The organism is Rheinheimera hassiensis, assembly GCF_022436675.1.
GTDB lineage: Bacteria > Pseudomonadota > Gammaproteobacteria > Enterobacterales > Alteromonadaceae > Alishewanella > Alishewanella hassiensis.
Genome location: NZ_JAKUJZ010000002.1, coordinates 115344 through 171532 on the forward strand (window position 1 = coordinate 115344; position 56189 = coordinate 171532).

Annotated in this window: 59 protein-coding genes and 1 riboswitch (2 of these 60 cut by a window edge); of the genes, 27 read left to right on the forward strand and 32 right to left on the reverse strand. The window is 49.2% G+C overall.

The window, feature by feature from the left end; all coding sequences use genetic code 11:
- The 3 genes in view from dxs to xseB are tightly spaced (at most 14 nt apart) and all read right to left on the reverse strand, a layout consistent with a single transcriptional unit that may run on beyond the window.
- On the reverse strand, window positions 1–583 hold the 5' portion of the coding sequence (gene dxs / locus MJX74_RS03395; protein WP_240220895.1) for a 1-deoxy-D-xylulose-5-phosphate synthase. It extends 1277 nt beyond the left edge of the window; 583 of the gene's 1860 nt are visible here — the first part of the coding sequence; the start codon lies at window positions 581–583; its stop codon lies off the left edge, out of view.
- Window positions 584–597: 14 nt separating this feature from the next.
- The gene (ispA, locus tag MJX74_RS03400) at window positions 598–1485 is read right to left on the reverse strand and encodes a (2E,6E)-farnesyl diphosphate synthase (RefSeq protein ID WP_240220896.1); all 888 of its coding nucleotides are present in this window, start codon (window positions 1483–1485) and stop codon (window positions 598–600) included.
- 1 nt (window position 1486) lies between these two features.
- Complete coding sequence (gene xseB / locus MJX74_RS03405) at window positions 1487–1732, reverse strand: exodeoxyribonuclease VII small subunit (protein WP_068230093.1); 246 nt, start codon at window positions 1730–1732, stop codon at window positions 1487–1489.
- Window positions 1733–1931: 199 nt separating this feature from the next.
- On the opposite strand from xseB, the gene pomA reads away from it, so the two are divergent.
- The 3 genes from pomA (at window position 1932) to thiI (ending at window position 5229) form a co-directional block, all read left to right on the forward strand.
- Window positions 1932–2699, forward strand: coding sequence for a flagellar motor protein PomA (gene pomA, locus MJX74_RS03410; RefSeq protein WP_240220897.1), 768 nt, complete (start codon window positions 1932–1934; stop codon window positions 2697–2699).
- Window positions 2700–2702: 3 nt separating this feature from the next.
- Entirely contained in the window at window positions 2703–3665 is a 963-nt protein-coding gene (locus tag MJX74_RS03415) for a flagellar motor protein MotB (RefSeq protein ID WP_240220898.1), read from the forward strand.
- A 91-nt stretch (window positions 3666–3756) separates the two neighbouring features.
- On the forward strand, window positions 3757–5229 hold the full coding sequence (gene thiI, locus MJX74_RS03420) for a tRNA uracil 4-sulfurtransferase ThiI (RefSeq protein ID WP_240220900.1): 1473 nt from the start codon (window positions 3757–3759) through the stop codon (window positions 5227–5229).
- On the opposite strand, the gene MJX74_RS03425 is transcribed toward thiI, so the two are convergent.
- Window positions 5226–6128: a ketopantoate reductase family protein gene (locus MJX74_RS03425; RefSeq protein ID WP_240220902.1), complete on the reverse strand. Its 903-nt coding sequence runs from the start codon at window positions 6126–6128 to the stop codon at window positions 5226–5228. The two genes, thiI and MJX74_RS03425, sit on opposite strands and share 4 nt — an antisense overlap.
- On the reverse strand, window positions 6095–6451 hold the full coding sequence (locus MJX74_RS03430) for a VanZ family protein (protein ID WP_240220904.1): 357 nt from the start codon (window positions 6449–6451) through the stop codon (window positions 6095–6097). Before MJX74_RS03430 ends, MJX74_RS03425 begins: the two co-directional genes overlap by 34 nt.
- A gap of 93 nt (window positions 6452–6544) precedes the next feature.
- On the opposite strand from MJX74_RS03430, the gene MJX74_RS03435 reads away from it, so the two are divergent.
- Complete coding sequence (locus MJX74_RS03435; RefSeq protein WP_240220905.1) at window positions 6545–7027, forward strand: YajQ family cyclic di-GMP-binding protein; 483 nt, start codon at window positions 6545–6547, stop codon at window positions 7025–7027.
- Between the two features lie 87 nt (window positions 7028–7114).
- A riboswitch (cobalamin riboswitch) is annotated at window positions 7115–7299 on the forward strand.
- Window positions 7300–7336: 37 nt separating this feature from the next.
- Window positions 7337–9124, forward strand: a complete 1788-nt coding sequence (locus MJX74_RS03440; RefSeq protein WP_240220906.1) for a TonB-dependent receptor domain-containing protein — start codon at window positions 7337–7339, stop codon at window positions 9122–9124.
- Between the two features lie 37 nt (window positions 9125–9161).
- Here MJX74_RS03440 and msrA read toward each other — a convergent pair whose 3' ends face one another.
- From msrA to ccoG, 3 genes are all read right to left on the reverse strand, one after another.
- Window positions 9162–9701, reverse strand: coding sequence for a peptide-methionine (S)-S-oxide reductase MsrA (gene msrA / locus MJX74_RS03445; RefSeq protein ID WP_240220907.1), 540 nt, complete (start codon window positions 9699–9701; stop codon window positions 9162–9164).
- A gap of 134 nt (window positions 9702–9835) precedes the next feature.
- Entirely contained in the window at window positions 9836–12097 is a 2262-nt protein-coding gene (locus MJX74_RS03450) for a GGDEF domain-containing phosphodiesterase (RefSeq protein ID WP_240220908.1), read from the reverse strand.
- Window positions 12098–12298: 201 nt separating this feature from the next.
- On the reverse strand, window positions 12299–13675 hold the full coding sequence (ccoG, locus tag MJX74_RS03455) for a cytochrome c oxidase accessory protein CcoG (RefSeq protein WP_240220909.1): 1377 nt from the start codon (window positions 13673–13675) through the stop codon (window positions 12299–12301).
- A 134-nt stretch (window positions 13676–13809) separates the two neighbouring features.
- Here ccoG and MJX74_RS03460 point away from each other — a divergent pair, with 134 nt between their 5' ends.
- The 5 genes from MJX74_RS03460 to MJX74_RS03480 all read left to right on the forward strand — a co-directional run bounded on the left by MJX74_RS03460 (window position 13810) and on the right by MJX74_RS03480 (window position 17611).
- Window positions 13810–15228 carry an aminotransferase-like domain-containing protein gene (locus MJX74_RS03460; protein WP_240220910.1) on the forward strand — a complete coding sequence of 473 codons (1419 nt, stop codon included), beginning with the start codon at window positions 13810–13812 and terminating at the stop codon, window positions 15226–15228.
- Between the two features lie 121 nt (window positions 15229–15349).
- Window positions 15350–15496 carry a hypothetical protein gene (locus tag MJX74_RS03465; RefSeq protein WP_240220911.1) on the forward strand — a complete coding sequence of 49 codons (147 nt, stop codon included), beginning with the start codon at window positions 15350–15352 and terminating at the stop codon, window positions 15494–15496.
- A 118-nt stretch (window positions 15497–15614) separates the two neighbouring features.
- A complete protein-coding gene (locus MJX74_RS03470) occupies window positions 15615–16346 on the forward strand; it encodes an SDR family oxidoreductase (protein ID WP_240220912.1) in 732 nt (243 codons plus the stop codon).
- An 82-nt stretch (window positions 16347–16428) separates the two neighbouring features.
- Window positions 16429–16962: a GNAT family N-acetyltransferase gene (locus MJX74_RS03475; RefSeq protein ID WP_240220913.1), complete on the forward strand. Its 534-nt coding sequence runs from the start codon at window positions 16429–16431 to the stop codon at window positions 16960–16962.
- Between the two features lie 112 nt (window positions 16963–17074).
- Window positions 17075–17611 (forward strand): DUF924 family protein, encoded by a 537-nt coding sequence (locus tag MJX74_RS03480; protein ID WP_240220914.1) that lies wholly within the window; start codon window positions 17075–17077, stop codon window positions 17609–17611.
- Window positions 17612–17670: 59 nt separating this feature from the next.
- On the opposite strand, the gene MJX74_RS03485 is transcribed toward MJX74_RS03480, so the two are convergent.
- Both MJX74_RS03485 and MJX74_RS03490 read right to left on the reverse strand, forming a co-directional pair.
- A complete protein-coding gene (locus MJX74_RS03485; protein WP_240220915.1) occupies window positions 17671–18159 on the reverse strand; it encodes a pyridoxamine 5'-phosphate oxidase family protein in 489 nt (162 codons plus the stop codon).
- Window positions 18160–18206: 47 nt separating this feature from the next.
- Complete coding sequence (locus MJX74_RS03490; protein ID WP_082694679.1) at window positions 18207–18380, reverse strand: YqaE/Pmp3 family membrane protein; 174 nt, start codon at window positions 18378–18380, stop codon at window positions 18207–18209.
- Window positions 18381–18456: 76 nt separating this feature from the next.
- On the opposite strand from MJX74_RS03490, the gene MJX74_RS03495 reads away from it, so the two are divergent.
- On the forward strand, window positions 18457–18639 hold the full coding sequence (locus MJX74_RS03495) for a hypothetical protein (protein ID WP_240220916.1): 183 nt from the start codon (window positions 18457–18459) through the stop codon (window positions 18637–18639).
- 100 nt (window positions 18640–18739) lie between these two features.
- Here MJX74_RS03495 and MJX74_RS03500 read toward each other — a convergent pair whose 3' ends face one another.
- The 8 genes from MJX74_RS03500 to MJX74_RS03535 form a co-directional block, all read right to left on the reverse strand.
- Complete coding sequence (locus MJX74_RS03500) at window positions 18740–20587, reverse strand: DUF885 domain-containing protein (protein WP_240220917.1); 1848 nt, start codon at window positions 20585–20587, stop codon at window positions 18740–18742.
- Window positions 20588–20682: 95 nt separating this feature from the next.
- Entirely contained in the window at window positions 20683–21825 is a 1143-nt protein-coding gene (hemW, locus tag MJX74_RS03505; protein ID WP_240220919.1) for a radical SAM family heme chaperone HemW, read from the reverse strand.
- 2 nt (window positions 21826–21827) lie between these two features.
- Window positions 21828–22424, reverse strand: coding sequence for an RdgB/HAM1 family non-canonical purine NTP pyrophosphatase (gene rdgB / locus MJX74_RS03510; RefSeq protein WP_240220921.1), 597 nt, complete (start codon window positions 22422–22424; stop codon window positions 21828–21830).
- A 12-nt stretch (window positions 22425–22436) separates the two neighbouring features.
- Window positions 22437–22859, reverse strand: a complete 423-nt coding sequence (locus tag MJX74_RS03515) for a DUF4426 domain-containing protein (protein ID WP_240220923.1) — start codon at window positions 22857–22859, stop codon at window positions 22437–22439.
- 41 nt (window positions 22860–22900) lie between these two features.
- Entirely contained in the window at window positions 22901–23197 is a 297-nt protein-coding gene (yggU, locus tag MJX74_RS03520; protein WP_240220924.1) for a DUF167 family protein YggU, read from the reverse strand.
- A complete protein-coding gene (locus MJX74_RS03525; RefSeq protein WP_240220925.1) occupies window positions 23194–23733 on the reverse strand; it encodes a YggT family protein in 540 nt (179 codons plus the stop codon). The genes yggU and MJX74_RS03525 overlap by 4 nt, the downstream gene beginning before the upstream one ends.
- Before the next feature lie 38 nt (window positions 23734–23771).
- Complete coding sequence (proC, locus tag MJX74_RS03530) at window positions 23772–24587, reverse strand: pyrroline-5-carboxylate reductase (protein WP_240220926.1); 816 nt, start codon at window positions 24585–24587, stop codon at window positions 23772–23774.
- 8 nt (window positions 24588–24595) lie between these two features.
- Window positions 24596–25282 (reverse strand): YggS family pyridoxal phosphate-dependent enzyme, encoded by a 687-nt coding sequence (locus tag MJX74_RS03535; protein WP_240220927.1) that lies wholly within the window; start codon window positions 25280–25282, stop codon window positions 24596–24598.
- Between the two features lie 30 nt (window positions 25283–25312).
- Between MJX74_RS03535 and MJX74_RS03540 the strand changes: the two genes are divergently transcribed.
- Genes MJX74_RS03540 through MJX74_RS03550 form a run of 3 tightly spaced genes read left to right on the forward strand, consistent with a single transcriptional unit; the run spans window position 25313 to window position 27945 of the window.
- Entirely contained in the window at window positions 25313–26365 is a 1053-nt protein-coding gene (locus MJX74_RS03540) for a type IV pilus twitching motility protein PilT (RefSeq protein ID WP_240220928.1), read from the forward strand.
- A gap of 6 nt (window positions 26366–26371) precedes the next feature.
- Window positions 26372–27496, forward strand: coding sequence for a PilT/PilU family type 4a pilus ATPase (locus tag MJX74_RS03545; RefSeq protein WP_240220929.1), 1125 nt, complete (start codon window positions 26372–26374; stop codon window positions 27494–27496).
- A 26-nt stretch (window positions 27497–27522) separates the two neighbouring features.
- Window positions 27523–27945 carry a CBS domain-containing protein gene (locus MJX74_RS03550; RefSeq protein ID WP_240220930.1) on the forward strand — a complete coding sequence of 141 codons (423 nt, stop codon included), beginning with the start codon at window positions 27523–27525 and terminating at the stop codon, window positions 27943–27945.
- Window positions 27946–27948: 3 nt separating this feature from the next.
- Here MJX74_RS03550 and MJX74_RS03555 read toward each other — a convergent pair whose 3' ends face one another.
- Window positions 27949–28644 carry a lytic transglycosylase domain-containing protein gene (locus MJX74_RS03555; protein ID WP_240220932.1) on the reverse strand — a complete coding sequence of 232 codons (696 nt, stop codon included), beginning with the start codon at window positions 28642–28644 and terminating at the stop codon, window positions 27949–27951.
- Between the two features lie 84 nt (window positions 28645–28728).
- Window positions 28729–30012 carry a DUF3422 family protein gene (locus MJX74_RS03560; RefSeq protein ID WP_240220934.1) on the reverse strand — a complete coding sequence of 428 codons (1284 nt, stop codon included), beginning with the start codon at window positions 30010–30012 and terminating at the stop codon, window positions 28729–28731.
- Between the two features lie 313 nt (window positions 30013–30325).
- Between MJX74_RS03560 and MJX74_RS03565 the strand changes: the two genes are divergently transcribed.
- Entirely contained in the window at window positions 30326–31207 is an 882-nt protein-coding gene (locus MJX74_RS03565) for an EamA family transporter (protein ID WP_240220936.1), read from the forward strand.
- A gap of 6 nt (window positions 31208–31213) precedes the next feature.
- On the opposite strand, the gene MJX74_RS03570 is transcribed toward MJX74_RS03565, so the two are convergent.
- Window positions 31214–31702 carry a fasciclin domain-containing protein gene (locus MJX74_RS03570; RefSeq protein ID WP_240220938.1) on the reverse strand — a complete coding sequence of 163 codons (489 nt, stop codon included), beginning with the start codon at window positions 31700–31702 and terminating at the stop codon, window positions 31214–31216.
- Between the two features lie 214 nt (window positions 31703–31916).
- On the opposite strand from MJX74_RS03570, the gene MJX74_RS03575 reads away from it, so the two are divergent.
- Window positions 31917–32345 (forward strand): CBS domain-containing protein, encoded by a 429-nt coding sequence (locus MJX74_RS03575; protein WP_240220940.1) that lies wholly within the window; start codon window positions 31917–31919, stop codon window positions 32343–32345.
- Between the two features lie 153 nt (window positions 32346–32498).
- Here MJX74_RS03575 and MJX74_RS03580 read toward each other — a convergent pair whose 3' ends face one another.
- The 10 genes from MJX74_RS03580 to hisG all read right to left on the reverse strand — a co-directional run bounded on the left by MJX74_RS03580 (window position 32499) and on the right by hisG (window position 43956).
- Complete coding sequence (locus tag MJX74_RS03580) at window positions 32499–34661, reverse strand: S46 family peptidase (RefSeq protein ID WP_240220942.1); 2163 nt, start codon at window positions 34659–34661, stop codon at window positions 32499–32501.
- 154 nt (window positions 34662–34815) lie between these two features.
- Window positions 34816–36306, reverse strand: a complete 1491-nt coding sequence (locus tag MJX74_RS03585) for a sensor domain-containing diguanylate cyclase (protein ID WP_240220944.1) — start codon at window positions 36304–36306, stop codon at window positions 34816–34818.
- A 193-nt stretch (window positions 36307–36499) separates the two neighbouring features.
- A complete protein-coding gene (gene hisIE, locus MJX74_RS03590; protein ID WP_240220946.1) occupies window positions 36500–37129 on the reverse strand; it encodes a bifunctional phosphoribosyl-AMP cyclohydrolase/phosphoribosyl-ATP diphosphatase HisIE in 630 nt (209 codons plus the stop codon).
- A gap of 310 nt (window positions 37130–37439) precedes the next feature.
- A complete protein-coding gene (hisF, locus tag MJX74_RS03595) occupies window positions 37440–38213 on the reverse strand; it encodes an imidazole glycerol phosphate synthase subunit HisF (protein WP_240220948.1) in 774 nt (257 codons plus the stop codon).
- Window positions 38195–38932 (reverse strand): 1-(5-phosphoribosyl)-5-[(5-phosphoribosylamino)methylideneamino]imidazole-4-carboxamide isomerase, encoded by a 738-nt coding sequence (gene hisA / locus MJX74_RS03600; protein ID WP_068230218.1) that lies wholly within the window; start codon window positions 38930–38932, stop codon window positions 38195–38197. Before hisA ends, hisF begins: the two co-directional genes overlap by 19 nt.
- Window positions 38929–39522: an imidazole glycerol phosphate synthase subunit HisH gene (hisH, locus tag MJX74_RS03605; RefSeq protein ID WP_240220949.1), complete on the reverse strand. Its 594-nt coding sequence runs from the start codon at window positions 39520–39522 to the stop codon at window positions 38929–38931. The genes hisA and hisH overlap by 4 nt, the downstream gene beginning before the upstream one ends.
- Window positions 39522–40592, reverse strand: a complete 1071-nt coding sequence (hisB, locus tag MJX74_RS03610) for a bifunctional histidinol-phosphatase/imidazoleglycerol-phosphate dehydratase HisB (RefSeq protein WP_240220950.1) — start codon at window positions 40590–40592, stop codon at window positions 39522–39524. Before hisB ends, hisH begins: the two co-directional genes overlap by 1 nt.
- Window positions 40589–41704 (reverse strand): histidinol-phosphate transaminase, encoded by a 1116-nt coding sequence (gene hisC / locus MJX74_RS03615; protein ID WP_240220951.1) that lies wholly within the window; start codon window positions 41702–41704, stop codon window positions 40589–40591. Before hisC ends, hisB begins: the two co-directional genes overlap by 4 nt.
- 3 nt (window positions 41705–41707) lie before the next feature.
- Complete coding sequence (gene hisD, locus MJX74_RS03620; RefSeq protein WP_240220952.1) at window positions 41708–43045, reverse strand: histidinol dehydrogenase; 1338 nt, start codon at window positions 43043–43045, stop codon at window positions 41708–41710.
- 2 nt (window positions 43046–43047) lie between these two features.
- Window positions 43048–43956 (reverse strand): ATP phosphoribosyltransferase, encoded by a 909-nt coding sequence (gene hisG, locus MJX74_RS03625; RefSeq protein WP_240220953.1) that lies wholly within the window; start codon window positions 43954–43956, stop codon window positions 43048–43050.
- 450 nt (window positions 43957–44406) lie between these two features.
- On the opposite strand from hisG, the gene MJX74_RS03630 reads away from it, so the two are divergent.
- The 7 genes from MJX74_RS03630 (at window position 44407) to MJX74_RS03660 (ending at window position 49669) form a co-directional block, all read left to right on the forward strand.
- A complete protein-coding gene (locus tag MJX74_RS03630; protein WP_240220954.1) occupies window positions 44407–44658 on the forward strand; it encodes a hypothetical protein in 252 nt (83 codons plus the stop codon).
- 91 nt (window positions 44659–44749) lie between these two features.
- Window positions 44750–46684, forward strand: coding sequence for a DNA repair helicase YoaA (locus MJX74_RS03635; protein WP_240220955.1), 1935 nt, complete (start codon window positions 44750–44752; stop codon window positions 46682–46684).
- Window positions 46677–47399 (forward strand): tRNA (adenosine(37)-N6)-threonylcarbamoyltransferase complex dimerization subunit type 1 TsaB, encoded by a 723-nt coding sequence (gene tsaB, locus MJX74_RS03640; RefSeq protein ID WP_240220956.1) that lies wholly within the window; start codon window positions 46677–46679, stop codon window positions 47397–47399. The genes MJX74_RS03635 and tsaB overlap by 8 nt, the downstream gene beginning before the upstream one ends.
- Window positions 47400–47571: 172 nt before the next feature.
- A complete protein-coding gene (locus tag MJX74_RS03645) occupies window positions 47572–47874 on the forward strand; it encodes a hypothetical protein (RefSeq protein ID WP_240220957.1) in 303 nt (100 codons plus the stop codon).
- A 61-nt stretch (window positions 47875–47935) separates the two neighbouring features.
- A complete protein-coding gene (locus tag MJX74_RS03650; RefSeq protein WP_240220958.1) occupies window positions 47936–48673 on the forward strand; it encodes an SDR family NAD(P)-dependent oxidoreductase in 738 nt (245 codons plus the stop codon).
- Window positions 48673–49173 (forward strand): DUF2878 domain-containing protein, encoded by a 501-nt coding sequence (locus MJX74_RS03655; protein ID WP_240220959.1) that lies wholly within the window; start codon window positions 48673–48675, stop codon window positions 49171–49173. Before MJX74_RS03650 ends, MJX74_RS03655 begins: the two co-directional genes overlap by 1 nt.
- Complete coding sequence (locus MJX74_RS03660; protein WP_240220961.1) at window positions 49157–49669, forward strand: chalcone isomerase family protein; 513 nt, start codon at window positions 49157–49159, stop codon at window positions 49667–49669. Before MJX74_RS03655 ends, MJX74_RS03660 begins: the two co-directional genes overlap by 17 nt.
- A 205-nt stretch (window positions 49670–49874) precedes the next feature.
- On the opposite strand, the gene MJX74_RS03665 is transcribed toward MJX74_RS03660, so the two are convergent.
- Window positions 49875–51173 (reverse strand): alkaline phosphatase, encoded by a 1299-nt coding sequence (locus tag MJX74_RS03665; RefSeq protein ID WP_240220963.1) that lies wholly within the window; start codon window positions 51171–51173, stop codon window positions 49875–49877.
- A 289-nt stretch (window positions 51174–51462) separates the two neighbouring features.
- Here MJX74_RS03665 and MJX74_RS03670 point away from each other — a divergent pair, with 289 nt between their 5' ends.
- The 4 genes from MJX74_RS03670 to MJX74_RS03685 all read left to right on the forward strand — a co-directional run.
- Window positions 51463–52314 (forward strand): class I SAM-dependent methyltransferase, encoded by an 852-nt coding sequence (locus MJX74_RS03670; protein WP_240220965.1) that lies wholly within the window; start codon window positions 51463–51465, stop codon window positions 52312–52314.
- Between the two features lie 156 nt (window positions 52315–52470).
- On the forward strand, window positions 52471–54126 hold the full coding sequence (gene fadD / locus MJX74_RS03675) for a long-chain-fatty-acid--CoA ligase FadD (RefSeq protein WP_240220966.1): 1656 nt from the start codon (window positions 52471–52473) through the stop codon (window positions 54124–54126).
- A 63-nt stretch (window positions 54127–54189) separates the two neighbouring features.
- Entirely contained in the window at window positions 54190–55323 is a 1134-nt protein-coding gene (gene rnd / locus MJX74_RS03680; RefSeq protein WP_240220967.1) for a ribonuclease D, read from the forward strand.
- Window positions 55324–55468: 145 nt separating this feature from the next.
- Window positions 55469–56189: the 5' portion of a DUF4397 domain-containing protein gene (locus MJX74_RS03685; RefSeq protein WP_240220968.1), read on the forward strand. The gene runs 662 nt beyond the window's last position; 721 of the gene's 1383 nt are visible here — the first part of the coding sequence; it begins with the start codon at window positions 55469–55471; its stop codon lies off the right edge, out of view.

A 56189-nucleotide genomic window follows, 5' to 3' on the forward strand; every position in this document is an offset into this window, starting at 1 on the left:
AGCGGTTTAACGCGCCAACGTTTTCTGATATCGACATTTCATTGTCATTCAGAATAACCAGCATGTCAGGCCGTACTTCGCCAGCATGGTTTAGTGCTTCAAAGGCCATACCGGCGGTAATAGCGCCATCACCAATGACGGCAACAACTTTACGGTTATTGCGTGCCTGCTGAGCGGCAATCGCCATACCTAAAGCAGCACTGATTGACGTGCTGGAGTGGCCGACAGACAACACATCGTATTCGCTTTCTTCACGGTAGGGGAAAGGGTGCAAGCCATCTTTCTGGCGAATGGTATGCATACGCTCAGCCCGGCCGGTCAGAATTTTATGCGGATAAGCCTGATGGCCAACATCCCAAATCAAGCGATCAAACGGGGTGTTATACACATAATGCAAAGCGACGGTAAGCTCTACCGTGCCTAAACCTGAGGCAAAGTGGCCGCTGCTCTGGCTGACACTTTGCAATAAGTAACTGCGCAACTCGTCACTGAGTGCGGGCAGTTTGTCCTGTGGCAGCTGACGCAGCTGCTCGGGTAAATTAGCCTTGGCTAATAACGGGTAATCGTTAATATCTAACGCCATAATCCATGCCTGTGTTAAAACCTGCGTTCGATAATATACTGCGCAAAGGCGCGTAGCTCATCAGTGTTATACGGTAAGCTAGCCAGAGCGTTCAGTGCATCCTGATATAATTGCTGTGCTTTGGCTTTGGCATTATCCAGCCCCAGTAATGCCGGGTAGGTTGATTTGTTTGCCTTGGTATCGGACCCCTGTGGCTTGCCAAGTGTGCTGGTGTCGCTTTCAATGTCGAGAATATCATCCTGCACCTGAAATGCCAGCCCTAAAGCTTGGGCGAACTGCACTAAAGCATCGCGCTCTGCTAAATTTTGCCGCTTGCTGCACAACCAGGCCAGATGTACTGCAGATTCAATCAGGGCGCCGGTTTTTAGCCTGTGCATTTGTTCAAGCTGCGCCAGGCTGGTGTGCTGGTTAGTTTGGGCTAAATCTATCGCCTGGCCACCGCACATACCGCTGTAACCTGCGGCCTGTGACAGCTGTTGCAACATTTTTACGATATTGCAGCTATCTACCTGCTGATAAGGGTGTGCGCTTAATATCTCAAAAGCCAGTGTTTGCAACGCATCGCCTGCCAGTATGGCAGTGGCTTCATCAAAAGCTCTGTGACAGGTTGGTTTGCCACGGCGTAAATCGTCGTTATCCATCGCCGGTAAGTCGTCGTGAATAAGCGAGTAACTGTGCAAGGCTTCCAGCGCTGCTGCCGGGCCGTCTAAATCATGCAGGCTGGCACCAAGCATAGTGCCGCAGCTGTACACCAAAAAAGGCCGTACTCTTTTACCGCCCAGCAATAAGCTGTAAGACATAGCAGACAACAGCCGCGGATCAGTAACAGTGCGGTTGCTTAACTGTTGCTGTAAATGTTGTTCGACCCGCTGCTGGTATAACGCTAAACGTTCAGGTTGCACCTTATTCTCCTGCTGGCGGGTCAAAAGGTAATAATGATTCCTGTTGTTGTTGCTGCATCAGGATCTGTACTTTTTGCTCTGCTGCTTGCAACAGTTGCTGGCTTTGCCGGGCGAGGGTAATGCCGCGTTCAAATTGTTGCAACGACTGATCCAGCGATAGCTCGCCTTGCTCCAGTTGCTGCACAATAAGCTCAAGTTCAGACAAGGTTTGTTCGAACTGGCTTAAATCTGCTTTTTTCTTGCTCATACTACCCCCGGAAAAAGTGTGCGCAAAGGTACCTTAGCAGGCTATTATGGTCAATCAGAAAGCGGATGTGAAAGGCTAAATTGATAATTTTACGTAATTTATGCTTAATCATTCTGCATGGTTGTCGATAAACAACTATCGTCTAAGATAAACTTGTACAGATAGCTGGTGCAGTATTGTTGCAATTAAGGAGAGTAAAGTGGATTTAGCTACCCTAGTTGGTATGTTAGGTGCAATTGGTTTTATTGTCATGGCGATGGTGTTAGGTAGTAGCGGCAACGTCGGCATGTTTGCTGATACCGTGTCTGTATTGATCGTTTTTGGTGGCTCCATCTTTGTAGTTATTTCCAAGTTCACTCTTAGCCAGTTTTTTGGCTCCGGCAAAGCTGCCGTTAAAGCCTTTATGTTTAAAATTGAATCGCCGGAAGAGTTAATTGAAAAGGCGGTACAGTTAGCCGACTCGGCCCGTAAGGGCGGCTTTTTAGCGCTGGAAGAAGCTGAGATCCCGAATGCTTTTATGCAAAAAGGGGTAAATATGTTGGTAGATGGGCATGACGCTGATGTGGTTCGGGCCACTTTATTAAAAGATATTAGCCTGACGGAAAAACGTCATGAAACCGCCATTGCCATTTTTAAAAGCCTTGGTGACGTGGCACCGGCCATGGGCATGATAGGTACTCTGGTTGGCTTGGTAGCCATGCTTTCTAATATGGACGATCCTAAAGCGATAGGGCCGGCAATGGCCGTGGCGTTGTTAACCACTTTGTATGGCGCTTTTATTGCCAACGTGATAGCCATACCACTGGCTGATAAACTGGCTATTCGTAATCAGCAGGAAAAGATGAATAACCAATTAATTCTCGATGCGATACTGGGTATTCAGGATGGCCAGAACCCGAAAGTGATTGAAGGTATATTGCGTAATTATTTAGCGCAGGGTAAACGCGAAGTAGTCCCGGCGGAGTAATGTATGAGTGATCAAGCAGAAGAAGAATGCAAATGCCCACCACCGGGTTTACCGGCGTATATGGGTACTTTTGCCGATTTAATGGCGCTGTTAATGTGCTTTTTCGTCCTGCTGCTGGCATTTTCAGAAATGGATGTGCTGAAGTTTAAACAGATTGCCGGCTCAATGAAATTTGCCTTTGGTGTGCAAAATAAAATTGAAGTAGAAGATATTCCCAAAGGCACCAGCGTAATTGCGATGGAGTTTCGCCCTGGTCGCCCCGATCCAACGCCTATTGAAACTTTGCAACAGCAAACGATTGAAATTACCCAGCAGGTAATTGAATTTCAGGCTGGCGAGGAAGATTCTGCTGGCGGGCGACAAGAGCAGCGCGAAGACTTAAGCGGTGGCCAGTCGGTTAGTAATGCTGAAGAAATTATGGATGGTGAATCTGCGGCGGCAGCAGCCGAAGCACAGGCTGCGCAGGAGCAAACCAATGAAATGGTGAAAAAGCTGGCCGAGCAATTGCAACAGCAAATTGTTGATGGCGCTATAGAGCTGGAATCTCTGGGCCAGCAAATTATTATCCGTATTCGTGAAAACGGCTCATTCCCATCGGGTTCATCCTTTTTACAACCCAGGTTTAAACCGATAGTACAGCGTATTGGGACTTTGCTAAACGAAGTCCCCGGCGAAATTACCGTAACCGGGCATACTGATGATATTCAGGTATCTGACGAGTTACACAGCAACAACTGGGATTTGTCGGCCAAGCGCGCCGTATCAGTCGCAACCGAAATAGTAAAAGCAACTGGCTTTGACCGTACCCGCTTAGTCGTAGTAGGGCATGCAGACACCAAGCCGTTAGTACCTAATGACACCGATCAGGGGCGGCGGCGCAACCGTAGGGTGGAAATTTCTATTATGCAGGGTAAAGCTAAAGAGTCAGACCCTATAAGCCTGGAGCCACCCAGCCAGCAACCATAACCAGCTTCAGTAGTGCGCAGATTAGGTCTTTTTGTACAGATCCGCTATAATCTGCGCCACTTTTTTTCCTGCTAAACAATGCTGCTGCCTGATGATTGAATTCCTTATCAAATTACACCCCGAAATCGCTATTAAAAGTAAATCGGTGCGCAAACGCCAAACGCTGTTATTGGAGCGAAACCTTAAAACTATCCTGCTGCAGGTTGATGCCAGTGTTGAAGTGAGCAATAACTTCGATCACCTGACAGTGCGCTGCGACACTACAGATGATGCTGTGCAACACGAAGCGCTGCGCCAGCGCTTAATTGATCGTCTGGGGTGTATTCCGGGTATTGTTTATTTTGCTGAGATGCAGTCGGGCGGTTTCAGCTCATTGCACGATATTTTTGAGCAGGTGCTGGCGGTATATGCGCCGCAGCTGGAGCATAAAACCTTTAGCGTGCGCGTGCGCCGTAGTGGTAATCATGAATTTTCCTCAATCGAAGCCGAGCGCTATATTGGTGGTGGCTTAAATCAGCATGTTGCCAGTGCCAAAGTGCAGCTGAAAAAACCGGATTTGGTGGTCACGCTGGAAATCAGAAAAGATCGGCTGATTATGGTGCGCAAGATGCACCAGGGCATGGGCGGTTTTCCGCTGCCATCACAATCAGATGTGTTATCACTGATCTCCGGTGGCTATGATTCTGCCGTGGCCAGTTACCTGATGATTCGCAAAGGTCTGCGCACCCATTACCTGTTTTTTAACCTCGGTGGTGCGGCACACGAGGCCGGTGTGCGCGAAATGGCCTTTCATATCTGGCAAAAATACAGTTTGTCGCATAAGGTGAAATTTGTCAGCGTCAACTTTGCCCCGGTGGTAGATCAGATTCTGGAAACCATCGACAATGGCTTAATGGGCGTGGTACTCAAGCGTATGATGATGCGTGCGGCCAGCGAAGTTGCTGATAGCCTGGGCATTAAAGCTATCGTTACCGGTGAAAGTATCGGCCAGGTATCCAGCCAAACCATTACTAATTTAAACGTGATAGACCGGGTTACGGAAATGTTGATCCTACGGCCACTGATTTATCAGGACAAGCAAGAAATTATCGATATGTGCCGCAAAATTGGTGCTGAAGATATTGCCAAAAGTATGCCGGAATATTGCGGTGTTATATCGAAAAAACCCACAGTGAATGCAGTGCTGTCAGAAGTGCTTGCTAACGAGCAGAAGTTTGATTTTACTGTGCTGGAGCAGGCGGTAAAAGCGGCAAAAGTGCTGGATATCCGTACGGTAGATTATCAGGCCGAACAACAGGCGCATGTGGTTACTGAACTGGCACAACTGCCTTCAGATGCAGTAGTGCTGGATATTCGCAGCCCGGAAGAAACCGATATTAAACCGCTGACAGTGACCGGACATGATGTGATTGAATTGCCGTTTTTCCGTCTGGCATCGCAGTTTGCTAACCTTGATCAGAGTAAACACTACTATTTTTACTGTGAGCGTGGCGTTATGAGCCGTTTGCAGGCCGTGGTATTGCAGGATCAGGGCTTTAGCAACGTAGCGGTATACCGGCCCTAGTCACGTGTACGGTGCTGCAGTTGCAGCACCTGCTGCATCAGTTGCGTATTAAACGGCATAGCAATGTTATACCGTGCCGCCTGGGTAACGATATAGCCATTGATGGCGTCTATTTCGGTACGGCGTTTATGGATAATATCCTGTTGCATTGACGAGAAATTCGCCGCCGTGCTTTGGATAACCTGCTGCACCTTTTCCAGCATTTTTTCGTATTGCAGCGGATAACCTGCCGCTTCTGCCACTTGGCATACTTCGGTCAGGATCTGATTTATCTGCTGTTGATACTGTACTTTTGCCAGCTCGCCATTGTTGCAGTTATACAGTGCTGTCAGCGGGTTTATTACCGCATTAATTGCCAGCTTGTGCCATAAAAACGGCAGAATATTGTCTGTTAGCTTAACCGGCCCAAGGGCTATATCCATCGCCTGTTGCACCGCTAAATGCTGATTTTTCGCTGCCGCGTTTAACGGCGCCAAGACGCTTTGGCCTTGCCCGGTGTGGTGCACCGTAGCGTCTTGTTTTAGTGCACCATGGGTTGTCGTGATAAACCACAGCCCTTGCGCTGGGCCAAGTAAAGGTAAAATGTGTTCTGTGGCGGCCATGCCATTGTGGCTCAGTACCAGTTGAGCATCAGGTGTCAATACGGGCAACAATGCCTGTACCGCAGAGAGCACAGCATAGCTTTTTACCGGTATTAATACGGCTGTAAGGGGCACAGTAGCGTAGGCAAAATGAAGGGGTTGCTGATTAAAGCAGATATCAACCGGTGCAGGTTGTCTTAACCAGAGTTGTACCGGCCAGCCGGCCAGTTTAAAACGGCTGGCAGCCAGTAAGCCTATGGCACCCTGGCCGACAACCGTCCAGCTTAACGCTGGCTGCGCGGGCGAATTTTGTGCCACAGGACCCGCACCAGATAAAAACTGACTACGCCGACAACATCTGCCAGTAAATCCCACCAGTCGCCGTTACGGCGGGTAAAGTAGTGTTGCGCCAGTTCAATAGCACCGCCGTATGCACCCAGCAATATAAAGGCCAGCCAGGGGTTTAATTTAAAGCCTTTCCATAGCAAGGCGCTTAATATAGCAAAAATGCCAAAGTGCGCCACTTTATCTAAATGGGCTATGCCACCACCAATTCGGTGGCCGCTTAATTCAGCCAAAAAGCTTGCAGTAGCCACGGCAAAGCAAAAAACACACAACCAGCGATAAAATGTTTGCGACACAAAGACCCCCGAAGATATATGGCGCTCGGATTGTAGCAGTTTTCTGGTTATAATCACCAGCAGACAGAATGGCTTATGATTAGGAGATGCTGCATGCCCTCATTTGATATCGTTTCAGAAGTAGATCAGCAAGAAGTGCTGAACGCCGTGGAAAACGCTAACCGCGAACTGGATACCCGGTTTGACTTCCGTGGTGTACAGGCCGAGTTTTCACTGAAAGATAAAGTGATTACCATGAAGGCTGAAGCCGAGTTTCAGTTGCAGCAAATGCTGGAAATTTTTCTCGCCAAGGCGGTAAAGCGCAGCCTCGACGTACGCTCGTTTAAAGAGGGAGATGTGGTGCACTCTGGCAAAACCTACAGCCAAAGCCTGAGCTTGCTGCAGGGCATTGAACAGGACATGGCAAAAAAACTGGTCAAGCTGATTAAAGACAATAAGCTCAAAGTGCAGGCTGCTATTCAGGGTGATCAGGTGCGGGTGATGGGTAAAAAACGTGATGATTTACAAGAGGCTATGGCTTTAGTGCGCGCCAGCGAGCTGGAGCAGGCGTTTCAGTTTACTAATTTCAGAGACTAGTCTGCAAACCGCTAAGCTGATTATCTTTAGCCGTCTGGATTGCTGTTGACTTTTAAATTTCTCACGCTACACTGCACGCGGCTCCGACAGGGAGCCGCTTTTTCTGGTGCTGCAGTCAACTGCAGGTAAACGGGAATCTGGTGTAATCCAGAGCTGCCCCCGCAACGGTAAACAACTGAGCTGTGTTCAATGCCACTGTCCAAAGATGGGAAGGCGAGCGCAGGCGCAAGCAGGTTGTCAGCCCGGAGACCGGCCGGAAAAAACCTTCAACATTATTAAATGTGCGGTGGGCACATTTTCGGAGCCTATATGTTTAAACCTGCTTTTGCTGCCGTACTGGTTGCATCCTGCTGCTCTGCTGCAGCTGACACTACTGAACACACTAATCTTGAACATATCAGTATTTATGCCAACCGCACTGCAACGCCACAGCAAGACGTGCTGGCCAGCGTAACGGTGCTGGAGCGTGACGATATTGTTGCGCGCCAGGCCAATGATCTACCAGCCTTACTGGCGCAGCTACCGGGTATTAATTTATCCCGCGATGGCGGCCGTGGCCAAAACAGTAGTGTGTATATCCGCGGCGGTAATACCGGCCACACTTTGGTGATTATCGACGGCGTGCGCAGTGGCTCGGCTACGTTAGGTTATAAAACATTGTCAATGTTGCCGCTGGAGCTGATCGAGCGAATTGAAGTTGTACGCGGCCCGCGCGCAGCCTGGTATGGTGCTGATGCTCTGTCAGGTGTTATTGCTATTACTACGCGCAAGGCTCAGGGTACAGAGCTTAATGCCAATATAGGTAGCTATGGCCAGCTGGGTGCCGATGTGAGTGTTAGCCAGCAAGTTGGTGATCTTGCTATAAGAGCCACAGTGGGCTATAGCCAGGCGGATGGCTTTAATGTACGCGAAAATCTTGATCCGGATCTTGACGGTTACGATCAACGTTTTGCCAAACTGGCAGCCGATTATCAGACCAGCTTTGGTTTGCTGCGGGCTCAGTTTGATATTAATTCTGGCTTTTATCAGTTCGACACCGGTTATGGAACCGAAGATCAGGCCGATACCCTCAGCCGTACTTATCTGCTTGGCTGGGAGCATCAAGTAGGGCAGTGGCAACATCAGGCACAATTAAGCCGGATACTGGATGATGACACCGTCTACGGCCCTGACTCCAGCAGCCCATTTGTGACTGAGCGTGATGAGTTTAACTATCAAACCAGCACCGCTATCACTGACAACCTGAATTGGTTGGGTGGGGTGAACTGGTATTCGGAAAGCGTTGGCCGTTCTGGCGTCAACTACGTGGAAGACAGCCGCATAAACCGTGCGCTATTTACGGGGTTGAATTTTAAACAGGACAGTGTGCAGTTAGATGGCTCGGTACGGCGTGATTTAACCACGCAGTATGGTGGTAACAACACCTGGCAGCTGGCGGCGGGTTACTGGTTTACGGATGCCTGGCAACTAAGGATTAGCCGAGGAGCAGCTTTTAAAGCGCCAACCTTTAATGATTTATATTATCCGGGCGAGGGGAGCTCCAACCCGGATTTAGCACCAGAGCGTACCTTATCCGATGAAGTTGCCATCAGTTACCGTGCGGAAAATGGCAGTGTGCAGCTGGCCTGGTTTGAGAATGATGTTGATAACCTGATCCAGCTTGATGCGAACTATATGCCGCAGAATATTGAACAGGCAAAAATTTCCGGTATCGAGCTGGCCATTCAGGCAGATGTTGCCGGTATTCAGCAAAACTTTGCTTACAGCTGGACTGATACTAAAAATACCCTGACTGGATTGCGCTTGGCCAGACGGCCGGAACATACCATCAACTGGCGGGCTGAACATAGCTGGAATAAACTTTCTGCTTTTGTAACCGCTGATTATCAGAGTAATACTTATCAGGGCCAGTATGCCGTTAACCAATACCTGGGTGGCTTTACCTTATGGGGCGTAGGCACCAGTTATAGCGTATCACCGGCTTTAACCTTACGTGCCAAAGTCGATAACCTGTTTGATAAAGATTATTACACCAATGATGGCTATACCACAGCAGGCACTAACTTTGGCCTTAGTGTTAGCTATACACCGCAGTAAATGCAGCGGTGACAAAAGCGTGCTTTAGCACGCTTTTTTAATTTGATTTAAGTAATTTAATGTAGTTTTGTCTGAACTTGGCCATTTTCGGTGCGACGATAAACTGGCAATAGCCTTGCCCGGGGTGTTGCAAAAAATAGCCCTGATGGTACTCCTCAGCCACGTAAAATGGGCCTGCCGGGCTAACCTCTGTCACAATGCGCTGGGTAAATACCTGGGTACGCTCAAGCTCAGCCATTACGCCGCGCACCAATTGCAACTGCTCATCATTATGATAAAACACCACAGAGCGGTACTGGGTGCCAACATCATTACCCTGGCGGTTTAACTGGGTAGGATCATGCAAACTGAAAAAAATCAGACATAACTGCTCAAAGCTGATGATGCTGCTTTCAAACTGTACCTGTACCACTTCAGCATGACCGGTATCGCCCCGGCATATTTGCTCGTAGGTAGGGAAGCTGCTTTCCCCGCCCATATAACCACTTAAGGCCTGAATAACGCCGCCAAGCTGGTTCATTGCGGCCTCTAAGCACCAAAAACAGCCTGCACCAAAAGTCGCCGTTTGTATCGCCATATCATCTCTCCTGTGGCCCGGTACTTGTAGCCCAATACTGAATGTATCCTAACATTGGCGTCTACACCAGTTTATACCGGCAATACGCTATAGCCTTGTGTAGCGATCAGAACGGTTAGCTACAGTGTTTCATTTCAGAGAGTTACCGCGCGGTTGACCCTGGCTGTCTTGAGCTGTTTTAACCAGTATGCTACGGGTGCCGGTTTGGCAAAAAAGTAGCCTTGCATCTGTTTGCAGCCCAGTTTAATTAAAAACCGGCGCTGGATATCGGTTTCAACGCCCTCTATAACCAGTTTTAGCTGCAGTGCAGCCGCCAGTTGGATCACCGATTGCACCAGTCTGACCTGTACCGGGTTATGCGGTATTTCTTTAAGGAAACTTCGGTCGAGTTTTATTTTATCTACCGGCAGTTTACTGAGCATACTAAGCGACGCCTGGCCAGTGCCAAAATCGTCCAGGGCGATACTGAAGCCGAGTTTTTTCAGTGCGTGTATTTTGTCAAACAATGGCTGTTTATGGCTGATAATACTGTTTTCTGTCAGCTCCAGCGTGAGCTGGCTAAGAAGAGTGGGTTGGTGGGTAGCAATGTCAATTAAAGCATTATAAAACTTGTTTACCAGTAAATCAGAGCCTGCCAGATTAATCGCTACCGGGTAGTTAAGTGCAATTGCTCTGAACTGCCCTAGTATAGTAATAGCCTGGTTCAGCACCTTTGACGATACCTCGCCAATCAGGCCGTACTGCTCGGCCAGCCTTATAATGGTTTCTGGCGAGACAAAACTGCCATCAGCACGGGGCCAACGTAATAGGGCTTCAAAGCTTTGAATAGTGCCATCCGGCGTTACTTTTGGCTGCAGCCAAAGCGTAAGTTCATCTTTGTGCAAGGCTTGTTTTAAATCTGCCAGCAGCTGCAAATCGAGGTTGCGCTGTTGTAAAGAATCGGCCTGATAATAGGCGACAGGGCAGTTATAGGCGTCGGCCAGTTCCAGCGCCGATTCGCATTGCTCCAGCATTTCTTCAGCGCTAAGGTTGTTTGAGGTGGCGATGCTTACGCCAATTTCATACATGGGTTTTATGCTGCCGGCCGACAGTTTTAGTTCAGCAGGTAACAAATTACGCAGCTGGGTTACCTGCTCACTAACCGAGCTGCTGCTGTGAAGTAAATCTGTCCACAGCACAAATTTTACCCCTCTTAAGCGACCAAACATCACCTGCTCTGGCAGGGCATTTTGTAGTTGTTGGGCAAAAGTAGTTAACAGCTCGTCGCCAGCCTGATAGCTATTCTGGTGATTAAAGGCTTTAACATGGCATAACCTGATAATCAGCATCAGGCCCGCTACAGTGCTTTCACGCTGTCTATGTATCAGGCGTAGCAAAAAACCGGCGTTAGGTAATGACGTCAGAGCGTCGTAGTTGTACCACAGTTCGTGCTGCTGCTCGCTGGCCGCCAGTTTTTTATGCATCAGCTTTAATGGCGTAATATCATCGAGTTGCAGTAAATGATGCTGCTGTTGCGTGCTGCAAAGATGGTTCAGTAACAAATGCTTGCTGTTGTCCGCCAGCAACTGGCACTCAGTGTCATGCCCCAGCCAGAATTCTGTTTTGTCCTGCAGTGTGGTGCTTATGACCTCTGTTAAATGTCTGTGTTCGGCGTTTGTCAGGGCCAGTGTTTGCTGTGCTTTGGCGTTGGCTTTAAGAATATGCCCGCCAGCAGTAACCAGTAGCGTGGCTTTACTGTGGTGATTAAAAATGTCCTGATACAGCTGATGGCTTTGCAGAATGTTGGCGTTTTGTGCTTTTAGCACTGCGGCATTACGGTTTAAGGTGCTAAGCATGCGCATAATGGTAAGCGGAATACACAGATTAAAAAATAAAAACAGCAAGCTGTGCAGATAAGTGTGGGTAGCCGGTAGGGTAATAGAAAAGTTAAATAAATTTACCGGTGTATCACTGTACAGAATGAATAAAAATGGCAGCACATTTATTGCCATTACCAACAGCGTTACTGTGCGGTTAAAAAATAGCAGCGCAATAAGCGGGGCAGTATAAACAAAAATAACCCCCAGCTTTGACAACTCAAAGTTATCAATAAAAAACAACATACAGAGCCCGGCACCAAACACGGTAAACAGTAAAATAACCCGGCTAATAGCTAAATGATGGGAGGAAAAATACAGCGCCAGCAATAAGATAGCGTAAAAACCGCTTATTATGGCAATGGTGTACCAGGCGCCAGCCTGATAAGCCTGCCAGGAGCTGTGCAGCACTATAGTTAATACCAGCAATAAGCCTGAAGTCAAAATAATGCGCAGAGCACTTTGTTGTAATACGGTTGCGGACGGCGAATTAAGGTGTGTTTCAGTTAATAACAGCAGCTGCTTTATACGGCTTAACATGAATTATCCACTAAATTAGGCTTGGGATCCGTCTGTTTTCACAGCGGAAAATACGCGATGGCGATTAACTTCCTGTTAAATGACAGCCTAGCGTAAACAAATACCTGTATCGGGACAATAGCAAAGTGAAAACTGTTTTAAACAGTGTATAAAAATGTATGTTAATTAGGCAAATGTAAGCAGCAATTATGACTGCCAGCGCTACCTGGCAGCGGTATTGCCACTGTAAAATTGCGACACCCCGGCGATGCGCTCTGCGTTTTGTTTATCCAACAGAATAAACTTAAACGGTGTAAACAATGCTGCGGGTTTTTCCGCCGTATTTACCGACACCACAAACTGGCGCTGCTCGCCCGGTTGCAGGCTAAGCGTGGCGTTGCTGTTTAGCTGGCTATGGGCCATGCCTTCAATCTGCAGCTGGTATTGGCGTGCAGTTTTGGTTTTATTGATCACGTTTAACGTAAAGGTATTTTCAATAACGCCATCAGCGGTTACCCGGTATAGCGCGTTGCGCTCACGGTACACAGTTAGCTCGGTACTGGTTCTGGCCAGGCCCCAGCCGAAAATGGCAATTACGGTCACTAAAATGGTCGCAGCGTAAATCAGATGCCCGCTCAGGTTTGACCGGCTGTTTTGTTCTGCTGCATAGCTTATCAGGCCTTTGGCATAACCAAACTGGCTCATGGTCTGATCGCAGGCATCAATACACAAGCCGCAATTAATACACTCGTATTGCATGCCGTCACGAATATCAATACCTACCGGGCATACCTGTACACAAAGGTTACAGTCTACACAGTCGCCTAAGTTTGCTGGTTTATCACCGTGGCGTTTCCGTGGCCCCCGCGCTTCACCGCGCGTGGCATCGTAAGTGACCAGTTTGGTGCTGGTACTAAACATTGCTGATTGAAAGCGCGAGTAAGGGCACATGTGTAAGCACATTTTTTCCCGGATCAGCCCGGCATTAAAGTAAGTGCACATGGCGAAGAAGCCTACCCAGGTATATACCTGCCAAGAGGCCTGTAACGAAAAGAACGCTAAATATAATTCAGACACGGGTACAAAATATGACATAAATACTAAGGCGGTTAGTGTGGCTATCAATAGCCAGCTCAGGTGTTTCGCCAGCTTTTTAGCCAGTTTATTAAGGCTAAATTGAGCATTATCTAACACCCGGCTTTGGTTATGGTTACCCTCAATACGCCGCTCTACCCAGACAAACATCAGTGTCCAGACCGTTTGTGGGCAGATATAGCCGCACCACACCCGGCCATACAGGCGCGTTACGTAAAACAAAGCAAAGGCCGCCAGCGTAAATAACAACGCCGCGATCAGTAAATCTTGCGGAAATAAAATAATAGAAAATAACTCAATGGTTTGCTGAGTGGCGTTAATTCGAAATGCCTGCTCACCGTTATATTGAATAAAAGGAATACCAATAAACAGTGCCATCAGCAGCCAGCTTAATGCGCGGCGCATGCGCTGATAAAAGCCAGTTTGCTCACGGATATAAATTTTTCCACTGCTATCTTTGGTGGAAAAAATAATCTGATCTTCGGGAGGTAAAGAATACGCCATAACAAGTACCTGCGGGAATTAACAGCAGCGGCCGGTGCAGCCAGTTGCGGGCGCATTTTAAGCAGCAGAAGAAAAAAGGTGCAGATACAAAAAAATAAAATAAAATAGATACAGCATTGTAAGGGAGCAGAGTAATGAGCCGTTTTAAGTATCAGCAACTGGCTAATGAGCTGTTACAGCAAATTAATGCCCGCCAGTGGCAGGCAGGGGAAAAGCTGCCGTCGGTTCGCTGGCTATGCCGGCACTATCAGCGTTCATTGGCTACGGTGCAGCACGCGTTGCATTTGCTTGAAGCTCAGGGCGTGATAGAAGCCAAAAGCCGGGCCGGTTATTTTGTTAAGTTTACGCTTGCACCAGTGCAAACTCCGCAATTCAGCCAGCATATTCCCGTACCAAATGTTGTTACGGTGCCAGATATGTTTTTTGACGTTATGAACCGCAGTGGCGCCTTTGACATATTGCCCAGCGGCCCTCAGGTTGAGTTTACTCACCTGAACAGCTTAATGCGCCACATTGGCCGGGCGCTGCGTCAGCAACCTTTTAGTAAAGCAATGTATTACGACGAACCACTCGGTTTATATGAGCTGCGGCTGCAGATAACAGAGCATTACCGCAGCACAGGCCTGGTGTTAGATGCCCAAAGCCTTTGCATCACTGCCGGTTGCCAGCATGCGTTATTTTTGGCGCTAAAAGCCAGTTGCAAGCCTGGAGATACCGTGGCGGTAGAATGCCCGGCTTTTTACGGCGTGCTGCAATTGCTGCAAGAGCTTGAGCTTAAAGCCCTGGAAATCCCTACCTCGCCGGGATCTGGCCTTGACGTTGACAGCCTGGAGCAGGCATTGGAAAACTGGCAGATCAGCGCCTGTGTGGTAACCCCGGCTTTTGCCACACCCACCGGTGCTTGTATGTCGGCCACGCAGCAGACCAAATTGGTGAGCCTGGCCAATAAACATAATTTTGCCGTAATTGAAGATGATATCTATGGCGACCTGGGGTTTCACCAGAGACCTAAACCACTTAAATCGCTTGATACGCAAGACAGAGTAATGCTGTGCAGCTCGTTTTCTAAATCCTTGTCGCGTGATTTGCGTATCGGCTGGATTGCGGCCGGCCGTTGGTCAAAGGCTGTGGCACGTTTAAAGTTGGTAAGCCAGTTAGCCAGCAGCCAGACTATGCAGCAGGGTATTGCCAGCTTTATGGCTGAAGGCCACTATAAAAGGCACCTTAACCAATACCGCCAGCAGCTGAAACACCAGCGTGATCAGTTAATTAACTGTTTACAGCACGACTGGGCCAGTGATATTCAATACACCACACCACAAGGCGGGTTGGCGCTGTGGCTACAACTTGATAAGGGCATCAATTGCCAGCAGCTGTATTTACAATGCCTTAAGCGCGGCATAATACTGACGCCCGGCGTGATGTTTTCTAATAGCAATAATTTTAGCCATTACCTGCGGTTAAGCTTTGCCCATCCTATTGTCGGCAGCAGAAAGAATGCTCTTGCCGAACTTGGCCGTATGCTGCTTCAAATGCCAGCGGAACAAATTTAGCAGCCGGGCAGCCTGATTATGCGCTATTGAATTAACAGATACTGCTGTATTGCGGTATCTGGCGACCTCAAGCGAGGTAATACTGGCGTTGTCGTGCGACAGTCGCGAAGCAGTTGATGCTATGAATAATGCTGCAAAGCAAGGTGGTACAGCAGATATTAATCCCTTTCAGGATTTAGGCTTTATGTACAGCCGCGCTTTAACCGATCCGGATGGTCATATTTGGGAACCGTTCTGGATGGACCCTGCCGCTATTCCGACCGAATAAGTATTTTTGCTGCTAAACAGTTATATTTTGTTTGCGGCTTGTCTGAGAGTATTCTGAGCTATCGCCTGCAAGCCGCCAGAGACTAAATTTGGCTGTTTTAAGCTGTAAGGAATTTTTCATGAGTAAAGTTGTAATTGTAACGGGTGGCGGACGGGGGATTGGGGCTGCAACAGCTAAATTACTAGCCTCAAGCGGGTACCAGGTTTGTGTCAATTATCGTGCAAATGCTGAAAGTGCGAAGGCAACGGTCAGCGCAATTACAGCATCGGGTGGTAAAGCATTTTCATTTCAGGCTGATGTATCCAATGAAAGTGACGTCATCGCTTTGTTTGATGCCACTGTAGCAAGGTTCGGTGCTGTTACTCATTTAGTTAACAATGCGGGAATTCTACTACCACAATCTGGTTTTGCTGGCATTGATGTAGAGCGATTCAACAAAGTTCTGATATCTAATGTGACGAGCTGTTTTCTTTGCTCGCGTGAGTTTATAAAACGCACCAAATCACAGGGTGCTATCGTCAATGTGTCCTCAGCTGCTGCCCGAACCGGTGCACCATTTGAATACATCGATTATGCAGCATCTAAAGGTGCGATGGACTCTTTGACAAAAGGCCTGTCGCTGGAAGTTGCAGCACAAGGTATTCGGGTGAATGCCGTAAGACCGGGTTTTATTTATACAGAGATGCACGCAGATGGTGGTGAACCAAACAGAGTTGATCGTTTATCGCCGCAGATCCCACTGCAGCGTGGCGGCACAGCTGATGAAGTAGCCAATGCGATAGCCTGGTTATTATCAGACGAAGCATCTTATGTTACCGGCTCTTTTATCGATTTAGCCGGTGGGAAGTAACTTAATATTTTTTAGCTTACAGTTTGAGGTTGCCACTGGTTCGAGATCAGGCATGCGAGATTAATACACCTTGAGAAAACACATGATACCTACTGTATATTCAGAGAAGCTTATTCTTCGGCCGTTTCAACCTGAAGATGCTTCTAAGGTTCAGGCGCTGGCGGGTGAAAAAGTAATCGCAGAAATGACAGATAATGTGCCCCATCCTTATTTGGACGGTATGGCAGAAGAATGGATCGGGAAACATCAATCTTGGTACCGAAACAGGGTTGCGATAGTGTTCGCGATCTTGACTCGAGAAACATGCGAACTGATAGGAGCAATTAGCATTACTGAAATTTGTGAGCTATCTGGTAATTTAGGTTACTGGATAGGCTTGCCATATTGGGGGAAAGGTTATTGCTCTGAGGCTTCCCAGCGGATAATCGAGTTCGGCTTCAGTGAGTTTGGTTTGTCTCTCATCTGTGCAAAACATCTTACAGAGAACCTTGCATCAGGTAAGGTTATAAAGAAGAGTGGTTTTAAATATTTAAAGAACGTTGTTGTTGGTGGGCGAGAGTTACAATATTACGAGCTTGAGAAAGCACAGTGGCAATCTGATAACAAAGTGCTATAGCTACGGTTCTACCCGTGCGAGCTGAGTATTGGATTTGCAGGTTGCCATCAGCAAAGCTTTGCTCTGCATGGTTTGGCATTTTATCTGTCAGATAAATAACACAGAGGCCATGATGTTTAAAGACGTACTAAATTTTTGGTTTAAAGAATTAGAGCCTAAGCAATGGTGGGTGTCTGAATCTGACTTTGATGCGCAGATTAAACAGCGCTTTTTGGCGCTATTGCAGCAAGCTGCGGCGGGTGAGTTATTTGGCTGGCGCGAGAGTGCTGCAGGGCGGTTGGCAGAAATTATCGTGCTGGATCAGTTTTCACGCAATATTTACCGCAATACTGCAAAAGCCTTTGCACAGGATGCCATGGCGCTGGTGTTGGCGCAGGAAGCTGTGGCGGTCGGTGCGCTGGCGCAGCTTAATGCCGATGAGCGTAATTTTTTACTAATGCCCTATATGCACAGCGAATCGCGGGTTATTCACCAGCAAGCAGAAGCGCTGTTTAAGCAATTTGCCCCGGCGGAGAATTATCAATTTGAGCTTAAACACAAAGTAATAATTGACCGTTTTGGCCGTTATCCGCATCGTAACGCCATTTTAGGCCGTACATCGACAGCTGATGAAATTAAGTTTCTTAAACAGCCTGGCTCGGGGTTTTAGCCCGGCCAGCGGCGGCTTAAAATATGCTTTCGGCTATTTAGCTGCTGCTAAACAGGCTACTACTTTGTGCCGAATTTCTCGTGCTCGCCAAGGTTTGGCTGCTTACCTTTAACCTTCGCCTGCACTGTTTTAAACATTTTTACCATTGCGCTGCTGTCGCTATCCCAATGTTCGCCTTTTTGCACTTTAATTTCCAGCATACCGACATTGGGCGAGTCTTTACCGTCAGGAAACCAGGCTGCAACAAACGGATTCCAGTACTTATTGATCAGCGTTTTATCTCGAGTAGCGCGACCAACGCCGGTCAACGATACATACACCTGGTTGTCAGCATCGGCGAAAGTTAAACAAACATCGTGATCATGTTCTATTTCCAGCACTTTTTCCGTGGACAAATCAGTATAAAACCACAGTGTGCCGTCGTATTCATCCTGCACTAACACCATAGGGCGGGATCTTAGCTCATCATCGTGGCGGGTTGTCAGCATGGCTGTTTTTATCTGTTTGATAAGTTGCCAGATTTTTTGCTTATGCTCCGGGCTGGACATAATTCCTCCTGTTTGTTTATCGGAATAAAGTTGTTTTTCAACCGGCTCTAGTGTTTCAAAATTACATACAGCGCATGGATAATGCCGGGTATAAAGCCAAACAGCGTCAGCAAAATGCTAAGCCAGAAATGACCTTTAAGGCCTACTTCAAGAAAAACCCCCAGCGGTGGCAGGATTATTGCGAAAAGGATTTTAATAGGATCGGTTGCGGTAACTGCCATAACAGGCTCCTTAGGTTGTGAGTCAGATGGGCTGCTTGCCCGACTCTCATTGCTCTATTTAAACCAAGCACTATCTATGCCGTTTATCGTAGAAAGCCTTGGTGAAGGTATTCAGGTAGCGACAGTATTGCTCTGTAGGGCCTTTCGCGGCTGGGCTTTTGCCATTGTTACTGCCGGGAAGCGCTCATTACGTCTAACGGGTATTACCCGGCGTGGTTACTCTATGGCGGGGTGGGAAAGAGTATATTTTATAGCTTAGTGTGCAAACTTTACCGGTATTTAAAAGGGGTAGTTCAGTGCTATAAAAATAACAAGCCGGTCAACTGACCGGCTTGTTATTGTGAGGCAGCCAGATGCTATCAGGCTTTGCTGGCAGCAATATATTCATCTACCAGTTGCTCTAATACATCCAGCGGTACTGCGCCGTTTTTCAGCACCACATCGTGGAACTGGCGGATATCAAACTTATCGCCCAGCTCAGTTTTAGCTTTTTCGCGTAGTTCGACAATTTTGATCATACCAATTTTGTAGGCGGTGGCCTGGGCGGGCATGACGATGTAACGCTCTATGGCTTTTTCTACCGCGGTTTGCGTATTAGGTGTGTTATCCAGCAGGTATTGTATCGCCTGATCGCGGCTCCACTTTTTGGCGTGAATACCGGTATCTACCACCAAACGGCAGGCGCGCCAAAGCTCCATGGCTAAGCGGCCAAAATCTGAGTATGGGTCCTGATACAGGCCGATTTCTTTTGGTAATAACTCGGTATATAAACCCCAGCCTTCAATGTAAGCGGTGTAGCTGCCAAAACGGCGGAACTTAGGCATTTCTTCCAGTTCTTGCGCTATAGCCAGTTGCATATGGTGGCCCGGGATACCTTCATGGTAAGCCAGTGCTTCCAGCTCGTACTTGGGCATATCGCTCATGCGGTACAGGTTGGCGTAGTAAATGCCGGGGCGGCTGCCGTCCATCGACGGGCGTTGGTAAAACGCTTTACCGGCACTTTGCTCACGAAACGCTTCTACTGCTTTTACAATCATGTCGGCTTTGGGTTTTACTAAAAACAGCTCGTCCAGCCGGGTGCGCATATTATCAATAACCGCAGTGGCTTCAGCCAGGTAGGCGGCTTTGCCTGCTTCGGTATTCGGGTAGTAAAACTGCGGATTGGTTTGCATAAACTGGAAAAAAGCTTTTAAGTCACCGTCAAAGCTGGTTTTTTGCATAATAGCCTGCATTTCTGCATGGATACGGGCTACTTCATCCAGGCCAATCTGGTGTATTTCATCGGCTGTTAAATTGGTAGTGGTAATGCGCTTTAGCTCATCATTGTAAAATGCTGCGCCATCTTTAAAACGCCATACACCGTCAACGGTATCAGCTTGTTGCTCCAGCGTATTTAAATAGCGGATTAAGCTGGTATAGGCCGGCTTAACACTGGTTAACAACGCTACTTTGGCTTCATCCAGCAACAATTTTTTACTGTGCTCATCAGCATCAAGCTGGCTGACTTTTTTACTGAAATCGGCCAGTAAGGTGCTGTCGGCACCGGTATCAAACGGGGCGCCTTTAATCACATTTTCACTGGCCGAGAGCACTAACGGGAACACAAATTTAGGCGGAATAATACCAAGCTCTGCGCGTTTTTGCAGTTGCTCCTGCAGCTGATTAAACAGCGCAGGTACGGCATTTAACCGGGCGATATAGGCTTTGGCGTCGCTTTCGCTGCTAATGCTGTGCTGGTTGATTAACACTGACGGCACCTGCGAGTGGATACCAAACATCTGGTTAACCGGGTAGCTGTAAAGCCGCCATTTGGCTTCATCCAGGGTTTGTTGCAGGTTTTGTTGCATCAGCAGGTAGCTGATACGGGTATTGTCGTCCAGTTTGCTGACATCAACGGCCTTTAACATGGTTAAATGCTGCTGGGTAAGGGCTATATCTGCGTCGAAGTGGGCGTCGGATAAATCCTGCCATTTATCGTAGTCATCTTTAATGCCCAGCCGGGTTTGCCGGATCGGGTCACGGCGCACTTCGTCCATAAATATTTGTTCAAACAAGGCATTAGCCTTATCTGACTCAGACTGGGTTACCACTGTTGCCGGTGTGCTGCTTTGCTGCAGGCTCTGGTTTTGCTGTGGGCCACAGCCTGCCAGTAAAGCGGCAGTTATGGCAAGTGGCAGCAAAGCTTTGCGGGTAAAGGCGGTTTTCATATAGGTTCCTGTCTTATTGTTAGAGTAATAGTTTTATTCTACGCAACTGGTTACAGATGAAAAGACAGCGTATCGCAACGATAGGTTAATCAGCCCTAGATAAACAACGTGAGTAAATCGTTCAGGTACCGCGCGCCTTTATCGGTAACCTGCCAGTGCGTGGCGCTAACGCTAAGCAGGCCTTTTTGCTCCGCATCGCTAATAGCGCTGGTAACCGTGCTAAGCGGCAAGCCGGTGTAAGCGGTAAAATCGGCTATCGGGCAGGGTTCCAGCAAGCGAAAGCGATTCATAAAAAACTCAAATGGCCGGTCTTCGGCCTCAACCTGCTCACGGCTATCCATATAGCCACGGCTGATATCCATATAGCCTTTGGGGTGCTTAATTTTTACGGTACGCAAAATAGCATTACGTGACGGCAGGGTAATTTTGCCGTGCGCGCCGCAGCCTATGCCTAAGTAATCTCCGTAGCGCCAGTAGTTCAGGTTATGTTTGCACTGATGGCCGGGTTTGCTATAGGCAGAAATTTCGTACTGCTGGTAACCATGCTGCTGTAACAGTGCCAGCCCCTGTAGCTGAATATCCCACAGTGTATCATCTGGTGGCAGTACTGGCGGGCGTGAGGCAAAGACTGTATTAGGTTCAATCGTCAGCTGATACCAGGACAAATGCGGCGGGGCTAAATCTATGGCTTGTTGTAAGTCGGCCAGCGCGTCGTTAACATCCTGCTGCGGCAGGCCGTGCATTAAATCGAGGTTAAAACTGCCAAGGGGCAGGTTTTGCGCCAATTTGGCAGCCCGTATGGCTTCGCCGCTATCATGAATACGGCCCAGCGCTTGTAATTGTGCCGTTTGAAAGCTTTGCACACCAATAGAAAATCGCGTTACGCCTGCCTGCACATAGCCGGCAAAGCGTTCGGCTTCTACCGTGCCGGGGTTGGCTTCCATGGTTACTTCCATATCGGCGTCGCAGTTTAACCGCTGCTTTACGCCGGTTAAAATCTGGCCAATGCCGGCGGCAGAAAATACGCTGGGCGTACCACCGCCGATAAAAATACTGCTTAAATTACGCCCGGTTACTAAGGGTAAATCTTGCTCGAGATCGGCCAGCAGGTGGGCGATATATTCCTGCTCGGGAATACCTTGCTTTACCGCGTGCGAGTTAAAGTCGCAGTAGGGGCATTTTTGAATACACCAGGGGATATGAATATACAGCGCCAGCGGCGGTAACTGCAGCGCCACGGTTAACGTGCCTGCAACTGGCTAAGCAGTTGTGCTAACGCTTTACCCCGATGGCTAAGCTGTTGTTTGCGGCCCGGTGGCAGCTCTGCACTGGTGCAATTTTCTGCCGCAATGTAAAACACCGGGTCATAGCCAAAGCCGGCATTACCGGCCGGGGCCAGCGTAATTTCGCCGTGCCATATGCCATGGCATATCAGCGGGCTTGGGTCTTCAGCGTGGCGTAAATACACCAGCACACAATGAAACTGCGCTGTACGCTGTGCGGCTGGGATATCTTCTAATGCATTAAGCAGCTTAGTGATATTAGCGGTATCGGTTGCGGCTTCACCGGCGTAGCGCGCCGAATATATACCCGGTGCGCCGCCCAGGGCGTCAACCGCCAGGCCAGAGTCATCAGCTATGGCCGGTAAACCGGTAGCCAGCGCGGCATGGCGGGCTTTTAAAATGGCGTTTTCAATAAAGGTCAGACCGGTTTCGTCTGCATCTGTTACGCCCAGTTCCGTTTGCGGCACGATCTGGTAGTGGTAAGGGGCCAGCATCTGTGACAGCTCTGCCACTTTGCCTTTATTGCCGGTAGCCAGCACAATTTTTTCTGTCATCGAAAGCTCTTTTTAATCTACGTAAAAGGTCTGGTCGAACGTTAATAACTGCGACTCATTGCCACTGGCCATGGTTATCGTAAAGCTAAAACGCTGCTCGTGATAAAACGGCAACTGCGCCAGATAATATACTGCATCACCTTCTACTACTTCGGTAAACTCCAGCTTACGCTGGCGGCCCTGTAAATCTTTGGCATTGCCGCTCAGGGCAACTTTTTGCGCCTGTTGGTTGTTTTTATCAAGCACCGAAATGTTAACAACCGCATTGTATTTACTGCGTTGCAGCTGGTATTGCAGGGCTATTTCCGGTGTCAGCAGCGGGGCAGGAAAGGCAATATAATGTACGTCCCAGTTACCCAGTTGTTTTTTTTGCTCGGCCATAGCGCTAAAGCTAACGGCCAAGCCCAACAACAGGGCGATAATAATGCGGTTCATGGTTCACCTCGGTATTGGTTCAGGCAGTTAAGTATAGTGGTTTAAGCGGTTTCCAGCAGGTTTTTCACCAGCGGTGGTAACTGTTTCGGGGCAATAATCAGTACCGTTTTATGCCGTCCGGTTTCACCTTTTTCAATGACCACCTGTGATTTGGCAACAGCGAAACTTTTGGCCAGAAACTTTTGCAAATGGGCGTTGGCTTTGCCATCTACCGGTGGTGCAGTAATGGCAACTTTAATTTCGTCGCCATAAAGCTCCACCCAGGCATCACGGCTGGCTTTGGGCTGAATATACAGTTTTAACCGTATATCCGCCGCGCACTGAGTTGCTGCAATCAAAAACCCGGAAACCAGTTACTAAACAGGATGTTTAAAAATTGCAGGCCAACCAGCACTACCAGTACCGATAAATCCAGCCCGCCCAGTGGTGGCAGAATGTTACGGATAGGGCGCAGTAATGGCTCGGTAAGCTGATGCATTACATATTCAACCGGACTGCGGCCCTGGCTGAACCAGCTAAGCAGAGCGCGGATCACTAAAATCCAGAACAGTAAGGTAAGAATTTCTTTTACCAGAAACACCACTGACAACACTAAACTGGGCACCAGCAAAACCTGGCCCGATTGAATAAGCTGCAGCACCAGTAATTTTACCAGCATAATGCTGTATGCCAGCACCAGTGAGGCGGTATCCAGCCGGCCAATGCTGGGAATAATCCGGCGCAGCGGCAATACCAGCGGGTTGGTGGCTTTTACCACAAACTGACTGAACGGGTTATAAAAGTCTGCACGTACCAGTTGTAACCACAGGCGCAATATCATCACCATCAGGTACAGACTAAAGGCAGTATCAATTAGAAATAGCACAGCTTGCATCAGGTTCTCCGCATCTTAAATTATAACAACGATGAAAATTACAAACTCTGCGCCATTTCCTGCGCCCGTTTAATGGCGGCATACATGGCATCTGAAACCATTTTTTCAAGGCCCTGGTTGGCAAAAGTGGTTACCGCTTCATGGGTTGTGCCACCTTTTGATGTAACCTGCGCGCGCAAATCAGCAAAACTGTGATCGCTATCCAGTGCCATGGTGGCTGCGCCGAGCGCGGTTTGCGCTACCATCTGTTTAGCTTGCGCCGCGTCAAAACCCAGTTGCTCTGCTACTTGCTGCATCGCTTGCATAAAAAAGAAAAAGTACGCCGGTGAACTGCCGGTAACAGCAATAACATGGTCTATCTGTGCTTCGTTGTCTAACCAGACAGTCATGCCAGTGCCACTGAACATATGATCAACAAAGGCTTTTTCATAATTAGAGCAGCCCTGTGGCAGTAAACCGCTAACGCCTAACCCTACCAATGATGGCGTATTAGGCATAGCACGCACCAGGCGGACATTACCCAGCCATTGCTGATAGCGCGCTACGGTAATACCGGCTGCCAGGGTAACAAACAGCTTTTCGGCTATTTCCGGTGCGGCGCTGATTAACGCTTCGCATAGCTCCTGCATCATTTGCGGTTTTACCGCCAGCACGATAACGTCGGCTTTAGTTACAGCTTCAACGTTATCCAGTGTGGTTTGGATGCCAAAATCGGCGGCCAGCGCGGTCAGTTTAGGCTGGCTGCGGTTAGCGGCAATAATGTTTTGTGCCGGATAACCCGCGCGCACCATGGCGGCGATAACGCAGCGTGCCATATTGCCAGCGCCGATAAAGGCAACAGTATTGTCATTCATCTGTGTATTCATTCCTTGTGATAATCTCTTGCGCCAAAAATTGCGGTGCCCAATCGTATCATAGTTGCGCCATATCGCAGAGCCAAAGGCCAGTCATCCGACATGCCCATAGATAATTCATCTGCCTGCGGGTAGTGTTGCTGTAATGTTTTCGACAGTTGTGCCATAGCAGCAAAGGCCGGTTCGCTCATGCCCGGTGCCGGTATGGCCATTAATCCTTTTAATTGCAGCTGTGGCAAGTTGCTTACGTCGGCAGCTAATTGCAACATATCTGCCGCAGCAATACCGGCTTTGCTGGGTTCATTGCTTATATTCACCTGCAGCAGCACTTTAAGCGGCCCCAGCGGCGCAGGGCGCTGTGCTGCTAAACGCTCAGCAATTTTAAGCCGGTCGATACTGTGTACCCAGTGCGCGGTTTCGGCGACCAGCCGGGTTTTGTTCGACTGCAACGGGCCGATAAAATGCCAGATAATATCCGCATAACTGCTTAATTGTGCTGCTTTTTCAGCTAGTTCTTGCGGGTAGTTTTCAGCAAACTGGCGCTGCCCGGCCTGATAGGCTGCTACAACAGCAGATACCGGTTTGGTTTTACTTACGGCCAGTAGTTGTGGCGTTAATTTTGCCGCTGGCAAAGCCTGCAATTTTTCCGTCAGGTTCTGATAGGCGAGGTTAAGTTGTTCTGCTATGTTATTCATAAAGATTGGCAACGTGGAGTAGAAATTGTCATGGATATTACCGAATTATTAGCCTTTAGTGTGCAACATAAAGCGTCTGATTTACACCTTTCCGCCGGTGTGCCGCCATTGATACGGGTTGACGGTGACGTACGCAAGCTGAATATCCCGCCGCTTACTCATAAAGACGTGCATGCATTAGTGTACGAGATTATGACCGACAAGCAGCGTAAAGAATACGAAGAACACCTAGAATCAGACTTTTCCTTTGAAGTACCCAACCTGGCACGGTTTCGGGTTAACGCCTTTGTGCAAAACCGTGGCGCGGCGGCAGTGTTTCGTACTATACCCAGTGAGGTATTAACACTGGAAGATTTAGGTGCGCCGGATATCTTCAAAACCATTGCTGAAAACCCGCGTGGCCTGGTGCTGGTTACCGGGCCGACAGGTTCAGGTAAAAGTACTACGCTGGCGGCGATGATTGACTACATTAACACTATGCGCCACGACCATATTCTGACGATAGAAGATCCGATTGAATTTGTGCACAACAATAAATCCAGCCTGATTAACCAGCGTGAAGTACACCGCGATACCCACAGCTTCAGTAATGCACTTCGCTCAGCCCTGCGCGAAGACCCGGACGTAATACTGGTGGGGGAATTACGCGATCTGGAGACGATTCGTCTGGCGATGACCGCCGCTGAAACCGGCCATTTAGTGTTTGGTACTTTGCATACCACTTCAGCGCCTAAAACGATTGACCGTATTATTGATGTGTTTCCCGGTGAAGAAAAAGACATGGTGCGCTCGATGTTGTCAGAGTCACTGCGAGCGGTTATTTCACAAACGCTGCTGAAAAAGGTGGGCGGTGGCCGCATGGCGGCGCACGAGATCATGATTGGGATACCGGCGATCCGTAATCTTATCCGCGAAGATAAAATTGCCCAGATGTATTCGGTAATACAAACCGGCGCATCGCATGGTATGCAAACCATGGATCAATGTCTGGTGAATCTGGTAAACCGGGGTTTGGTATCGCAAAAAGATGCCGCGGCCAAAGCACAGGACAAAAACACCTTTGGTGCCATGGGCAGGATATAAACGCTTATGCAGCTAGTTGATTTTCTGGAAAAAATGGTTGCTGTTAAAGCATCGGATATGTTTGTTACCGCAGGCATGCCGGTAGCGGCGAAGATAAACGGTGAAATGACACCTATTGATGAAACACCGCTGACGGATGCGGCATCATTAAAGCTGGTGCTATCGGCGATGAATGATAAGCAGCAGCAAGAATTTATGAGCAGCAAAGAGTGCAACTTTGCGATAGCCAACGAGGCAGGACGGTTTCGGGTGTCGGCGTTCTGGCAGCGTGACTGTGCTGGCATGGTAGTGCGCCGTATTGTTACCAAAATTCCTAACGTGGACGATTTAGGCCTGCCGCCAATCATGAAAGAAGTGATTATGTCCAAACGCGGCCTGGTGCTGTTTGTCGGCGGCACCGGTACCGGTAAATCAACCTCGCTGGCGGCTTTGCTGGGGTACCGTAACCGCAATGCCAAGGGGCATATCCTGACGATAGAAGATCCAATCGAGTTTGTGCACGAACACCATAAAAGTTTAATTACCCAGCGTGAAGTGGGTATTGATACTGAATCATTTGCAGCAGCACTGAAAAGCTCATTGCGACAGGCTCCGGATGTAATCTTAATTGGTGAAATCCGCAGCCAGGACACGATGGAATATGCACTGTCGTTTGCTGAAACCGGTCACTTATGTATTGCCACACTGCACGCCAACAATGCCAACCAGGCAATTGACCGCATTATGCATCTGGTGCCCAAAGAGATGCACCAGAAGTTACTGTTTGATTTGTCATTAAACCTGCGCGGTATTGTTGCGCAGCAGCTTATTCCCACGGCAGATGGCCATGGCAGGCTGGCCGCCATTGAAGTGCTGCTTAATTCGCCATTAATTGCCGATTTAATTGCCCGCGGTGAAATCGGCGAGATTAAAGCGGTAATGACAAAATCACGCGAGCTGGGTATGCAAACCTTTGATCAGGCGCTGTACGATTTATATCAGCGTGGCCAAATTACCTACGCTGATGCTATTCACCATGCCGATTCGCCGAATGATTTACGCCTGATGATTAAACTGCGTAGTGGCGATACTAAAGGGGCGGGGTTCCTGTCTGGTGTTACTATTGAAGGTTTTGAAAATAAAGACAATTAACCAGCCGTTGTTACAGTGAGGTCGCTATGAGCATTACACAGATCATGACGCATCGCAGCAAACTGATCACCACCATGGCCGATGCCAGCCTGGCCTCACTGCGCGATGTGTTTGCCAAGGCACGCTTTCAGCATGTGCCGGTGGTGGATCACACCAACCGCCTCGTTGGTATAGTGTCGGTAAAAGATTACTTTCGTGAGCTTAGCCCGGTAATGGACGCCGCCAGTGATCCTGCGATCGGGCTGTTTATCCGTTCGCGCAAAGTGCATCAGGTGATGGTAAGTCCGGTGATCACCGTCAGTGAAACTACCGGTATAAAGCAGGCTGCCGCGCTACTGCTGCAACACAATATCAGTTGTTTACCGGTAACCGACGAATATAAGCATTTGCTTGGCCTGGTATCATGGAAAGACATAATGCGCGCCGCGCTGCACAAGCCAGCCAGTTAGCTGTTAACCGGCGCGCTGATAGCGCTTATGCAAAATAGCCACCCGTTCAACATAAGCCTGGGTTTCGGCAAAAGGCGGAATACCGTTATAACGGCGCACATTACTGCTACCGGCATTGTAAGCCGCTAAAGCCAGTGGTAACTCACCATTATGTTGTTTTAACAGCTGGGCCAGATAACGGCTGCCGGCGGCAATATTGTGTTCTGGCACACTGGCATCGCTGATGCCAAGCTGCCTGGCCGTGCCGGGCATCAGTTGCATTAAGCCTACTGCGCCTTTTCGTGATACAGCTGACGGGCGAAAAGACGATTCGGCATGAATAACTGCGCGAATAAGCGCCGGATCCAGTTGGTGTTCATCTGCTGCTTTGGCAATAAACTGATTAAAAGGCCGGGTATATAGTGGCACCGTATGCCAGTTAACTGTTGATCCCGGATCGCAGGCAAAGCAGTCAAACCGCATCACCTGAAAAGGCCGGTTTAGTGGCTGGCGATCGGAAAACATCGCAGTGCCATCGTTTTTAACTGACTTATATGCTGCAATAGTCGGGGGAGTTTTTGTCTGCGCTTGCGACAATGCTGTATTGTTGCTGTCTGGCGAAAGTTTAAGTTGCTTTTTTTCAGCTGTTTGCGGCTCAGCCGCCAGCATCAGGATACAGCTTAAGGCAAACACAGCAATGGCAACACCGGCAGATGACAAAGCAACATCCATGCATAAATTAAGCGGACTGAAAGTAAAGCACTAAGCCACGCAAAGCTCAAGCCATACCGGTGGATAAAAGCTTCAGCGGCTTTTATCCCGGTGTAATTGGCGGTTAACCCATAACAGTACCGCTGCCACAATGACAACCACTACCGGCACACTGATACTTTGCCACTGCCGGGTATCCAGTTGTGGCAGCCAGTAACCCAGTGCATCAATGGCTTTGTCGCTAAGCTGCAAGGCGTAATAACTAATAGCCACCAGTGATAATCCCTCGACCATTTGCTGCATATTCAGCTGCAGTTTGGCACGCTTATCCATAGATGCCAGCAACTGCTGGTTTTGTTGCTCGAGTTTTAAATTAATCCGGGTGCGCAGCAGCTCGGTAGACCGGCCTAAACGACCAGATAAAGCATGCTGGCGGTATACCACCGATTCACTGGTACGAAATGCCGGTGTTAAGCGCCGCTCGGTAAAATCCTGCAATGACAACAGGCCTTCAATCGGCGTTTCGTTCAGGCTTCTGATCCGGTCCAGTGTTAGCTGGTAGTAAGCGGCAGTAGCCTGCAGCCGCGAGCTGGTTTCGGCGATCAGGTGCTCAGTCTGTGCCGCCATGGTAGTTATTTCGTTAAGTAAATGCTCATCATCATTCAGGCGCAGTTCGATACGCTGGGTAATATCTGACAGACTCTGTTCCAGCATATTCAGCTTACTCAGCGCCTGGCGCGATTGTGGCCAGCCCAGCAGTGATAATTTGCGGTAATTGCCAAGATCAAACAGCTGTTGCACTAAACGGCCCAGCGCTGCCGGACTTAAGCCTTGATCCAGCAATAACATACGGCCGGCACCTTCGGCATGCTTTTGAAAGTCGGTCCAGATGCGGGCTTTTTGCCCGGCCAGCATACTGCTGATGCAATTGTCCGGGTTAAACAGCTGGTTGGTATCGGCATAGCTTTTTAGCTGTGCCGGCGTGATAACACTTAGCTGAACTACGCGGAAAATCTGGCCCGGAATATTATCCAGCCAGTTCTTCGCTGGCAGAAAATCCAGCGGATCATCAAATAGCTGCTTTTCACTGCCACTTTGAATAAAGATATAGCTGGAAAACTCGCCATGTTTTTCAAACCGTAGGCTGCCGCCAAACAGTGGCAGGTTAATGTCGTGATCGGTTTCACTAAAATGGCTGCCTTGTTGGCTGGCCAGTTGTTGCATAAAGCTAAGTTCGCTGCTGCGCGAGGCCGGTGATACCGTTAGCATAAACTGGCACAGCCGGCTTGGCGCCGTTAACGCCGGGAAGGTGCGCTGTTGTAGTTCTTTATCCAGTACATCGCGCAGTGGATGGCTGCGGTTATGTAGTCCGGTCATGATAATGCTCCTGAATCTGAAGGCACAAAGCGGGAATGAGCACAAACACCGTTAGGTTAAGCAAAGCAGCTAATGTGCCAGTGCGTTGGCCTGTGCCAGCTACAGAGCAATATGGGCCTAAATCATTGCTGTAAAATGATATTTTCTTTACGTCTTGGTGTAATGCAGGTTTTGGCAATACCTGGTGGCCTGGTGTTTGCCCTGAAATAACGCAGCCGCGGCATAATTCAGTGCGCACTCTGTTACCTTTAACGCTGGCGGCGGGTTACAATATTGCTCTTACCTTTTGTCTGTTCTGTCGGGTTTTAACTTTATGTCAATTGTGCTCAATCGTAATCTGGTTGTGGCGGTGGTCAGTGTTTTGCTGGCAATGCTGACTATTCAGTCTGGCGCTTCTATCGCCAAGCAATTGTTTCCGCTGATAGGCCCTGAAGGCACAACTGCGCTGCGGCTGGGGTTTTCTGCGCTGGTGCTGTGGCTGGTGTTCCGGCCGTGGCGCAGCTTGCCAACAAACCGGCGTGACTGGAATGCAATAGTGACCTATGGCCTGTGTCTGGGCGGTATGAATATTTTGTTTTATCTGGCAATTGCCCGTATTCCACTGGGTATTGGCGTAGCGCTTGAATTTACCGGTCCTTTAGCCGTTGCGCTGCTTTTATCACGGCGTAAACGCGATTTAATCTGGGTAGCCTGTGCTGTTGCCGGCATTTTATTGCTGCTGCCGGATATGCGCGGTACTGATGCGCTGGACCCCATCGGCGTGATATTGGCACTTGGCGCAGGTGCGTGCTGGGCCGGGTATATTTTGTTTGGTAAACGCACCAATGCCCAGGCCTCGGGTGGTATTACGGTAGCGCTTGGTATGACAGTGGCGGCTGCCTTTTTGGTGCCGATAGGTGCCGTTAGCCAGGGCATGGCGCTGCTAAGCTGGCAAGTACTGCCGCTGGGGCTGCTGGTGGGTATTTTATCCAGTGCTTTGCCTTACACGCTGGAAATGGTGGCACTGCGCAATATGACCTCACAAAACTTTAGTGTTTTTATGAGTATGGAACCGGCAATAGCCGCGCTGGCTGGCTTTGTTATTCTGGCTGAGTTACTTACGCTATGGCAGTGGCTGGCGATTGGTCTGGTTATCGTGGCATCGCTTGGCAGTTCGCTGACATCCTCCGGGGCGAAACCCGCCCTGGAGGATTAACGCCGATTACATTTTTGGCATTACAACGGTGTCCAGCACGTGGATCACGCCATTGCTGGTTTCGATGTCAGTTGCAATTACCTGAGCACCGTTTACGTATACTTTGCCGTCTTTTACTTCAATAGCCAGGTCTTGACCCTGTACCGTTTTAGCTGAAGTCATCTTAACCACATCTGCAGCCATGACCTTGCCGGCAACAACATGATAAGTAAGCACTTTAGTTAGAGCGGCTTTATCTGCTACCAGTGCGTTTAAATCGGCGGCAGGGATTTTGGCAAAGGCAGCGTCATTTGGCGCAAATACTGTGAACGGGCCTTTACTTTTTAATGTGTCTACCAGCTCAGCAGCCTGTACGGCCGTTACCAGCGTTGAAAAATTGCCAGCTGCTACTGCGGTATCAACAATATCTGCTTTCATTTTATGGTTGTGCGCCTGTGCTGTGAGAAGCATCGAGCCCAGTAATAATGAACCGGTAATAAGGTGTGACAGTTTCATAGTGTTTCCTTTTTTGCACAAAGTTAGACATAACAGTCGCCATTACAAACGCAGGCTTGCGGCATAAAGATCAGATTTATCTTTTTCTGTTTTAGCTAAACCGCAAGTAGTTATTTACCGTACGGCGAAAAACTTGATCCAGCCCGGTGCAACTGGTGCAGTTTTTCGCTATATCTGTTGTCTGACACTAAAATACTGTTAGAGGAGCGTGTTTATGACCATTACCACTGTTGCCCAATTAATGACGGCTGATCCTTTGTGTGTAACCCGGGAGGCCAGTTTAAAAGATGCGCATGATTTAATGCGTGGTAAAAATATCCGCCATATTCCTGTAATAGATGCCGATGGCATTTTGGTTGGTATGCTGACGCAAAAAATTATGATCGCCAAAGTAATGGGGTTAATGGCGCAGTTTGGCGCTACTGCACTGGAGCGTAAAGAAAAACAACAACTGGTAGCCGATATGATGGCCACCGATTTTGCTGCAGTAACGCCGGGTCAATCGTTAAAAGAAGTGGCGGGCTTTTTCGTTAAAAACCGTCATGGCTGTATGCCGGTGGTGGATGAAAACAATAAACTGAAGGGCATACTGACATCTTCAGACTTTGTTCGGTTAGCGGCGCAATTATTGGAAAAACAATAAGAAAAGCCAGCGTAAAAGCTGGCTTATTTGAGAATAATCGCGCCGGTTTACTCACTCCAACGCGCCGTAAACCCATCCGTGGGGGCTCGATTCAGGCATCCATGCCTTCAACGGTTGGCTTAGAGTAAACCTCTGCTCGCTTGCAGGTCTTGCTTAGTCGGTTAAGCCAACCCCCATTTCTTTTAACAGGTTATCTGCGCCATCCAGCTGCATTTGCCACAGCATAAAACGGTGATCTACCTGAATAGAGCGGGTGTTGTCCGGGTTGTAGTCCCAGTCTGAAATGATTGAATCCAGCGTGCCGTCAAAGGCTAAACCTACCAGTTCGGCTTTGCTGTTTAATACTGCCGAGCCTGAATTGCCGCCGGTAATATCCAGTGTAGCCAGGTAATTTACCGGTACTGAATTTAAGCTTTCTACCTTGTACGGACCATATTGCTTGGCTTTTATCGCATCCAGCTGTTTTTGCGGTGCGTTAAATTCACCTTCGCCGGTTGCTTTGGCCGTAATACCGCGTAGCGTGGTAAATGGCGCCCAGGCGTTGCCATCTTCATTGCCGTGCGCGCGGCCTTTTACGTTACCGTAAGTTACCCGCAGCGTGCTGTTGGCGTCCGGGTAAACTGCCTGGCCTTTAGACTGCATAAAGGCAATTTTGGCACGCATATAGCTGGCGTACGCCTGCTGAATTTTACCGGCCAGCTCTTCTTCCTGCGCTTCACGTTTTAAATCGGTTTTATACAATGCTACGGCGGCTTTAACAAAAGCATCGTTGCTTTGGGCAAATTGCTGTGGCGTGCTGTCCAGCAGAGCAGTGCGCTTAGCCGGATCAGTTAAATCGCTATTGGCGTACCAGCTGTCAATCAGGCTTTTCAGTTGCTCGTTGCTGATGCCATCTTTAATGCCCATCGCTTTGTCAAAATCTGCGTTACGCTGTTTTTTTGGCAAAGCGGCGTATTTGCTCAAGTTGTGCAGGTCCAGTGCTTTTTCTACGCCAACATCCAGGTTGCGCTCCATGCCGGCTACAAAGGCTTGGTAGCGCGGAATGTCGCGTTGCTGAAAGCCAGCTTTACGCTGAGCATCCGGTTTGGTACTTTCCTGGGCTAATCTGTACAGGGCGCGTGAAGCTGCCAGTAACCGAGGTGTGGCATTGTTTAGCAGGTAATTGGCCCGCTCTTTGGTTTGGTTTTCTTTTAACAGTTTTTCTATTGCTGTTAAGTCTTTGGCATACGCTTTTTTATTTTCGCTGCTGCTGTTAACCCAGGCGGTAAGGGCTTGATGCTCTTGCGTTTTACGTTGTAAAAAGTCGCTTTGGGCAAAGCTGTCCAGCATGCCCTGGCGGTTTTTCATATAATTATTTAACCCGGCAACACGGCCGGCGTACTTCAACTCTGCATCTTTATTGCTAGCGGTTTCGCGGGCAATAATATCCAGTGTGTCTTTAAACTGGGCAACGGTATTGGGGTAAGCCCATTCAAAGGTATCGCTGACTTCGCTTGGTAAACGGTGACGGTTAGTGCGGCCGGGGTAACCCAGCGCCATGACAAAATCACCTTCTTTTAAGCCATCTTTGGCCAGTGTTAAATGATAATCCGGCTTATAAGGCACGTTATCTACGCTGTAATCTGCCGATTTACCCTCTGGGCTGACATAAGCACGGTAGAAACTGTAATCACCGGTGTGACGCGGCCACATCCAGTTGTCGGTGTCGCCACCAAATTTGCCCACACCCTCAGCCGGAGCATGTACTAAACGCACATCTTTAATTTCCAACTGTTTAATCAGGTAAAACTCTAAGCTGCCGTAGTAGGCGGCTACCGTACAGCGGTGGCCTTCGTCTTTTTCGCATTCGGCGATAATAGCTTTCTGGTTGGCTTCAATAGCGTCGATACGCTTTTTGCCGCTTAGTTTAGCGGTTTTGCCATCAATCACTTTATCGGTAACGTTATCTACGGCTTTGGTAACAAAAATGCGGCTGCCCGGGGCTGCGGCAACTTCGTCGCCTGGCTTCTGGGCTAAAAAGCCGTTGGCCAGTAAGTCGTTTTCTGGTGTTGAGTTATGCGCGATGCTGCCATAAGCGCAGTGGTGGTTAGTGGCAACCAAACCATTGGGTGACACAAAAGAGGCGGAGCAGCCGCCTAAACTAACAATAGCTGCGGCAGGGAATTCGGTGAGTTTGCTTAAGTTGGCCGGGTCCAGTTCAAGACCAGCAGCTTTTAATTCGGTGGCAATTTGCGGCAGTTGTTGTGGCATCCACATGCCTTCATCAGCCATGGCAAAACTGCTGGCCAGCGCCAGCATCAGAATGGATTTTTTCATAAGTACTCTTTTATTTTTAATTTTGACAGGAATGTTAAACGTAAGACCACAGCTATAGTCGATGCCAGCGCTAGCCTTGTCAATACTCGGCTAAAGCCACAGATGCCGCTATGCGATGGTTATCGCAGTTCAAGCGTTGGGTGATAGAAGCAGTTTATTTGTCGGAAAACCAACAAGGTTGATTGCGGCCCAGCCGTTTGGCCTGATACATAGCCGTGTCGGCCTGTCGCAATAGTTCATCACAATTGGTGTCACCCTGAAACAGCACCAGACCGATACTGCAGGCGCATTGATGCATATTATGCTCAGACAGCGGGAAAGGCCGGGCCAGCTCTTTAACAATTTTAGTGGCAATGTGCTGAATATGCAGTTTGCTGCGCCCAATTTCGGTATCAATATCGCGTAGCAGCACAATAAATTCGTCGCCGCCAAAGCGCGCCACGGTATCGGCCTGACGCACGGCATTTAATAACCGGTGTGCTACTTCTACCAGCAGGCTGTCACCTGTTCTGTGGCCGTAGATATCGTTGACCGGTTTAAAGTTATCCAGGTCGATAAACATTAAGCCACTGTATTTCTGGCCGCGCTGACTGGATGCTATAGCTTGCAGCAAGTGCTCTTCCAGCAAACGACGATTGGCCAGACCGGTTAAGCTGTCATAAAAAGCTAACCGGCGGATTTGCGCGGCGCTAAGGCAGCGGCTAATTGCCAGCTCAGCAAGGTTGCTGTAGGTTTTGATTTTTTGCAGCAGTATCGCACAGGGCTCAGCTGGCTGATAATGGTAGATGGCAAAGGTACCTAACACTTTGTTGTGAGCGTTTTTTATTGGTTGTGACCAGCAGGCTTTCACCCCGGCAATGGCCGCCAGTGCCTGATAAGGCTGCCAATACGGATGCGTGCTGATATCCTGCACTATTACGGTTTCACCGGTAAAAGCAGCAGTGCCGCATGAGCCGACGCCCACGCCAATAGCAACACCGTCCAGTGCGTTGTTATATTCATCTGGTAACGACGGTGCCGCGCCGTGGTGCAGGGTTTGGTTATCTTCGTCCAACAGTAAGATAGAACACAGCATGCCCTGATGTAGCAGCTCTACCTGAGTAACCAGATTATGCAGAATACTTTTTAGCTCAGCGCCTTCACTGATCTGGCTTAAAATCTGGTTTTGCAGCAGTAACTCTTGTGTGCGCTGGGCTACTTTTTGCTCAGTTTGCTGCAGGCTGTATTGGTAGCGGGCGTTTAGCAGACTGAGTTTTGTGATCTGTAACGCCAGTGGTGCCAGCACTTGCGTTATGCTGTCGGGCTGGGTTTGATCCACACTTGCTTTATTTGACCGGCGTTTGCCAACCAACAAACCGGCAATGTGTTCGCCGTCCAGCATTATCGGTGTCGCGTAATTTTGCTGGCTGTTTTCAACAGTTATTTCGGCTGTCTGTTGTAAACCAAAGCGGGCATCTGGCCAGTCGGACGATGCCAGCACTTTGCCATATATATCAAGCAATGCAACGGGCAAGCCCATTACCTGCTGGATGTTGTTAAATACGGTGTTAAGTTCTGAAAAATCAATAGTAGCGACCAGTTTGCTGGCTGGTTCATTATCAGATAGGTGCTGCGATTGAGCGCTGCCAGCGGATACGTCCTGCATCTGGATTTGCTTAGCCTCGGCTTACATATGCGGTGATTTCACCCTAATAATGTTAACAGTGTAGTCAAGGGAAGGTATTGTCGCCATGTAAACCTTAACCTTATCACCAGTTAAACCAGCGCCGGGTATAGGTTCAGTACCTTACGCTGGGTGTACAGGTTAACGCTAAACCTGCCGTTAAAATGTCGCGTTGTTATTTATGCCGTTGTTGTAGTACGGTAATTACGTCGTTCAGTTCCAGTTTTTGGCTGCGCAGCAGTACCAGAAGGTGGAAAATTAAATCAGCCGCCTCGTTAGCCAGCTCTTCTTTATCACCAGCCATGGCAGCCAGAGCAGATTCGACACCTTCTTCACCGACTTTTTGCGCGATGCGCTTTACGCCTTTGGCAAATAAGCTGGCAGTATAGCTGCTGCTTGGGTCTGCACCTTCGCGCGCTTTAATCACTTGTTCAAGGTCATATAAAAAAGCCAGTTGTGGGCTGTTGGCGCTGTTATTGTGCCAGCAGGTTTCGGTGCCAACATGGCAGGTGGGGCCTTGCGGCAGTGCCAGCACTAAAATGCTGTCGGCATCGCAGTCGCTGTCGATGCTAACCAGCTTTAAGGTATTGCCAGAGCTTTCACCTTTGGTCCACAGCCGTTGTTTGCTGCGGCTGTAAAAGGTCACATTGCCGCTTTGCAGTGTGTGCTCAAGCGCCCCCGGGTTCATATAGCCCTGCATCAGCACTTTGCCGGAGATGGCATGCTGCACTATTGCGGGTAATAACTTTGCCGGTAATAACTGGTTATCGGGCCAGCTTAACGCTTTGATTTGTTCTTCGTTCATAAGTAACCTTTATTCATTTTATTGTACCGGCTAGTAGGCTCTGAGGTTTAGCTGCACACAGAGACGCCGTAAATACCTCCCTGTAGGCTCCTCTGTAGCATCCTTGCCACAGACGCTCTGTTTAGCAGCTAATCCTCGTCGCTTGATACACTTGCTCAACGGCTGGCACAAGCAAAGCAAGCGCGGATGTACTTTTTTCAGCGACCGTTGGAGGCCATGGATGGCCGGAATCGAGCTCCATGGACGGTTTATGGCGTGTCGCAGAAAAAATGTACGCAGCGATTGCGCCTTCGAAGCTCCGTTTCCGTTCTTACGGCCGGATACTAATACCATCAGCAATCAGTTTGGCTTTTAACGCCGCAATTTCAATTATACCTTTATGAAACACACTGGCCGCCAGGGCGCCGTCAACGTCGGCCTTTTCAAATACGTCTGTAAAATGCTGCATAGTACCGGCGCCACCACTGGCAATTAATGGCACAGTACAAATATCGCGGATGCTTCTTAACTGGGCGATATCATACCCCTGGCGAACACCGTCCTGATTCATGCAGTTAAGCACTATCTCGCCAGCACCACGGCTTAATACCTCGGCTACCCAATCACGGCTAAGCCATTGGGTTTTCTGCGTGCGGCTTTCGTCACCGGTAAACTGATACACCTGATACTGGCCCGAGACGACATCAAAAAAGCTGTCGATACCTACCACCACACATTGCTGGCCAAAGTTGTGATTCAGCTCGTTAATCAGCTCTGGCCTTGCCAGAGCAGGGCTATTAACTGAAATTTTATCGGCGCCCATTTCTAAAATCTTACCTGCATCAGCTATCGTTTTAATACCACCGGCGACACAAAACGGAATGTCGATCACTTCTGCTATACGCCGTACCCAGCTTTTATCTACCACGCGGCCATCGCTCGACGCAGTGATATCGTAAAATACCAACTCGTCAGCGCCGGCCTCGGCATAGCGCTGTGCCAAAGGTACTATATCGCCAATAATTTCGTGGTTGCGAAACTGTACACCTTTAACCACTTTGCCATCGCGTACATCCAGGCAGGGAATTAACCGTTTTGCCAGCATGCTATGGCCTCCTGCAAAGTAAACTTACCTTCTAGCAACGAGCGGCCCAAAATAACCCCTGCTACGCCGCTGCCAATTAAGGCGCGGATATCATCGAGCGAGCCAATGCCGCCGGAGGCCTGCCACTGAATTTGCGGGTAGTGAGCAACCAGCTCTTTATAAAGCTGCACGTTAGAGCCACTTAAGGTACCGTCTTTGCTGATATCAGTGCATAGCACATGCTGAGCGCCAGCGGTGATATAGCCGTCCAGCACCTGTTCCAGCGTAATATCAGACTGTTCTATCCAACCATGTGACGGCAGGGTTTTCTCACCTTTTTCATTGATGGCAACATCCAGCGCCAGCACAATTTGCTCGCCGCCGTATTTGCGCACCCAGCTTTGCACCAGCTCGCTTTGGCGAATGGCCAGGCTGCCAATAACCACACGGCCTGCGCCGGCGTCGAGTAAGTCAATTAAGTCCTGCTCGCTGCGCACTCCGCCGCCTACCTGAATATGCAGCGGAGCAGCGGTCATCAGTTCAGTTAATAATTTCAGCTGTCGTTTAGTTGCATCTTTAGCGCCGGATAAATCAACAATATGCAGCCAATCGGCACCGGCCTGAGCGTATTGGTTACGCAGATTAATAGCTCTGAAAGCATATTCAGTTGTATTGTCATAGCGGCCCTGATAAAGCCTAACCACATTACCGTCAATAAGATCGATTGCCGGAATAATCATAAACGCCACTCCAGAAAGTTCTGTAATAAACGCGCGCCGGTTTTGCCCGAGCGTTCTGGGTGAAACTGGGCACCGGCAACATTATCTTTGCCAATCACTGCGGCAAAATCGCTGCCATAATGGCATAGCGCAAGTGAATACTGGCTGGACGCAACAGCAAAGCTGTGAACAAAATACATATAGTCTGTTTCGTTAAAACCACGCATCAGAGCATGATTGCTGATATTTTTCAGCGTATTCCAGCCCATATGTGGCAAGCGCAAACCCGCGCTTTGCATCGGCAATACTTCACCGGGGATCAGGTTTAAACAAGGCACATCGCCTTCCATGCTGTGGCCGGTTAGCAGTTGCATACCCAAACAAATACCCAGTAGCGGTTGTTGCAGGCTTTGTAAGGTGTCAATCAGTTCAGCCTGTTGCAGCTTGGCCATGGCGTTGTGCGCGGTGCCGACACCCGGCAGCAGCACTTTGTCTGCTGCTTTAATCCGCTTTGCCTCACGGCTTATCGTGGCATCTACGCCCAGGCGTTTAAAAGCAAAATACACCGAGCTGATATTGGCGCAGCCGGTATCAACAATCACCAGTTGCATTACAACACTCCTTTTGAGCTTGGTAACGCTTCGCCCGATACGGTAATGGCCTGACGAAGTGCACGGCCAAAGGCTTTAAACAGGCCCTCTACCTTGTGGTGTTTATTGCCTTCGGTAATGCTCAGGTGCAGCGACATCAACATGGCATCGCTTATTGATCTGAAAAAGTGCGGCACCATTTCCAGTGTTAAACCGCCAACGGCGCCATCGCCCAGCTCGCCGTTAAATACAAACAATGGCCGGCCGGATAAATCCAGTACACATTCGGCACGGCATTCATCCATTGGCAGCACAAAGCCAAAGCGGTTAATACCACGCTTATTGCCCAGCGCCTGCTTTAATGCCTGGCCCAGCGCCAGTGCGGTGTCTTCCACACTGTGGTGATCATCAATGTGGTAATCGCCGGTAACTTTTACCTGCAGTGAAAAGCCGCCGTGTGTAGCAATTTGCTCCAGCATATGGTCAAAAAAGCCAACACCGGTGCCGAAAAAGTTGTTGCCGCTGTTATCCAGATCAACGCTGATTTCAATATCGGTTTCACGTGTGGTACGGCGCACTGTAGCTTTGCGACCGCGGCTTAGCAGTTGTTTGGTAATCTCGCTCCAGCCCAGCGTAGCGCGATCGTAACGAAAGGAGGGCAAGCCCATATTTTCCGCCAGCTGCACATCAGTTAAGCGATCGCCAATCACGTAAGAGTTGGTAAAGTCGATCTTACCCTGTTGCAGGTAATCTTTTACCAGCCCCAGTTTCGGTTTGCGGCAACTGCAGTTGTCACGCTCAAAGTGCGGGCAAATTAATACATCGTCAAAGGTAATGCCCTGCGAGGTCAGCAGCTGCATCATCTTGTTGTGCGGCGCGTCAAAGGTTTCACGCGGGAAGCTGTCAGTACCCAAGCCATCCTGGTTGGTTACCATTACCAAACGGTAACCGGCGGCCTGTAATTTTAATAATGCCGGCACTAAACCAGGCTCATAGGCCAGTTTTTCCAGGCTATCCAGTTGTTTGTCTATTGGCGGCTCTTCTACCATGGTGCCGTCGCGGTCAATAAATAAAATAGGTTGGCCACTCATGCGCGTTCTCTCTGTGCTGTTTGCTGTAATGCTGCCTGTTGTAAGGTTGCCGGTGAATTAAAATAGTCGTCCATTACGCTGTATAGCGCCTGCATTTCAGCCGGGCTGCCGATAGATACCCGCACCACCTGTGACAACCCCAACTGACTGGATTGATTACGAACTAAAATACCGTGCTGTGCCAGTGCAGCTACGCATGCTGCCGCATCGTCTACTTGCAGCAACACATAGTTGGCATTGCTGGGCCACACTTTACTAATGCCGCTACGCTGCCTTGCGTAAGCAATAAACTCGGCCCGCAGCGCGTTTATCGTTGTTACCGTGCTTTGCATCACCGCGACAGACTCTGCCGTTAAGGCTTGTGCAGCAATTTGCGCCACCGGCTCGGCCAGCGGGTAGGGCGCGATCATTTGTTTTAACGCATTAATAATATCCGGCGCCGCCAGCGTAAAACCACAGCGCAGGCCTGCCAATGCAAAGGCTTTAGACAGCGTACGTAGTATCACCAGGTTAGGATACTGTGGCAGCAAATCAACCACCGACGCTTGCGGCGCAAATTCAATATAGGCTTCGTCCAGTACCACTAAAGCGCTGTCTTTGTAGTGCTCCAGTACAGCAATAATTTGCTCGCGTGGGATCAAATCGCCGGTGGGGTTATTCGGGCTACAAATAAACACCAGTTTGGGCGTAGTCGAAAACAACGCGGCTAAATCCAGCGTAAAACCGGCGGTGAGCGGCACTATATTCACCGGCACCTGGTTGCTTTGCGCGCTGATGGCATACATGCCGTACGTAGGCGGGCAAATGCTGATGCTGTCTTGTTTCGGCTCGCAAAAGCTGCGGATCAAAAGCTCAATACCCTCATCGGCTCCGCGGCTTACCAATACCTGCTCTGGTGTTACACCGGCGTAAGCTGCATAGCCGTTAATCACCGCTTTGGGCTGGCATGACGGATAGCGGTTAAAGCTGCCGCTAAGCTGATACTCCGGTGACAGTGCGTTTTCATTGGCATTAAGCCAGATAGCGCCGCCGCTCATACTGCTGCGGGCAGAGGCATAAGGCACTATAGCTTTTACCGCATCACGGGCCAGTGTATTAATACTGTTACTCATGGTTTATTCCTTTACTTCATCTGTCAGAGCGGCCAGGCGTAAGGTTACCGCGTTGGCGTGCGCCTGCAGGCCCTCGGCGGTGGCCAGCACTTCGATGGCCGGGCCTATATTGCGCATGCCCTGCGCCGATAATGTTTGCACTGTATAACGCCGGTAAAAGTCGGTTAATGACAAACTTGACACGGTTTTGCTGTAGCCATAGGTCGGCAGCACATGGTTGGTGCCGCTGGCATAATCACCGGCCGACTCCGGCGTCCACTTACCAACAAAGATACTGGCGGCGCTGGTAAATTGCTCTGTCAGCGCTTCATCACACGCGGTTTGCACAATTAAATGCTCTGGCGCATAGGCATTGGTTACCGCAACAGCCTGGGCTAAGTCGGCGGTTAAAATATAGCGGCTGTGGCTAAGGGCTACGGCGGCAATGTCTTTACGCGGCAGTTGTGCTAACTGGCTGGCAACTTCAGCTTGTACCGCATCAATTAGTGTTGCGCTGTCACTGACTAAGATCACCTGCGAGTCGGGGCCGTGCTCGGCTTGCGACAGTAAATCAGCGGCAACAAAGGCCGGGTTAGCGCTGCTGTCGGCCAGCACCAGCACTTCAGACGGTCCGGCTGGCATATCGATCATCGCGCCTTTGGCATCCTGGCTTACCTGCTGTTTGGCTTCGGTCACATAACGATTACCAGGGCCAAAAATTTTATCCACTTTGGCAATGGTGTCTGTGCCATAGGCCAGGGCGGCAATCGCCTGAGCACCGCCAATGGTATAAATTTCGTTGATACCACAAAGCTCAGCGGCATACAGAATTTCCGGCGCAATATCGCCTGCTTCGGGTTTACCAGGCGGAGTAACCAGCACAATGCGCTCACAACCGGCTAACTGCGCTGGTACACCCAGCATTAATACCGTTGAGGGTAGCGGCGCACTGCCGCCCGGAATATACAAACCCACTGCGGCGATGGCACGGCTTTTTAGCTGGCAGACTACGCCCTGGCTGGTTTCTACCTCGATATCACGTGGCAGTTGGGCTGCGTGGAATTTGCGGATATTGTCATACGCCAGCTCTATCGCCGCTTTGCGCTCTGGCAGTAAGCAGTTTAACTGTGCCAGTTTTGTTTCCGGGCTTAAGCGCAGCGGGTTGGCATTTAGACCATCAAACTGCTGACTGTATGCCACCAGTGCTTCATCGCCTTGCTGGCGTACGGTATCGATAATAGTGCGTACCTGAGCGTTTAAGCTGGCAGAGTCTGCAAGCTCCGGCCGCGCGAGTGCAGCTTGCTGCTCAGTGGCGGATAATTGGGCCCAGTTAAAAACACTGGCCGCAGGTAAACGGGCCATAGCTACTCCATCATCTTTTCAATTGGCAGTACTAAAATCGAGCTGGCGCCCAGCGCCTTTAGTTGCTCCATGGTTTCCCAAAACAGCGTTTCGCTGCTAACCACATGAATGGCCACCATATCGTTGTTACCAGCCAGCGGCAGCATTGTCGGGTTTTCGGCGCCTGGCAGCAGCGCAATCACCTCGTCTAAGCGCGCGCGCGGCGCATGCAGCATAATGTATTTGCTTTCGTTGGCCTGCATTACACCGTTGATGCGCGGCATCAGCTTGTTAATCAGCTTAAGCTGGCGCTCATCGGTAAGGTTTTTGCGCTGAATAAGCACCGCTTTACTGCGGTAAATTACATCCACTTCTTTTAAGCCGTTGGCCTCCAGCGTGGCACCGGTGGACACCAGATCGCAAATTGCATCGGCTAAACCGGCGCGTGGCGCCACTTCTACTGAGCCTTTTAAATTAACAATGCGGGCATTTACGCCTTGCTCTTTCAAATAGCGGGCCAGCAAGCGCGGATAAGTAGTTGCAATGGTTTTGCCCTCCAGTGAGGCTGCACCGCCATAATTTTCTTCCTGCGGCACGGCAATCGATAAGCGGCAGCCGCCAAAATCGAGCCGCTTTAAGACGGTGTAATCAAAGCTGTCGTTATCCAGCTTGCGCTGCAATGACTCTTCTTCCAGTACGTTTTCGCCAACAATGCCCAGATCACAGACGCCGTCCATCACCAGGCCCGGGATGTCATCATCACGTACGCGCAGGATATCAATATCCATATTCTCGACATGGGCGATAAGGCGTTGCTCGCGCAGGTTAATTTTCAGGCCACAGCTGGTAAACAGTGCCTGGGAGTCGACCGATAAGCGGCCGGATTTCTGCATGGCGATACGTAAGCGTTTAGATTCTGTTGCCGGACTCATAATGGTCTCCGTGACGATAATAAAATAAACAAAGTAATAAACAAAAACCCCGGCCTGGGCGCGGGGTTTTTGTTTATTACTTTACCACCGGAGCGCCAGACCATAGCCCTCCGACAAAGCGGACGGCTAGTACCTATGATGATGGCGCAGTACAGTAATAATATTCATATTCAGGGTTTTGCTGGTTAAGTTGCTATACAAGTTACCCTTATGCCGCAGCAAGTGCAAGCCTGTTTGCTTTTGAATGCATTACAGGTTTATTTTTAAGTGTTTGAAATTATATCGCTTTATTTATTTTCGTGCCAGGGCGGCAATAAATTATTTTCTTTGAAAATGCAGATATGGGAATTTAAAGTTCAAAAAACGGTCAACTTGTATAGTCAATGCAGTGTTGGGCTTAAGTTTATCGTCTGGCTGCCGATAACAGTAAATTGCTTTGAGGAGAAGCTGATGGACGCTTTTATGCCTTTTATCCAGCGCGTACCCGGTACGCCGGTCGAGCCTGATCCCAAACAGGTCGTGCCGGTGTTTAAAGACGCGCGCTTAAGCCCGATAAAACCGCATGAGCAGAAATACCTGATCCTCAGCAGGCCCACACATAAACGCGATCGTCGCCAGCAAGACTACCCGGCAGCACCTTACACCACACCGGAAGAAGATTTGCATGTTGATAAAGACGGCCATCTGGATATTTTTGTCTGAATTTGCCCGCTGTTAAGGCATAATAGCCGCCTTATTTTGCTGCCGGTTGTATCAGTGTTGCCTACTTTCTTTTATTACAAACTGAGTTGTTATGCGTAAGCAGGTTGCCAGCGCCTTTGCGCCGGGCGGTGCTTTAGCTGCGCATATTGCCGGTTTTAACGCCCGCGATGCTCAACTGCAAATGGCGCAGGCGGTAGCCGATGTGATCGAAACACCGGGCGCGCTGGTGGTAGAAGCCGGGACTGGTACCGGTAAAACCTATGCCTATTTAGTACCGGCGCTGCTAAGCGGGAAAAAAGTAGTGCTATCTACCGGTACAAAGAATCTGCAGGAACAGCTTTATTTCCGCGATTTGCCCAAGGTGGTTAAAGCCCTGGCCAGCCCGTTGCAGTTGGCGCTACTTAAAGGTCGTAGTAATTACCTGTGTTTGTTTCGCTTAGAGCAGCACTACAATCATGTGCCGATGCAGGACGACCAACTGATCCAGGATCTAAGCCTGATCAAAAAATGGTCAGCCGAAACCCAAAGCGGCGATATCGGTGAGTTAAGCTACATCAGTGAAGACTCCAAAGCGCTGCCCTATGTCACCAGCACCACCGACAACTGCCTGGGTAAAGACTGTCCGGTGTATGAAGACTGTCATTTATTAAAGGCGCGCAAAAAAGCTCAGGCGGCCGATTTGGTGGTAGTAAATCATCATTTATTTTTTGCCGACCTGGCATTGAAAGATACCGGCTTTGGCGAGCTACTGCCGCAAATGGATGTGATTATTTTTGACGAAGCACACCAATTGCCGGATATCGCCAGTGACTATTTTGGCGAGAATGTCTCCAGTCGCTTATTGTTGGACTTGTGCCGTGATATTGATGTTGCCTGCAAAACCGAACTGCGCGACCACCCGCAGCTGGCGAAAACTGCCGATAAAGTGGCGCAGTTGATAAAAGACTGGCGCCTGCAGTTTGGCAATGACGCTACCAAAGGCAATTGGCGTGAAGCCTATCAAAAACCTGAGATGCAAACTGCGCTGAACCGCGTTAGCGAAGCCATAGATATGTTGTATCTGGTGATGAAAAGCAGCCTGGGTCGCAGCGACTTGGTCGACAACGCCTTTGAGCGCTTAGCGCTGTGTAAAGCACGCTTATTAAAACTGACCGATATGCAGCAAAACGGCGTTAGCCTGTGGTTTGAAACCACCCGGTTGCACGTTAGCTTGCATTTAACGCCGCTGAGTATTGCCGATAAATTTCGTGACATTGTCGCTGCCGATAGCCGCAGTTGGGTGTTTACTTCGGCTACCTTATCAGTGAATAACGGCTTTAGTCATTATACTGCGCAGATGGGGCTGAATAACGCCAAAACCCTGCTGCTGGAAAGCCCGTTTAACTACGCTGAGCAGGCATTGCTGTGTGTGCCGCGCTATATGAGCGAGCCGCATGAGCAGGGCATGGCACGGCAGTTACTGCAAATTGCCGTTCGGCTGATTGAGGCCAATAACGGCCGCTGCTTCTTTTTATTTACCAGCCACCGTATGCTGCAACTGGTAGCGAAACAATTGCCGGATCTGGTACGGCAGCCGGTGTTAGTGCAGGGCAGCAGCGGCAAGCGTTTGCTGCTGGAGCAGTTTGTTAAACTGGACAACGCTGTGCTGCTCGGCACCGGTAGTTTTTGGGAAGGCGTAGACGTGCGTGGCGATACCTTAAGCTGCGTAATTATTGATAAACTACCCTTTGCCTCACCGGACGAGCCGCTGCTGCAAGCGCGTAGCGAAGACTGTACTATGCGTGGTTTGGATCCCTTTGCGCAAGTGCAACTGCCACAGGCAGTGATCACCTTAAAGCAGGGCGTAGGCCGCTTAATTCGTGATGTCACCGATCGCGGCGTGATGGTAATTTGCGATAATCGTTTAGTGACAAAGCCGTACGGCGAAGTATTTTTAACCAGCTTACCGCCGATGCGCCGCACCCGCTCGCTGGACGAAGCAGTAAGCTTTTTACAACAGATTAAACAGGACAACGAACGTGAATAAAAGCGCCGTGGCCGGCATAAAGTTACTTGCCTTAGACACCTCTACCGAAGCCTGCTCAGTAGCCTTGCAGGTTGGCACGGATATTTTAACCCTGGATGAAGTCTGCCCGCAGCAGCACAGTAAACGCGTGCTACCGATGGTACAGCAGTTGCTAAGTAAGGCTGGTATAAGCCTTAACCAACTCGACGGCATTGTATTTGGCCGTGGCCCGGGTAGCTTTACCGGAGTGCGTATTGGTGTGGGGGTAACCCAGGGCCTGGCCTTTGGTGCCGATATACCGGTATATGGCGTTTCCACTCTGGCGGCAATGGCGCAGGCCGCGCACCGGCTATATGCTGCTAGCCAGGTGGTGGCGGCAATAGATGCCCGTATGGCCGAAGTCTATATCGGTAGTTTCAGCATACAACAGGGCCTGATGCTGGCACTCAGCGGCGAAGTAGCCATTAAGCCACAGGATATCACCGGCTTTGATATCAGCGGTGAAGTCTATGCTGTCGGCACCGGTTGGCAAACCTATGCTGACGCCTTACTGCAAAAACAGCCTGCTGTTATCGCTAATGATATTTTATATCCGTCGGCGCAGGATATGCTCACTTTGGCGCTACCGGCACTTGATGCCGGGCAGTTTATTGCCGCAGAGCTGGCAGAGCCGGTGTATGTGCGTGATGATGTTACCTGGCAAAAACTGCCCGGAAGGGATACCCGTCCTACTTGAAACTGCAGCGGTGTTGGCCGCAATCGTGAACCTCAATCACATAGATAACTATGCTCATGGGGATTCACTCACTTGCCGCCTGGCTGCAGCTCCAACTAGTTAGGGTATAAAATAACTTGGTTATTAATGCTTTCTGGTTATAATTAAGCCAGTTTGCTTAAGTGATGATGCTATGACGTTAAACGTTAATCAGAGCCTGAATGCCTCCACCAACATTAGCAGCGTATTCGCTGGTAATGAGCCTCGCCGTGCGCCGCCGCGCAGTGAAACGGTTACCGAGGCGCCGCAAGGCCGTGGTGTACGTGCCAGCAATGAGGTGATAAGCCAACTGGACGATGAGCGTCGCCGGCAGGCAAACTTCAGCTCTGCCAACGATCGTCGCAGCCAACAAGCCATAGACGCCTACCAAAGCCAGGCCAATGAGCAACGCCGCAGCGAAGTTCAATCGATGCTCGGAGTCGATCTTTACGCCTGAGTAAAACCAATCATCGTTTCTGGCCGTAGTCTAAACAAAGATACTTTGTATAGAGACGGTTATGACTTCTACTTGTTTAATCACCGGTGCCAGCTCTGGTATTGGCCGTGAATTAGCACAGCATTATGCAGCCAATGGCTGGACCGTTTACGCTGTGGCCCGTTCGGCAGATAAGCTTGAACAGCTTAGCAAAAACGCCGGTATTCGCGCATTACCGCTGGACTTGACTGACAATACCGCTTTGCAGCGCTCGGCACAGCAATTAGCTGATGACGGCGTAGTGCTGGATTTATTGCTACTTAATGCCGGTACCTGTGAATATGTTGATGCTAATGATTTGGACTTAGCGGCGTTTGAACGCACCTTTGCCATTAACTTTCACGCTGTGGTGGCCGCTACCAAATACTTTATGCCGCTGCTAAAAGCGTCTTTAACACCGCAACTGGCAATTGTCAGTTCGATGGCGCACTTTTTCCCTTTCACCCGCAGCGAAGCCTATGGCGCCAGCAAAGCCGCAGTCAGTTATTTTGTCGATAGTTTACGGGTAGATTTAGCCGATAGCGGTATCCATATCAGTTTAATTGAACCGGGTTTTGTTGATACGCCTCTAACGCAGAAGAACGATTTCTCTATGCCGTTTTTAGTGCCGGTAAGCCAGGCTGCCAACCGCATTTATACCGGTTTAGCCAAGGGTAACAGCCGGATCCGTTTTCCGCGCCGGCTGAGCGTGTTGTTAAAGCTGTTGTCATTATTGCCGTATAACTTGCGTAACAGTGTGGCCAAAAGGATGAAGCAATAATGGCGGGTACTAAAGGTTTTAACTGGCGCGCCCTGGTGGGTTTTGAGTTGTGTTGGTTTGCATTAGTGTATTTTCAGCAACAGGCTGTATTGCCGGTGCTGGCTTACTTATTTTATGGTGTATGGCAGGTGGATAAAGCGGGGCGTATTGCAGTACTGCTGATATTGCTGGCAGGTCTTGGCATAGACACGCTGTTGCTGCGCCTGAACGTTATACAGTTTAGTGGTGACGCGTTGTTGCCGTTATGGTTTGTGCTGCTGTGGGCAGTTTTTGCTCTGGCTGCAGTGGAGTTTATGTCCAAAGTGCTGACTAAACCCTGGCTGGCAGCCATATTGGGTGCCAGTGGCGGGCCTTTATCTTACTGGGGCGGGGCGGCGCTTAGCGGTGGCGCCTTGCAGTTTCCGTTGCAGCTTTACTCTGCAGTCGTCTTAATTGTGGTCTGGGCGCTTATTGCCATAGCGCTTGGGCAAAGCAGGAGGTGGTATGGTAAAGCTGTATAGTTTGTTATTGCTGGCGGGCCTGGCCGGTAGCGTTAGTTTTAATGCGGCGGCTGTGCCTGAGTTGACAACAGTTGGCGAGGGCTCATACCGCTACCTGTTTTGGCAGTTATACGATGCCCGTTTAGCCAGTGAAGATGGTAAGTTTGAGAATTATCAGCAAAGTACACCTTTATTGCTGGAGCTGACCTATAAACGCGATATTACCAGGCAGCAGTTTATTGATGCCACTGTAGATGAATGGCAAAAATTGGGGCACAGCAGTAAAGCACAACAGCAGCAATGGGCGCAGCAGTTGCAAAGCCTGTGGCAGGATGTGCAGGAAGGCGATACGCTGGCGGCGCTGTTGCAAGATAATGGCGGTGTTAGGTTTTATTTAAATGGCACTGAAACCGGCGTATTGGACGACAGTGCTTTTGGCACGGCTTTTTTTGATATCTGGCTGCACCCTGATACCAGCGCACCTAAATTGCGCCGCCAGTTAATTGCAATAAATTGAGCTTTCATCTCAGTTAGAACCAATTTGCTCTAAGTTAACCGTTGAAGGCATGGATGCCTGACAAATTCTCTTGGAGCGAATTTGGACAGCTTGGCTGGCCCGAAGTGTGAACTCCCAGGATGGAGTTCACAATCGAGCCTACATGGACGTATTCACGGCGTGTTAGCGTGAACAAACTGGTTCGTCGATCCTTAATCCGCTTTTGCTACTTAGTTTGCTGAATATATTGGATCAGCTTTTTCGCAATCTGAGTATTATCCTGAAAACCGACAAAGTCTTTAGCATCTTTGCCATAGGCCAATACAGCAACATCAGCCGCGGTGTGGCCGCCGGTGGTCCAGCCGGTGTAGGAGTACTTTGCTACCAATTGATTGGATAGTTTACGCAGTGTGGTTTCATCCTGTGTTCTGGCTGCCAGCAGTGCCTGTTGCTCTTCCGCCGTTAAGCTGATTGAGGTTAGCTTTGCCCAAAGTGCCAGAGCGGCGTTATCTGAATCCGCTTTTCTCAGCTGCTCTGCAATACTGCGGCCGGTAGCAGTTACGTTACGTATCACATCCGGCAGCCACTGATATTCACCGGCCGCTCCCAGTGACATCCCGCCAGTTTCATGATCGGCAGTAATTACCAAAATAGTATCCGGGTGTTTATCAACATAGGCTTTGGCTACGCTAATAGCTTTGGCAAAATCGTCCATTTCGGCCATCGCGCAGGCGATGTCATTGTCATGGCCACACCAGTCAATCTGGCTGCCTTCTACCATTAGGACAAAGCCTTTCTCAGCCGGCGTTAACAGCTGCAGGGCTTTTTCTGTCAGTGTAGCAAGCTGTTTATCCTGCTCGCTGTTTAATACTGCCGGTAAAGCGGTTTCAGCTAACAACGCCATAGCCGGGGTTTTAGTTAACGTATCTAGCTGTTGCCAGCTGTCGGCGTATTGAAAGCCCAGCTGTTTAAACTCATTAACCAGGTTGCGGTCATCACGAATAAAATAATCTGTGCCGCCACCTAAAATAACGTCGGCAACGGTTTTACCTTCGATGCGGTAATCCAGGTACATATCGGCAATTTCGTTGTAATTACGCCGGCTTTTATTGTGGGCTAAAAACGACGCTGGCGTAGCGTGGTTAACCTGAGAACTGGCAACAATGCCATTGGCTTTGCCCAGCTTTTTTGCCAGTTGCATCATGGTGCCGATAGGAATGTGCTGGCGGTTTACTGAAATAGCGCCATTGTAACTTTTAAAGCCGGTAGCCAGCGCTGTTGCGCCTGCGGCTGAGTCGGTAACGTAGGTGTCATCATCCGGGTAGGTGCTGGCCATACCCAGCCACAGCTCGTCAAAAATAGTGTTTTCCACCTCCGCAGTGGCTTTGTCATCACTGAAATAACGGTAACCGGCCAGATAAGCCGGGCCCATGCCATCGCCAATCATATAAATAATGTTTTTCGGTGCAGCCAGTGCTACAGCCGGTGCCAGTAATAAAGACAGAGATAACAAATGACGGCGCATGAAGGTTTACCTTATATAGAGCTTGATGTTCTGGGTTGCTAGTGTACTTTATACAAGTGCGATGACAAACCTATGTCGATAAAACGCTATTTTGTCAGGCTTAATGCTTTACTTTGTATCCGAGACTAAACGCAGCTAAATTAGCCACAGGTAAATGGAACTGAATTAAAACTGAACAATCGAAGCTCTGGTAAATGTGTGTAGATGCGTATAAATGTGTCATAAGTATGCATAGTCAAGCTGTCTGTAACGGCGCTATGTGATGTCAGCAATCAGTAAGGTCTGGTGTATGTCAATTATAACTACAAGAAAGACAATCCTATTTTCTGTTTTTTTCGCCGGGCTAGCTTGCCTGTGCACGCCTGTTCTGGCTGATGAGCCGAAGCTGGTATTACAACAACTAGCCGATGCAGATCAGCGCAGCAAAGAACATAAATTACGTAATAAACACCGTAAGCCAGCAGAAACGCTACAATTCTTTGGCATTGAACCACAGATGTCGGTGCTGGAAGTTTGGCCCGGGCATGGCTGGTATACTGAGATTCTGGCGCCTTTTCTCAAAGATGACGGCAAGCTGACATTGGCACAGTTTCGTCATAACGATGGCTCGTTAAAAGAAGATCGCAGTATTTTCTGGGCTCGTGTCAGTGAGCGGCTTATGCAGCGATTGACGGAACAAAGCGATTACTTTGGTGAGGTAGCCAATATTGAGCTAGATCCGCCCCTGCTTTCACCTGTGCAGCACGAACAATTTGATATGGTGCTGACCTTTCGCAACGCGCATATCTGGAACGAAAGCGGCCACTTATATGGCACCTTGCAAAGTATTTTTCAGGCGCTAAAACCCGGCGGCGTGCTGGGTATGGTTGAACATCGTTCTGCCCGTCTATCTGATATATCCAGCTCAGCTGTTGAAGGATATCTGGACGAAGCCTATGTTATTCAGGCAGCAGAGCTGGCCGGGTTTGAACTGGTGGCCAGCAGTGAGCTGAATGCCAATCCGGCAGATACAAAAAATTACCCCAAAGGCGTTTATGCGTTGCCGCCAACGCTGGCGATGGGGCAGTACAATAAACAGCAGTATATTGCCATTGGTGAAAGTGACCGCATGACGCTGAAATTTATTAAGCCAGTGGAATAAATTGCGCTAATTGTACAATGTCAGCAATTATGGGATGATTGCTTGTTAGAGTAAAAACTCAAATAAACATTATTTAAGCACTAAAGCGCAGCAACAGATTGCGTGCTTGTGGTTTTATACCTATAAAATAATAACCTTAGACAAGAGGAGAGGACGGTGAATAAAGTTTGGTTAAAACGTTACCCGTCAGGCGTACCCGCAGAAATTAATGCCGATCATTACCCGTCATTATTAGATATTTTTGAACAAAGCATTGCTCAGTATCCGAACAAGACCGCTTTTATCAATATGGGCAAAAGCATCAGCTATAGTGAGCTAGACCAGCAGAGCACCGCTTTTGCCGCTTATCTGCAAACAGAGCTGGGGCTGAAAAAAGGCGATGCCGTTGCCATTATGATGCCTAACTTGCTGCAATACCCTATTGCGTTAATGGGCGTATTGCGCGCCGGCTGTGTTGTTGTAAATGTAAACCCGCTGTATACACCGCGCGAGTTGGAACATCAGTTAAATGATTCCAAAGCGAGGGCTATTATTATCGTAGAAAACTTTGCGCATACCTTAAGTGCAATCGAAAGCAAGGTGAAGCTGGATCATGTAATCCTGACCACTATGGGTGACCGCTTAGGCTTGCTCAAAGGCACTATCGTCAACTTAGTGGTTAAGCACATTAAGAAGCTGGTGCCGGCGTATAAACTGACAAGGAGTGTACGCTTTAACAGTGCCCTGGAAAAAGGCGCCACACTAAAATACAGTAAGCCTGTTATGCAGGGTTCAGACATTGCGTTTTTGCAGTACACCGGCGGTACAACCGGCGTATCGAAAGGCGCTATGCTAACGCATCGCAATATGGTGGGTAACCTGGAGCAAGTAAGTGGTTGTCTTGATAGCTTTTTAAACAAAGGCTCAGAGTACGTTGTTACCGCGCTACCGCTTTATCATATCTTTGCGTTAACCGCGAACTTCTTTACGTTCTTTAAATACGGCGGCACCAATCTACTGATCACCAACCCGCGCGATATGAAGGGCTTTGTTAAAGAGTTATCGCAGTTCCCATTTACTGCTATTACTGGCGTAAACACCTTGTTTAACGGGCTACTGAATACACCTGGCTTTGCAAACCTGGATTTTGCCAGGCTTAAGTTGTCACTAGGTGGCGGCATGGCAGTACAACGTCCGGTGGCTGAGAGATGGCAAAAAACCACCGGTACACGCTTAGTGGAAGGTTACGGCCTGACAGAGTGTTGTCCACTGGTGACAATTAGCCCTTACGATTTAGATAGTTTCAACGGCAGTATAGGCTTACCTGCACCATCGACAGATATTCGTCTGGTTGATGAGGAAGGCAATGATGTTGCCGCCGGCGAACCGGGAGAAATGCTGGTTAAAGGCCCGCAGGTGATGTTGGGTTATTTGAACCGGCCGGAAGAAACGGCAAAGGTGCTCAAAGACGGCTGGTTGTTTACCGGTGATATCGCCCGTATGGATGACGAGGGCTTCTTTTATATTGTTGATCGCAAAAAAGACATGATCATCGTATCGGGTTTTAATGTGTATCCAAATGAGATAGAAGAAGTTGTAGCGATGAGTGACAAAGTACTCGAAGTTGCAGCTGTCGGCGTGCCGAATGAGGCGACCGGCGAAGCAGTTAAACTCTTTATTGTGAAGAAAGACGCCAGCCTGACCGAGCAGGAAGTGATCCAGCACTGCAGGCAACATTTAACGGGCTATAAAGTACCTAAACTGGTAGAATTCCGTAAGGAATTACCAAAAACTAATGTTGGTAAAATTTTGCGGCGTGAACTGCGCGGATAACGTGCAACACCGCAAACAGCCGGCTTTTAGCCGGCTTTTGTTTTAGCGTATAACAGGTAACAGATGATTGGTGTAATCACAGATAACAACGCGTTGGCAGCTTACTGCCAGCAGGTAGCAAACAGCACATTACTGGCGGTAGATACTGAGTTTATCCGCCAGAGTACGTTGTTTCCCAAACTGGGTTTAATCCAATTATATGATGGCAGCCAACTGGCGCTGGTGGACCCTTTATCAATTACCGATTGGCGGCCGCTACAGCAGCTGTTTGCCAAACCAGAGCTGATTAAGTTATTGCATTCGTGCAGTGAAGATATCGAGGCGCTGGCAACGGTGGGTATTACGCAGATTACGCCATTGTTTGACACCCAGCTTGCAGCCGAGCTGTTAGGCTGGGGCAGTAGCATGGGCTATGCCCGGCTGGTAGAGCAGCTTAGTGGCGAAATACTGGATAAAAGTGAGTCCCGTACTGACTGGCTGGCCCGGCCATTGTCGCAAACCCAACTACAATACGCGGCAAATGATGTACATTTTTTGTTTCCGCTGTACCAGCAGCTTACTGAGCAAATGACACCGGCGCAGCAACAATTATTGCTGGCAGAAGGGCAGCAGTTAATGCAGCGGCGTGAGCAGCACTTACCGCTGGAATTTAAGTACCTTGAAATTAAAAACAGCTGGCAGCTTACCCCAAGAGAGCTGGCAGTACTGCGTGAGTTGGCTGCCTGGCGCCAGCAATATGCGATGCAGCGTGATCTGGCGCTTGGGCTAATTATCAAAGATATTCAGCTTGTTGAGCTGGCAAAACGCCGCCCGGCAACGGCAGAAAGTTTGCTGAATATTCCGGGGATGCCACCGCGGGAACTGCGCCGTCATGCCAAAGCACTGATTGAGTTGATTAGCACAGCTAAAGAACTACCACAGACTGAGTGTCCGCAACGTTTTTATCATCCGTCACAGTTTGCCGGTTACAAAGAAACGGTAACACAACTTACTGCTGCGGTTAAACAGGCCTCGGCTGAGCATAATATTCCGGCTGAATTTATGTCAGTAAAACGCCAGTTAAATGAATATCTTAACTGGTGCTGGCGGGTGACAGATCAAGAGCGGGCTCAACTACCTGTACCAGAGTATTTAAAAGGTTGGCGCTCTGAGTATTTAAAACCATTTTTGCCGGTTCCGGCCCATATCACTTTATAAAAGGGCGGACAATACGTAATTCTGGCAGTTTTGGATTAGTGTTTTTTTTCGATGTTTTTGTTCTATTTTTGTCATAAAACTGTGTGATCCTCAACAAAAACCATGGCGTAACACTTCGGCAATTCATAACTGAAGGGTTACAACAATGAAAGAAATAAAAAGCTTTGCTTTACCTGCAGTACTGGCAATATCGCTTACAGGTTGCTGGTTAGATGATGACGATCCGGCTCCAACGCCAGAGCCTCCTCCTCCGGTAGTGGTTGATGCTACTTTGCAGGTTGTTCATACCGCGATAGACGCGCCCGATGTTAATGTGTTAGCCAATGATGATGCTGCTATTGAAGGCCTGGCCTTTGGCGAAGCATCTGATGTGTTGTCGCTGCCGCCCGCTACCTACAGTATAGCCGTTGACGCTATATTACCCGGTGACGACAACACCGCTACGGTAATAGGTCCACTGGATTTAGCACTTGAAGAAGCAACCCGCTACACCGTATTTGCGGTTGGCAAGGTTGCAGAGGGATCCCTTGAGCCTTTGGTTGTTACCGGCACAGTGGATGACGTAGCTTCAGGTAAAATCCGCCTGCAGGTAGTGCATGCCGCCTCTACAGCGCCTGAAGTCAGTGTACATGTTACCGCGCCAGACGCCGAGCTTGGTACGCCGGTGGAGACCTTCTCATTTAAAGACTTTACTGATCCATTAGAGCTGGACCCGGCAGAGTACCGGGTACGTATTACCTTGCCTGATAATGAAACAGTAGTGTTTGATAGCGGTACGCTGGATTTAAGCGCTGCGGGTACGGATTTGGTGGTTGCTGCGGTTGACAGCCAGTATTCGGGCGAGTCACCGGTTTCTCTGCTAGCCG

Excerpts from the sequence above, each read along its gene's own strand:
- xseB (WP_068230093.1), bottom strand. The coding sequence starts at position 1,732 with ATGAGCAAGAAAAAAGCAGATTTAAGCCAGTTCGAACAAACCTTGTCT.
- MJX74_RS03415 (WP_240220898.1), top strand. The coding sequence starts at position 2,703 with ATGAGTGATCAAGCAGAAGAAGAATGCAAATGCCCACCACCGGGTTTA.
- thiI (WP_240220900.1), top strand. The coding sequence starts at position 3,757 with ATGATTGAATTCCTTATCAAATTACACCCCGAAATCGCTATTAAAAGT.
- MJX74_RS03435 (WP_240220905.1), top strand. The coding sequence starts at position 6,545 with ATGCCCTCATTTGATATCGTTTCAGAAGTAGATCAGCAAGAAGTGCTG.
- MJX74_RS03440 (WP_240220906.1), top strand. The coding sequence starts at position 7,337 with ATGTTTAAACCTGCTTTTGCTGCCGTACTGGTTGCATCCTGCTGCTCT.
- msrA (WP_240220907.1), bottom strand. The coding sequence starts at position 9,701 with ATGGCGATACAAACGGCGACTTTTGGTGCAGGCTGTTTTTGGTGCTTA.
- MJX74_RS03450 (WP_240220908.1), bottom strand. The coding sequence starts at position 12,097 with ATGTTAAGCCGTATAAAGCAGCTGCTGTTATTAACTGAAACACACCTT.
- ccoG (WP_240220909.1), bottom strand. The coding sequence starts at position 13,675 with ATGGCGTATTCTTTACCTCCCGAAGATCAGATTATTTTTTCCACCAAA.
- MJX74_RS03460 (WP_240220910.1), top strand. The coding sequence starts at position 13,810 with ATGAGCCGTTTTAAGTATCAGCAACTGGCTAATGAGCTGTTACAGCAA.
- MJX74_RS03465 (WP_240220911.1), top strand. The coding sequence starts at position 15,350 with ATGAATAATGCTGCAAAGCAAGGTGGTACAGCAGATATTAATCCCTTT.
- MJX74_RS03470 (WP_240220912.1), top strand. The coding sequence starts at position 15,615 with ATGAGTAAAGTTGTAATTGTAACGGGTGGCGGACGGGGGATTGGGGCT.
- MJX74_RS03475 (WP_240220913.1), top strand. The coding sequence starts at position 16,429 with ATGATACCTACTGTATATTCAGAGAAGCTTATTCTTCGGCCGTTTCAA.
- MJX74_RS03480 (WP_240220914.1), top strand. The coding sequence starts at position 17,075 with ATGTTTAAAGACGTACTAAATTTTTGGTTTAAAGAATTAGAGCCTAAG.
- MJX74_RS03485 (WP_240220915.1), bottom strand. The coding sequence starts at position 18,159 with ATGTCCAGCCCGGAGCATAAGCAAAAAATCTGGCAACTTATCAAACAG.
- MJX74_RS03490 (WP_082694679.1), bottom strand. The coding sequence starts at position 18,380 with ATGGCAGTTACCGCAACCGATCCTATTAAAATCCTTTTCGCAATAATC.
- MJX74_RS03495 (WP_240220916.1), top strand. The coding sequence starts at position 18,457 with ATGCCGTTTATCGTAGAAAGCCTTGGTGAAGGTATTCAGGTAGCGACA.
- MJX74_RS03500 (WP_240220917.1), bottom strand. The coding sequence starts at position 20,587 with ATGAAAACCGCCTTTACCCGCAAAGCTTTGCTGCCACTTGCCATAACT.
- rdgB (WP_240220921.1), bottom strand. The coding sequence starts at position 22,424 with ATGACAGAAAAAATTGTGCTGGCTACCGGCAATAAAGGCAAAGTGGCA.
- MJX74_RS03515 (WP_240220923.1), bottom strand. The coding sequence starts at position 22,859 with ATGAACCGCATTATTATCGCCCTGTTGTTGGGCTTGGCCGTTAGCTTT.
- MJX74_RS03525 (WP_240220925.1), bottom strand. The coding sequence starts at position 23,733 with ATGCAAGCTGTGCTATTTCTAATTGATACTGCCTTTAGTCTGTACCTG.
- proC (WP_240220926.1), bottom strand. The coding sequence starts at position 24,587 with ATGAATGACAATACTGTTGCCTTTATCGGCGCTGGCAATATGGCACGC.
- MJX74_RS03535 (WP_240220927.1), bottom strand. The coding sequence starts at position 25,282 with ATGAATAACATAGCAGAACAACTTAACCTCGCCTATCAGAACCTGACG.
- MJX74_RS03540 (WP_240220928.1), top strand. The coding sequence starts at position 25,313 with ATGGATATTACCGAATTATTAGCCTTTAGTGTGCAACATAAAGCGTCT.
- MJX74_RS03545 (WP_240220929.1), top strand. The coding sequence starts at position 26,372 with ATGCAGCTAGTTGATTTTCTGGAAAAAATGGTTGCTGTTAAAGCATCG.
- MJX74_RS03550 (WP_240220930.1), top strand. The coding sequence starts at position 27,523 with ATGAGCATTACACAGATCATGACGCATCGCAGCAAACTGATCACCACC.
- MJX74_RS03560 (WP_240220934.1), bottom strand. The coding sequence starts at position 30,012 with ATGACCGGACTACATAACCGCAGCCATCCACTGCGCGATGTACTGGAT.
- MJX74_RS03565 (WP_240220936.1), top strand. The coding sequence starts at position 30,326 with ATGTCAATTGTGCTCAATCGTAATCTGGTTGTGGCGGTGGTCAGTGTT.
- MJX74_RS03570 (WP_240220938.1), bottom strand. The coding sequence starts at position 31,702 with ATGAAACTGTCACACCTTATTACCGGTTCATTATTACTGGGCTCGATG.
- MJX74_RS03575 (WP_240220940.1), top strand. The coding sequence starts at position 31,917 with ATGACCATTACCACTGTTGCCCAATTAATGACGGCTGATCCTTTGTGT.
- MJX74_RS03580 (WP_240220942.1), bottom strand. The coding sequence starts at position 34,661 with ATGAAAAAATCCATTCTGATGCTGGCGCTGGCCAGCAGTTTTGCCATG.
- MJX74_RS03585 (WP_240220944.1), bottom strand. The coding sequence starts at position 36,306 with ATGCAGGACGTATCCGCTGGCAGCGCTCAATCGCAGCACCTATCTGAT.
- hisIE (WP_240220946.1), bottom strand. The coding sequence starts at position 37,129 with ATGAACGAAGAACAAATCAAAGCGTTAAGCTGGCCCGATAACCAGTTA.
- hisF (WP_240220948.1), bottom strand. The coding sequence starts at position 38,213 with ATGCTGGCAAAACGGTTAATTCCCTGCCTGGATGTACGCGATGGCAAA.
- hisA (WP_068230218.1), bottom strand. The coding sequence starts at position 38,932 with ATGATTATTCCGGCAATCGATCTTATTGACGGTAATGTGGTTAGGCTT.
- hisH (WP_240220949.1), bottom strand. The coding sequence starts at position 39,522 with ATGCAACTGGTGATTGTTGATACCGGCTGCGCCAATATCAGCTCGGTG.
- hisB (WP_240220950.1), bottom strand. The coding sequence starts at position 40,592 with ATGAGTGGCCAACCTATTTTATTTATTGACCGCGACGGCACCATGGTA.
- hisC (WP_240220951.1), bottom strand. The coding sequence starts at position 41,704 with ATGAGTAACAGTATTAATACACTGGCCCGTGATGCGGTAAAAGCTATA.
- hisD (WP_240220952.1), bottom strand. The coding sequence starts at position 43,045 with ATGGCCCGTTTACCTGCGGCCAGTGTTTTTAACTGGGCCCAATTATCC.
- hisG (WP_240220953.1), bottom strand. The coding sequence starts at position 43,956 with ATGAGTCCGGCAACAGAATCTAAACGCTTACGTATCGCCATGCAGAAA.
- MJX74_RS03630 (WP_240220954.1), top strand. The coding sequence starts at position 44,407 with ATGGACGCTTTTATGCCTTTTATCCAGCGCGTACCCGGTACGCCGGTC.
- MJX74_RS03635 (WP_240220955.1), top strand. The coding sequence starts at position 44,750 with ATGCGTAAGCAGGTTGCCAGCGCCTTTGCGCCGGGCGGTGCTTTAGCT.
- MJX74_RS03645 (WP_240220957.1), top strand. The coding sequence starts at position 47,572 with ATGACGTTAAACGTTAATCAGAGCCTGAATGCCTCCACCAACATTAGC.
- MJX74_RS03650 (WP_240220958.1), top strand. The coding sequence starts at position 47,936 with ATGACTTCTACTTGTTTAATCACCGGTGCCAGCTCTGGTATTGGCCGT.
- MJX74_RS03655 (WP_240220959.1), top strand. The coding sequence starts at position 48,673 with ATGGCGGGTACTAAAGGTTTTAACTGGCGCGCCCTGGTGGGTTTTGAG.
- MJX74_RS03660 (WP_240220961.1), top strand. The coding sequence starts at position 49,157 with ATGGTAAAGCTGTATAGTTTGTTATTGCTGGCGGGCCTGGCCGGTAGC.
- MJX74_RS03665 (WP_240220963.1), bottom strand. The coding sequence starts at position 51,173 with ATGCGCCGTCATTTGTTATCTCTGTCTTTATTACTGGCACCGGCTGTA.
- MJX74_RS03670 (WP_240220965.1), top strand. The coding sequence starts at position 51,463 with ATGTCAATTATAACTACAAGAAAGACAATCCTATTTTCTGTTTTTTTC.
- rnd (WP_240220967.1), top strand. The coding sequence starts at position 54,190 with ATGATTGGTGTAATCACAGATAACAACGCGTTGGCAGCTTACTGCCAG.